This is a genomic window from Pseudomonas sp. TWR3-1-1 (genome assembly GCF_049896545.1).
GTDB lineage: Bacteria > Pseudomonadota > Gammaproteobacteria > Pseudomonadales > Pseudomonadaceae > Aquipseudomonas > Aquipseudomonas weihenstephanensis.
Map to the genome: position 1 here is coordinate 115,343 of NZ_JAFCUO010000011.1, position 55,055 is coordinate 170,397.

The window sequence follows — 55,055 nt, forward strand, 5'->3', positions numbered from 1 at the left end:
GCCTGCGATTCAAGCCCTGCGGGTGTGCGAACCAGCCAAGCGTCCAGATTGCAACTGTGTTGCGTGTCAAGCCGCCGTCAGAGCGACTCAACACACAGTTGCCATCCATCACAGGGGCCGCAAATCAAAGCGCCTGCAGAACTGCACTCAGATCGCGCACATTAAACGGTGCTATTGCGGCCAATGGAAGAGTAAGCAATGCCCGCTTTGGACATGGCTTCGGGTTCAAACAAATTACGGCCGTCAATCACAATGCGCTCTGCCAGGTTAGACGCCAGCCAGGCAGGGTCTACGGCTCTGAATGCTTTCCATTCAGTGCAAATAACCAAGGCATCACTGGAGGCCAATGCTTCATCACTGGTCGCACACAGCGTCAGGCCTGCTTGATCCTTGTAGATACGGTGGCATTCTTCCATGGCTTTAGGGTCATACGCCTTAACCTTACCGCCAGCCGCCCAGATGGCTTCCATCAGCGTACGGCTTGGCGCGTCGCGCATGTCGTCAGTATTAGGTTTAAAAGACAGGCCCCAAACCGCAATGGTTTTGCCTTCCAAACGACCGCCAAAAGCATCAGACAGTTTCTGGAACAGTACTTTTTTCTGACGGTTATTAACTTTCTCTACTGACTGAATCAACTCCGGCACATAACCCACTTCCAACGCCGTTCGCGCAAGGGCTTGTACATCTTTCGGGAAGCAAGAGCCGCCATAACCACAACCCGGGTAGATGAACTGATAACCAATGCGCGGGTCGGAGCCAATGCCTATACGAACGCTTTCGATGTCCGCACCCAGCTTTTCAGCCAGGTTAGCTACTTCGTTCATGAAGCTGATTTTAGTTGCCAGCATGGCGTTGGCTGCGTACTTGGTCAGCTCAGCAGAACGGATATCCATGAAAATCAGCTTGTCGTGGTTACGACTGTAGGGGGCGTAGCACTCGCGCATACGGGTTTTTACGTAGTCAGAATCCGTACCAATGACGATTCGCGCGCCCTTGGTAAAGTCTTCAATGGCTGCACCCTCTTTCAGAAACTCAGGGTTGGAACAGACATCGACCGTCAACGACAGGTCACGCGCAGCCAACTGATTCAGAATTTCAGCCTTGACCTTATCCGCGGTCCCCACCGGTACCGTGGACTTATCAACAACGATTTTGTGTTCGTTCATATGCTGACCAATGGATTTGGCCACCGCGAGAACGTATTTCAAATCTGCCGAACCGTCTTCGTCCGGAGGAGTGCCGACAGCAATAATTTGAATTTCGGCGAATTCAATCGCTTCGCGCGCATCGGTCGTGAAGTTGAGGCGACCCGCTGTGTAATTCTGAACAACCATCGCCTCCAAACCAGGCTCATAGATGGGGATAATACCCTTCTTCAGGTTATTGATTTTTACTTCATCAATATCGACGCATGTCACATGGTGCCCAATATCTGCCAGGCAGGTACCGGTGACCAAACCTACATACCCCGTGCCGAAAATAGTAACTTTCAAAGTATCACCTGCATTTTCAAATATTAAACATTGTAATAATTTTTGAACCACGAAACGAAGCGTTCGGAGCCCTCTTCAATTTTCACCGCGGGGCGACAACCGGTAGCCTCGTACAACGCTTGCGTATCAGCCCAGGTTTGGGATACATCGCCAGCTTGCATAGGCAGATAGTTGTAAATGGCTTTTTTATCAGCTGCTTTTTCCACGGCTCGCACAAAGTCCATCAATTTGACAGGGCTGCCATGGCCAATGTTGTAGACGTGGTAAAGCGGTTCATCAGCACGCGGCGAACGCTGAACCAGCGCAGAGACCGCCTCGACGATGTCATCGATGTACGTAAAGTCCCGTGAAAGCTCGCCATTATTGTAGATATCAATGGGTTTACCTTCGAAAATAGACTTGGTGAATTTGAACATCGCCATGTCCGGCCGACCCCAAGGACCGTAGACGGTAAAAAATCGCAGGCCGGTGGTCTTGAACTTATAAAGGTGTGCATACGTATGAGCCATAAGCTCATTCGACTTTTTGGTCGCGGCATACAAACTGATTGGGTTATCCACCGAATCGTCAACACTGAATGGCGTCTTTTTGTTAAGCCCGTAGACAGAGCTGGAAGACGCATACAGAAGATGCTTAACAGCAAAATGGCGACACGCTTCTAAGATATTAAAGAATCCCACGACGTTAGCCTGAATGTAGGCTGACGGATTCTCAATCGAATAGCGAACGCCCGCCTGGGCAGCGAGATTGACAACCACATCAAACTGATGCGATTGAAAAATCTCATTCAGCTGAGTCGCATCACTGATGTCGGCCTTCATAAACTGAAAGTTGGTGACCGCTTCCAACTCTTTCAGTCGACTGTGTTTAAGCTCAACATCATAATAGTCATTGAGATTATCAATGCCCACAATGGAGGTCGCGCAACTGGCCAGGCGTTTAACTAATGCATGACCAATAAAACCAGCGGCCCCGGTTACTAAAATCTTCATGGTGTCTGTCACTCAGCGCGCGAATTTATAAATCAATGTTCTTACAAATGAAGGCGACAGACGAGTGATCGACCGCGCACACACATTGAAGAGGTACTCACTCGGCGTTAAAAAGCCGATGCTTTTCTGGTATTTCAAAATGGCCAGCTCATATTTCAAATGATCGGCTTTACGGCGCTCCATCATACCGGCCCCTGCGCGCATATTGAGCAGGACTTCCGGCACGTTATGCAGCGTGTACCCGCGCTGTAACATAAGCGACCACAACGCATAATCTTGAGCTTTTCGGAACAATGGATAGCCGCCCACGGCCAAAACTGCCTCTTTCCTGAACACCACAGTCGGGTGGCTCAGCGGGCTACGGCGCTTGGCAAAAGCCATAATGTCTACGTGTTGCGAGGGCGTGTGACGTATGCCGCTAGCTACACTCATAGTGACGTCGTATTCCTCGACCAACGCCCCTACGACCGCAATTTCAGGGTGCGCCATTAAAAAACCAATCTGTTTTTCAAAGCGCTCAGGCAAGCACACATCATCCGTGTCCATCCGCGCGACGAACGCGTGGTCACAAGACTCAAGCCCCTTATTGAGAGCCGCAGCCAAGCCAATATTCTGTGCCAGTCTGACGCTCTTGATATTCAGTGAGTGCCTGAATTCTTCAATCGTGCTCTGGAGCACCGCATCAATCACACCGTCTTCAACCAACACAACATCCGTCGCTTTTAATGTCTGAGCCTCCAGACTTTCCAAGCATTGGCGTAGGTTCGAAGGCGTCTCATCTTTATAGATGGACATCAGAACAGAAAACGTAGTGTTCAAAATATGGACCTCAATGGAATTCGCGCATAACACTGTCTCGACGTGACCGGATCTATTGTTCTTGCAGCCATGCTTGAAACATCAAAATGGCCCACAATATTCCAGATCGGTCATAACGTCCACCTGCATGCTGCGCCCACAAGGCACGCACCGCCGGTACATTGAAATACCCTTCCTGAACAAGCCGTTGCTCATCGAGAAGTGTTTCAGCCCACTCACGCAAAGGCCCGCACAACCAATCCCTAAGCGGTACGCCGAATCCCATCTTTGGACGATCAATCAGCGCTTGTGGCACATATTTATATAAAATCTGCCGCAGTATCCACTTCGAGTCATTGCCTTGCATTTTCATAGACAAAGGCAATTGCCAGGCAAATTCAAAGACTCGGTGATCCAAAAAGGGCGCCCGACCTTCGAGTGACACAGCCATCGAGGCCCTGTCCAGCTTGGTCAGTACCCCTTCAGGCAAATACGACAGGGTATCCAGGGCCATCATCTGCTGAATATCATCGAGCGCAGTGAAATCAGGCGTGTTACCGATCAAACATGTGTCGGGCTCGACACCATTTATCACCAACGTTTGCGGGTTGGGGTGTTTTGAAACTAGCCCCACATAGATATCTTGTGCACTGCGAGAGGACATTACACGGGCGGCTTTGTGGACTTTATCTCCGACACTGCCATAGCCCGATAGCTTGGGTACCTTACTGGCTAACAGATCGAGCGTAGCTGGAGAGATCGAAGTCAACATGGCACTGGACAGCGACCGTATCGGCCGTGGCACTTTCTTGAGTGCCGACCAAAATTTGGCCGTCATCTTGTAGCGATTGTAACCACAAAATAATTCATCTCCGCCATCACCTGAAAGCGAGACAGTAACCTGCTCGCGTGCGAGTGCAGAAACAAGATAAGTCGGAATCTGTGATGAATCAGAGAAGGGTTCATCATAGATGCTCGGTAACTTGGGGATCACATCCAAAGCATCAGCTGAAGACACATACAACTCATGATGTTCGGTCTTCAGATGAGCTGCTACAGCCTTGGCGTAGCCAGCCTCATCATAAGACTTATCGTCAAAACCGATAGAAAATGTCTTCACGGGACGACTCGATTGTTTCTGCATCAGAGAAACAATCAAAGAAGAGTCAATACCACCCGATAAAAAAGAACCCAATGGAACGTCGGCAAGCATTTGCTGGGATATGGTGGTCTCTAACAAGGTTTCCAAATGCGCGGTTGCTTCAGGTGCATTACCCTTGAAAGGATCGTTCACGGAAGACTTTATAACGTCCGCCACATCCCAATACTTTGTTACTTGCACCTCAGGTTGACGGCTTGAGACACACGCATATTCGCCCGCCTCAAGTTTGAAAATGTTTTCATAAATTGAGTACGGCGCCGGAATATAGCCATAACGCAGTAGAAGCGATATACCGGGTCGGTAGATATCAGCGTTGAAGGCGGGGTGTGCCTTGAGTGCCTTAAGCTCAGAACCGAATAAAAATGTATCGTCTTGCCATCCGTAATAAAGAGGCTTTTCACCTAACCGGTCTCGAAACAAATAGAGCGCCTGCGCCTGCGTGTCCCACACCGCGGCTGCAAACATGCCCACCAAGGTATCAAGCCCACCCAAGAGACCGTAATGCTCAAAACTGGCAAGCATAGTTTCCGTGTCTGAGGTCCCCTTCCATGTCAGTGAAGGATTAGCCTCCTCCAATACCTTTCTTAGCTCCAGATGGTTATAAATCTCACCATTGAAAGCCATGACATAACGGCCACTGCTGGAAAACATTGGCTGATGACCAGACGCCGTCATATCCACAATGGCGAGCCTTCGATGGGACAACCCAATACCGTGCTCAGCGCAAAACCATTCGCCACTGGAGTCTGGCCCACGATTTACTATCGCCAGCCCCATGTTGCGCAGGGTGTTGGTCGGATCATTCAATAAAGCCGTTTTCTTTAAAAAGCCTGCGAATCCACACACTGCTTACCACCCTGATAATTCAATTTGATTTTACTGCAGGCTAAAATACACGGTCTTGATTGAGCGAAATCACTTCACCCCATCAACAATTATGAATTATTTTTCATCTATGAAACCTGACACTTTACGGTCAGTCGACAAGCCGTCCTTTTTTTCCAGACATCACATCTCTAAACGCTTTAACTATGTAAGCCCTTCGGGCTTTGCCACGCTCTGAAAAAAACATATAAACAGGTAACTTCAACATCAATATGACAGCACGTTCAAACTTCCATCGCAACGGAACATGACGTCTTGTCAACATATACAACCCGTTGCGGTACTGGTAGTAGTGCCGTATGGGGGCTGGCATGCCCACCGAAAAAAACAGGATTTTTCTATGGCCCTCACCCAGCATGTGCTGCATGGCCAACTCGGTGTCTACAAAAATACCCAGCCCTTTTACATTGCTTCTCCAACACCAATCCCAGTCAACGTAATCAATAAAAAGGTCACTGTCTTTGTCGCCAACCGCTTTAAATGCCTCAAGCGAAAAGAAAAAACCTGAGCTCAGGGTCTTTTCGACCTTCATCAATCCTTGCGGCTCTTTAACGCCATGGTAATAGGCGCCGTCCTTCGCACTCACGGCGACGGGACCCACCCCACCGACTGAATGACCTGCTTCAATCAGGTACTGATAAGACCGGATAATGCGCTCGACATAATCCCCAGGCAAACTGGAGTCTTGATCCATTTCAATGAAATAAGTAGCGCCTTGAGAGGCCGCAAGCCTTATACCTCTATTTTGTGCTTCGGCAATACCCAGGTTTTCATTGAAGCAGAGCAATGCTGCATTAGGAATCGTTTCTAATAAGCGTTTAATATCCTCTTTCGCACTTGAGGCGTCAGAGTTATCGCACACAATAACGCTTCCCACCTGAGCGGCATAACTCGCCAGGTTTTTGCTAAAGTCCAACATCTCAGGGTTGTAGGTTGTGACAACAATGGCTGTTTTTTGAGCGATGTTATTTTCAGAAAATTTTGGCGAGATCATTTTTCTACATCCGTTTTACGAGGAAGCAAACAACAGACAAGCTTAAGTAAAGAAAAAATAATCACTACGTCTAAGATATAAGCAAACCCTACAGACGGCTCAAGTAGCATCGGTAGGCCACGCAGCCAAAGTGTCGTCACAATCGCCGTAAAATATAGATTCCCCGTCCCCAGCCTGCTCAGCGATACAATGCACGCAAATACAAAGCCTGAAAAGAGCACCCACACCCAACCAAAATAAACACCAAAATATTTATAGGCGAACAAATCAAAATGACTGGTTGGCCCCCCTGATATCTCATGGCCCGGAAAATAATAAAGCAACGCCTGTCGCCCGACGTTGAAGTTATTCACCGTATACCCCAACCGCTTACTCAGCATCGTGGAACCTACCACTGGAGAAAGAAACCTCACCCACAGAGCATCAGTCTCAAGCTTATCGATCACATCATTGGGCAGGGTCAAAAAATATTTGTCGGCATTCCCTAATACACGCAGCATCAAACGCTCAACAAGTACACTTCCACCGTCCATATACGTCGGCTGTGAATCTTTATCGAAGCCCGCTTTCTCCAGATTTATTGACAGCACAAACAATGCAAACACAAGCGCAATAGCAAATACCCCACCCGCATATATCAACCGAAACTTAGCTTTGCGATGAAAAATTGCGATTGCCACAAAACTACTGTAAAGGGCTTCAAGCATGGCAAACTTCGCACCGTTCACAGCCGAGCTCAATACAGCAATTAAAAGGATAAAAAATATCAGCGCGTAATATTTAATGCCCAGACGCCTATACGTCAGCCATTGCTTGCACACCAGCAGTGTCAAGTACGCAATTACAAAAACTCTGACACCGTCCGCGACACGTACAAAAGCACCATAGCCACGATTCTGTTCAAATCTGTTAGTTTCGGCTGTAATACCCAAACCAATTTGCAGAACCAGAAAAACAAGTAATAAAATATAGACACATAGCAAAACATAAAACTCTACGATACCACTCCCCTTAGGAATCAGGAGCACATTGACTGCCTTAAACAATCGTATCGGAGAGCGCACAATAAACGCCCTAAAGCTCACAATAAATAACACTGCATAGCCAAAGACTGTATAAAAAAGAAAATCAGATATCAGGCCTAGTGCATAAAGCCCGATGATAATCCCATAGGAGGTGCCAAAGGTGAATGTAAAATAGAAATGCAGCGGATCCAGATACGCCGCTGGCGCCACCTTCCGTACGGACAAATAGAGTGCTAAACAGCAAGCAAACATCCATATCAGAAAAAGAGGAAGATTATTGAAAAAAACAACAAAAAACTCACCCGAGCTCATTTTCCCTCTCTCACGCTATAGTGTTTTGCTTTAGCACAGATCAGACTTGCCATCGCCATCAGGCCATACCCAAATGCTTTTGCACCTGAGCTGAACAATATAGATAGCGCCGTCCGCACGTCCAAACGCTTTAAAGCAACCAACGTATAAAACCCTACCGCAGTGCCCAATGCTCGGGGCTTAAGGTAGGCAGGTGTTAAAGCAATCAAACTCTGGCGAACAATTTTAAAATGCCGCAACATATTTTTATAGCTATTGGATCCATGTTGCCGATAATGAACCACATTTATTTCCGGCTTAAACAGGAAGTCCTTATCACACTCCGGATACAGAGTGAGCAGCTTTACAAACGTCGGAAAATCATCAAGCGTCAGCTTGTTATCCCACCCCCCTATCGCCTTGAGGGCAGCAACCCTGAAAACCGTAGACTGTAGGAGTATCGGCGATGGGTACCTGAGAAACATTTCAGCTTCCCGATCACAGCCTTTCATTTTAAAAAAACGGTTTTGAGCAGCTCCATAGATAGGGGTTTCGGATTGACCACCCTCTTCAAAAAAATTGACCCCGCCACCCACACAAAAATTTAAAGATGGATCTTGGTCTAACGCGTTAATACAACTCACCAGTCCCTCGGGACACGGTATATCATCTGATGCAACAAAATAAATGTATCCCTCAGCTGACATCGCAAGCCCTAGATTCAACGAGGACACTAAACCGGCATTCTTCTTAGTCACCAGTTCAATCGCAACAAAGGGGTGGGCTTCAACAAATTTAGAAACCCTCTCTGCTGTAGCGTCAACTGAACCATCATCGACCACGATAACTTTAAAATCAGGAAGCTCAATCTTAACGATGGACTCCAGGCATTCAATTATAAAGTCTTCGTGATTATACGCGGGAACAATGACTGTTAACATTTCTCTACCATACCCACTGATTTATTCTTGAGTGTATAGTTAACGCACACCACAACAACTGCCCAATAGCATGCATAATTTACTGTATAAGCCATCGCAGTACCTACCAGCCCGTACTTATCGCACAGCAGCCTTGTCAATACATAAAGCGTGATTGAAAAGACAATCTCCGTCACCATAAACAGCTTAAACATGGCTTTACCCAGCATCACATAGGCAAACAACCAACTGCATATCTTCATGATGTCGCCCACCACCTGCCAGCCGAAAAGCTCGCGCATGGGTGCAAACTCGCTGGAAAATAACACTTGGATAATGAAGTCTTTTAATAGGTAAATAATCAATGCTGCAACGACCGTGAACGGCACAATTATTTTATAACCGTTCAAGATCTCTTTCTTAATATCAGACAGCCCGACGAGCTCTGATAAACGCGGTAAATAATAAACACTCAGCGTGGTGGTCATCAGCATCAGGTAGGCGGCACTGAGTCGCCACATGGCCTCCCAGTAGCCAGCCGCCTCCCAGCTTATGCTCTCTCCCAAGTAATCACGAATGAGAATTTGGCAGACCGGCATGCAGGCCGCAGACGTGAGAGCCATGGCCGTAAACTTGCTTAAGTTCAGGGCCGTTTCTTTATCCACACGACCGAACAAGTATCTAACTTTGAACCACGGACGCGTGGTGCACAGATACAACGTAATGAAAAAGCTCAACGACTGGTACACCGCCAATGCAACTAGAGCACCGTACAAACCAAAGTAGATCGTAAGGCCACCGGTGACCAATAGCGCAAAGATACTCCCGGCAATATTGGCGGTCACATAAAGAACAATTTCTTTTTTGCCGTTCAGAATCGCCAACAACAATGTGTTCAACGTGAAGAAAGCCAAGGTCGCAGCAAACCAGATGAACACACCATTGAGCGCCCTGTCCTTAAGAAAGAACGCTGCCAGTTCGTGACTAAAATAAACAATCACCAACGCTGTCAACACGCTACCCACTAAGGCGATTGTGCCTGATGCCTGCCAGACTCTGCGTTGCTTTTCTTCGTCTGCATGGTACTGCGCTGTGTATTTCGTGACCCCCGTGTTAATCGCCCCACTGGAAAAGGTAGTAATCATTTGTACAGCATTTTGAAACTGCCCCAACGCTGCATAGCCTGATGGCCCTACATACAGCGCCAGGACTTTATTAATCCCCAGCAGGGTCAGCATTTTTATCAGTACTGCGATGCCATTCAACAAGCCGGTTCTAATAAGATTCATAGTACTAATCGCGTACCGCAAAGGTGTTGCACGCACTGATCACAGCCGTGACTTGTTCGTCGGTCAATGTCGGTCCCATTGGCAGGCTAACGACTTGATCGTGAATCAGCTCTGAGACAGGCAGCGATAATTCGCTCAGCTCTTTATAAGCTTGCTGTTTGTGCGGTGGGATCGGGTAATGAATCAGTGTCTGCACACCTTGCGTCTGCAAGTACTGCTGGAACTCAGAACGGTGCGCACTGCGGATGACAAAAAGGTGCCATGCATGCTGACCCTGCTCTGGTACCTGCGGCAGAACGAGCAGCGGATTTTTGATTTCAGCTACGTACCGTTCGGCAATCTCGCACCGGCGCTGAGTTTCTTTATCCAGGTAGTTTAATTTCACACTCAAGACAGCCGCCTGAATCTCATCCAGGCGACTGTTCACGCCCTGATAAAGATTGCGGTACTTTTCATGAGAGCCGTAGTTTCTGAGTGCCAGTACCGTTTCTGCCAAGATCGGATCATTCGTGGTAATCGCGCCAGCATCGCCCAATGCGCCCAAGTTTTTGCCCGGATAGAAACTAAAACCTGCAGCATCGCCCCAGTTGCCTGCTTTTGTGCCGTCTATGTGAGCGCCATGAGATTGGGCACAGTCTTCTAGCACCAATAGATCGTGACGCTTGGCAAGCGTCATGAGAGCAGGCATGTCCACCAAACGGCCATATAGATGCACAGGCAAGATAGCCCGCGTTCTTGGCGTGATGGCTTTTTCAATCAACGTGACATCCAGGTTATACGTTTCTAGATCCGGCTCAACGAGCACTGGAACCAGGCCATTTGCCGAGATCGCCAAGATACTAGCAATGTAGGTATTGGCCGGGACGATCACTTCATCCCCGTCCTGAATTTTGCCCAGTACTTTCCAGGCAGACAGCACTAATGTCAGCGCGTCCAGACCATTGGCGACCCCGAGGCTGTACTCGGTGCCACAGTATTGCGCGAAAGCCGACTCGAAGGCTTTTAACTCATTGCCCTGAATGTACCAACCCGAATCTATTACACGGGAACAGGCCGCTTTCAGTTCATCAGCGTACTGAGCATTAATACTTTTCAAATCCAGGAACGGGATCATTTTTCTACCACACTGATGAAGTGACTGTTTTTTTCGAGAAAAGGCTTATACACCGCAGGCGTCATTACAAAATAGTCATTGTCTGCATCCTCACGGACCTTCTGTGCCCCCAGACGCTCGTGAAACTTAATAACGCCTCCATTCTCCTTTCTCACTTCGAAATGGCAGGACTTGAATCCCAGCTCCTCGAAGCCTACGGCGTACACCAGCATTGCACTTTCAATTGCGGCCTTGGGTGTTTTGTCTTTATTGAGAATCCAGCTGCCCCAAGAAAAAGAAGCCCGCCCGGGCTGGAAATCGTACAAGCGCACAGTGCCGACCGGCACATTGTTATCGATGCGACGGATCACAAAATAAAATTCATGCCCTTGTGCTTCACGCAGCTTGTAATTTTTTAACCACTCCGCCTGGCTGGCAACACCACCCGTCACGTGTGACAAGTGCGTGTTATATGTCGGGTCCACGCGCAAGGAGTGTATAAACTGCGCATCGTCGGGAACGGCAAGATCCAAGCGTATCGTTTTGCCTGATTTACTCTGCATCTTTACTTACCCATGACATGAACGATTCATAGTTACGAATATAATCACTCTCATCGTATTCATCACTTGCAAGCACCATCATCACGCAATCCGCAGAAAACTCATGCATCTCATGCCAGATTTTGCTTTTGATCAACACGCCTTTGTCAGGTCGGTCTAACCAGATATCTTTTTTGCTCGTACCATCGTCCAGCATCATTCGGCATCGACCCGATATGCAGACAGCCATTTGATCCAATTGCTTGTGCGCGTGAAAGCCGCGGCTGATATTTTCTTGCGTGCCAAACAGGTAATAAACCCTTTTGATCGTAAAGGGCACGGCCAGGCCGCGGGTTAAGGCAACCAGGCTACCCCGCTCATCACCGATAACTTTCAGGGTTCGAACTTCATCCGTTGACTCGGCCAGCCACGAGGGAAGTTCTGCCTGCTCTAACCGTGGTGCAATCTGGTCTTTATCACTGACCAGATAGTCTTCTAACGCAGGCCACTTAATGGCCAGCGTCGCATCATTCCAAAGCACGCTGCGCTCTGCATTTTTGTTGTAGAAGTTCGTGGTCTTGTAATGGAAATGGGTATTGTCTTCTAGTGCTACAAAACCATGTGCAAACCCTTCAGGTATCCACAGCATTTTTTTGTTTGATGCACTCAGCTCCACACCGATCCATTGGCCGAAGGTGGGTGAACCCTCCCTAATATCCACGGCAACATCGAACGCAGCACCTTGCGTCACGCTCACCAGCTTGCCTTGTGCAAAAGGCTCAAGCTGGTAATGCAGGCCGCGCAGCGCGCCTTTCTTTGAGCACGACTGATTGTCTTGTACAAACGGCTTGGGAATGGGGAGGCCCAACTGAAAAAGACCGTCTGCGAAACGCCGCTCATTGAAGCTTTCCATAAACCAACCGCGGTCATCTTCGAACACTTTAGGTTCGATCAACACCACGCCTGGCAAGGCCGTCTGGACGAAATTCATCAGGCTGATTTCTCCGACAACAGTTTGTAGAGGTATTGGCCATAGCCTGTTTTCTTGAGTTTTTCTGCCTGAGCACGTAGCACGTCAGCTGTAATCCAGCCGTTATTGAATGCAATCTCTTCAAGGCACGCCACTTTCAAGCCCTGACGCTGCTCGATGGTATGCACGAAATGACTCGCTTCGAGCAGGGACTCGTGAGTGCCAGTGTCTAACCAGGCAAACCCGCGCCCCAACATTTCTACGGTCAAACCTTTCTGGTCCAGATAGGCGCGATTCACGTCTGTAATTTCAAGCTCACCGCGCGGGGACGGTTTTATATTTTTGGCAATTTCTACTACTTGGTTGTCGTAGAAATACAAACCCGTTACCGCATAGTTTGACTTCGGCTTTTCAGGTTTCTCTTCAATACTTAATGCACGGCCCGTAGCGTCAAACTCGACAACACCAAAGCGCTCGGGGTCAGAAACATGATAACCAAACACCGTTGCACCACTGGCCTGCGACATTGCACTGCGCAAGTTATCCGAGAAGTGCTGACCGTAAAAAATGTTGTCGCCAAGAATCAAACAAACCGGGTCATTACCAATGAATGCTTCGCCAATGATAAAGGCCTGCGCCAGGCCATCAGGGCTTGGCTGCTCTGCGTAGCTAAGTTCAATACCGTACTGGCTGCCATCCCCCAATAATTTCTTGAAGCACGGCAGATCTTCAGGCGTCGAGATGATCAGAATTTCACGCATGCCGGCCAGCATGAGCACGGACAGCGGGTAGAAGATCATAGGCTTGTCGTAGATCGGCAACATCTGCTTGGACACGCCCAAGGTCAGCGGGTGCAGGCGTGTACCTGAACCACCTGCGAGGATGATGCCTTTACGGTTGATGGTGTTCATCTCTTGAACAATTCCTTATCTATTCAGTTCAACACCTGTAACGCTGACAGGCGAATGGTTGAGTTCTATTCTTGATTAAACACGCTACCGCCCCAGGATTGATCGTCAATTTCCTGAGAACGGTTTTAAATTCATCATTGCCCAGGCACGAAGCCTGAGGACAGCTTAGCGGCCAGCAATACGGGTTATGGGCAAAGTAATCTGTTGCTGCTGGTTCATCAAATGAATCAGCAATACCACTCTTTCATTCCCATCCATCGCCACGAAAATAGACTCAACGCCTTCGAAACCCTCATCAAGGATCGTGACTTCATCTCCGGGGCGATAGGCAGGAATCACATGCGTCTGCGCACGCAATTGCAGATGGGTTATCAACGCATGACTTACTGCCAAGGGCCGCCCGCCGAAAGCAACCACTCGGCTCACGCCACGGGTTGAACGCAAAGGTGCCCAATTGGCGTCATGTGGCATGCGAATGAAAAGATAGCCCGGGAACAAGGACTCTTCGATGAGCCGCTGCTTGCCACGCAATTGTCGTTCACGTCGACACGTGGGGCGTGAGCACACGTAGCCCTGACGCACGAGATTGTCTTCTGCTCGTTCATCCTGTTTGGGCTTGCATTGCACCAAGTACCAGTCGCCTTGCGCGGCAAGACTGGGTACCCGCTGCACAGTGGCTAGACGCTTATCCATGGACCATTCATTTATGCGTACTTCCGTGATTTTTCATCGTGCTTGTCGTTGCTTCGACAGCAAGTCGCAGTGTTTTTATCGTGATTGTGTGCATGTTGGCTGGCTTTTATCAGCCCGAGGGAATCAACAGGTTAACTGGCAGACTTTGAGTGCGGTACAACGCTTGCAGTTCAATCGCTAATGCCTCTTTTGCAGGCATCTCACCATGCACCAGGCGTATCTCCTCAGGCCACTGCCCTATCCTTGAGACGAAATGCAGTAAATCCTGCTGATCCGCATGTGCTGAATACCCGCCTATGCTGGTGATTCCTGCGCGAATAATACAGCGCTGGCCTTCCAATTCAACATAACCCCCACGGGGGCCAAATTTTTGTATGGCCGCACCAGGCGTGCCTTTTGCCTGATAACCGATAAAGAGTACGTTATGCCTGGGGTTTTCGAGCATAGCCTTCAGATAATTAACGATGCGGCCATTGGAGCACATGCCATTTGCAGCAATCACAATCGCCGGACGACCGGTGCTCTTGAGGTAGTTGACGGTTTGAAGGTGTTTCTTATGACTGTCGATGGTGATCAGCTGTGTAAACCGAAGTGGCTTACGACCACCTTTTAGACGCTGTTGCGCTCCATCCGCCCAAAAGCGTTCCAGGCTTTGATATTCATCTGTTAGCCGACTGGCCAGTGGCGAATCGAGAATGATCGGTAACTCTGGCCAATTGACGGGTAGCGTGCGGTCTACATCATCTGCGCCAGGCAAGTTCGCAAGCAGCGATTTACGATGGAGAATATCTTCGATTTCGTAAAGCAACTCTTGAGTACGCCCCAGACTGAACGCAGGAATCAAGAGCGTGCCGTGATCTGCCAACGCTTTCTCAATGGCACTTTCAAGCCGTGCCTGGCGGGTAGAACGGTCTTCATGCAGGCGATCGCCATAAGTGCTTTCAAGTACCAGCACGTCGGCTTTTTCGGGCGACACGGTGGCTGCCAGTAAAGGCGCATTCGAAGCCCCCAAATCGCCGGAAAAAACGATCCGCCGGTTCACGTTTAATTGGGGGTAGGTAAGGTCACACTCCACATAGGCAGAACCCAATATGTGACCTGCCTTTTGCAAACGGATCCGCGCCAGTAGCCCACCACTTTGCTCGATGACGAACCATTGATTGAAGGGCAAAGCGACAATCTGCTGTTGTACGCGCTTCACGTAACGCTTGATCTCCCTTTCGTCACGACTGAAGTCAAGCTTGAACGCATCCTCCAGCACTAATGGCAATAACTGCGCTGAAGGTTCACTGCAGAAAATTGGACCTTTGAAGCCTGCGGCCAACAAGTAAGGAATGCGCCCAATGTGATCCGCGTGCACATGGGTGACCACCAAGGCTTTAACATCACCCAGTTCAAAAGTAATAGCTGGCGTTTGCTCTTCACCGCCTCTACCAAGCGACTTGTCGCCACCTTGAAACAACCCACAGTCTATTAGCAGGCTGCTGTAGGCATCCATCTTCAATTGGTGACATGAACCTGTGACGCCCGTGACAGCGCCATGGTGAATGATGTTCGGGTAAGGCATAAGCTTGCTCTCGATACAGCTCCATGAAGAGGCAATTAGCCCACAAGTGAGACTGGGATTCAGCCAGTCTCGGGGCCGATCAGGATCGATCGTTTTGCAAGACTTTTCCGCTACCCTTTTCACTTGACAGTTTTGCTGTCATTACCGGCGAGCCAACCCCTGACAACTGAGCGCGGCGCGTGCCAAGCAAATGACGTATCAACACGATCAGAACGCCCAATATGGCACCCAGCAGCACCCCCAAAGCAAGGATCAGTGCCTTTTGGGGCTTAACGGGACGCATAGGTTCCAGGGCTTTACGGTCCACAGACACAAGCTTCAGATTGGAAATATCGAGATTGCTCAAGTTGCCAAGCCGCACCACTTCCGCACGCAGTGGTTCAACACCACTCAGGAAGACGTCTTCGTTTTGACGCTGCTTGAGAACCTCGACTTCACGATTGCTTTGCAGCAATTGCAATTCACGAGCAATTTGAGCAATGCGCCCCTCAGTAAAGTCATCGGTTTTGCGCTGTTGCAGTGCCGAGCGCTCGGCCTCAAGCGCTTCGACGCCCATAAAGTACAACGGGATTTGCTGGTTGTTGATTTCAGTGCGCATAACACTGGAATCACCCATACGGGCTGAATCACCCAGCGCAGAAGGTGTCGTCGGTTTTTGAATACCCAATGACTTTGCGATCCCGATCGCTTCAGTCAGTTGTGCCATACGGTCTGTACGCACAACTTTGAGCTGTTGGCGCAGCGCTTTGAGTTCATCTTGCAATTGCGCCCGCTTCAGATTGTCCGCTTCTTGAAGTTTGGCGATACGCGCCTCTTTGCCCATCTCGTAACTTGAGCGTGCGGCATCGATCTTACCTTTCAATTCGGTCAACCGATTATTGACGATCACTTTCAGGTCAGAGGCGATCTGTTCACGTTCAGCCTTGACTGCATAGTCGACAAAACCATTAAGGATCTGTACGCCATCAACGCCCTTGGGATAGTTCAACTCCAAGGCAATAAACGCACTTAAAGAATCTGCTTTTTTCGGATCGGGCAGGACAAGCTTCAACGAGTCTCGATTGAACTCCTCGAAGCTCTGCTCGAGGGTTCGCCCCGGGCGTTTGAACTGGGTAAACAGCTCTTGATTGTCACGGAAAAAACCTAACCTTGAATCATAAGACTCAAGGCTTGCACCCACTTTCAGCAATGCCTCACTCGGGGGGAGCGTGTAAACGCCTGACCGATTGAGCGCATCAAGCTCATTGATGGCGGCAGGCCGCAGTACGCTGGTGACTTGGTATTCAGGGGTGACAGCATAGACATAGCCCAATGCAACTAGCCCGCTGATGACCGTGGCGGCGATGATAATTTTCTTTTGCTGCCAAATAGCCTGGAACAAAGCAAACAGATCAATCTCATCCGACGATGAGCCACCGGGTATACGAGAAATACTAGTCACAACAAGGGCCTGCCTTCAAAAAGAAACTGCGGGCTCGTCATGCAGAAATTTTCTAACGTGCTTGGATTTGGTTTTTATTTTCTATCGGGTATTGGCATCACTGCGCACCAGATGAAGCACAAAAAATAGCTGGCAATCGAGAACAGCACGCATTCTGCCAGTATTACCAAACAATACAAGACTTGACAGTATGTAGGCATTTTCCTCCGACAAGACGCACAGATTGATCCGCACATACCCTACGAAGCAACTCGACACATCAACGCTCGGAAAACACCGTACTCACACAGCCCAATCAGATCTGCAGGGTTAAACAGTCCGCAATTTGCGTTTCAGCAAGGCAGATTTGCGCCAGTAGGCCAAGTAACCCAAGAGCGGACCAATCAGCAACCCGACCAGCAGCGCTCCGACAAAGAACAAAGAGGCTGGCAACTGAGGGGTGTGCCAGCCAAAAAAAGTCAATGATGCGGGCTGCTGGTTTTCGAGTATGAAAATAATTACACCAAAGAAAACCAGCAGTGCGACTACCCCAACAGCCGTGCGTTTAAAGCCACGCATGAGCGCCTCCTTCTTCCTTAAGGATCAAAGATCATCTTCCTCATCTTCGTTTACCCGATCGCGCAATTCCTTGCCCGGCTTGAAGTGAGGCACGAACTTACCGTCAAGACTGACAGACTGGCCGGTCTTTGGATTACGCCCAACACGGGGAGCACGGTAGTGAAGTGAGAAACTGCCAAAGCCACGGATCTCGATACGATCCCCTGTCGCCAGGCATTGTGACATTTGTTCAAGCATAGTCTTGATGGCAAGCTCCACATCTTTAGAGGAGAGCAGCCCTTGATGGGTGACAATTCGTTCGATCAACTCCGACTTCGTCATATTTTTCCCTTCTTTTTCAAGCAGCTAGATCAGCGCTCCGAAGGTTTTAGCATGATCAAATGATTTTGAACAGCCCAGGGATTGACTTATCTTCAGGAATATTGAAGGAACTTTTCATGAACCACCTTTGGCCGACTGCATCACGAGGCTGGGTGCAGCTGATACTCAGCGAAGCGATTCCTGACAGAAGCAATATTTATTAGCAGCCCACGACCACCCACATCGCCTCCCACCCACATGCGTCTCGCCCCTCCACCTTTTGAAGCCCCAGCAACCAACATTGCTGGCTAACGCTGTCTCCAGCCTCCGACTACCAAAGCCATAGGTGCGTTTGCGCATCAAATCGCAGGCACAAAAAAGGGCGACCTAAGTCGCCCTTTTTCATGGCCAATCAGAACTTAGTTCTGTTTTTCCATTTGTGCACGCAGCAGGTCGCCCAGAGTGGTCGGACCAGCAGCGATCTCAGAGGTAGCTGGCTTGTCGCGCAGGCTCTGGATTGCTTCTTTCTCTTCAGCATCATCTTTCGACTTGATGGAGAGTTGGATTACGCGGCTTTTACGATCAACGCTGATGATCTTGGCTTCTACTTCTTCGCCTTCTTTCAGAACGTTGCGCGCGTCTTCAACGCGGTCACGGCTGATTTCGGAGGCTTTCAGAGTCGCTTCGATATCGTTGGCCAGAGTGATGATGGCGCCTTTAGCGTCAACTTCTTTCACGATGCCCTTAACGATTGCGCCTTTGTCGTTCTCTTGAACGTACTCGGAGAACGGATCGCTTTCCAGCTGCTTGATACCCAGGGAGATGCGCTCACGCTCTGGATCAACAGACAGGATAACGGTGTCCAGCTCGTCGCCCTTCTTGAAACGACGTACGGCTTCTTCGCCCACTTCGTTCCAGGAGATGTCGGACAGGTGAACCAGGCCGTCGATGCCGCCGTCCAGACCAATGAAGATACCGAAATCGGTGATCGACTTGATGGTGCCGGAGATTTTATCGCCCTTGTTGAACTGGCCAGAGAAATCTTCCCATGGGTTAGATTTGCACTGCTTGATGCCCAGGGAGATACGACGACGCTCTTCGTCGATGTCCAGAACCATAACTTCCACTTCGTCGCCGACTTGTACGACTTTCGAAGGGTGGATGTTTTTGTTGGTCCAGTCCATTTCGGAAACGTGTACCAGACCTTCAACGCCTTCTTCCAGCTCAGCGAAGCAGCCGTAGTCGGTCAGGTTGGTTACACGCGCGGTAACGCGAGTGCTTTCTGGGTAACGGGCTTTGATAGCAACCCATGGATCTTCGCCCAGCTGCTTGAGGCCCAGGGAAACACGATTGCGCTCGCGATCGTATTTCAGAACCTTGACATCGATCTCGTCGCCAACGTTGACGATTTCGGAAGGATGCTTGATACGCTTCCAAGCCATGTCGGTGATGTGCAGCAGGCCATCGACGCCACCCAGATCGACGAATGCGCCGTAATCCGTGAGGTTTTTAACGATACCTTTAACTTGCTGACCTTCTTGCAAGGATTCCAGCAGCGCTTCACGCTCTGCCGAGTTCTCTGCTTCAAGTACGCTGCGACGCGAAACAACAACGTTGTTGCGCTTCTGGTCAAGTTTGATGACCTTGAATTCCAGCTCTTTGCCTTCCAGGTGCGTGGTGTCGCGCACTGGACGAACGTCAACCAGAGAACCTGGCAGGAACGCACGGATGCCGTTAACGTCGACAGTGAAGCCGCCTTTAACCTTACCGTTGATAACGCCCTTAACCACTTCTTCTGCTGCGAAGGCTGCTTCCAGAACGATCCAGCATTCAGCGCGCTTGGCTTTTTCACGGGACAGTTTGGTTTCGCCAAAGCCGTCTTCGACCGCGTCCAGCGCAACGTGAACTTCATCACCGATGTTGATGTTCAGTTCGCCAGCGTCGTTGTGGAACTGCTCCAGCGGGATGAGGCCTTCAGACTTCAAACCAGCGTGAACGGTTACCCAACCAGCTTGGTAATCGATATCAACGATGATAGCGGTGATGATAGAGCCTGCCTGAAGATTCAGGGTTTTTAGGCTTTCTTCAAAGAGTTCTGCAAAGCTTTCGCTCATTTTAATTCCTGTTGATCTAGGGCGAAGGAATACGCCCATCTGCCACATTCCAGACAATGTGGGTTACGTTCATATAAAAGAAGGCATGCAGGACTATTTCTGGTCTCCTGCACGCTTTCTTGGTCATCTGGCGATATCGCGCTGGGCGATCTCGCTTCTGATGCGTTCAAGCACCTGCTCGACAGATAACTCCGTAGAGTCTAGCTGTATGGCATCAGCCGCCGGCTTGAGCGGGGCTATTGCACGCTGCGTGTCACGCTTATCGCGAGCACATATCTCGTCCAGCAGACGCGGGAGACTAACATCATCGCCCTTAGCCTTCAACTGCAAGTAACGGCGCCGAGCGCGCTCTTCGGCGCTGGCCGTCAGAAAAATTTTCAGTGGCGCCTCTGCAAAAACCACCGTCCCCATGTCACGACCATCAGCAACCAAGCCAGGAAACTCCTGAAAAGCACGCTGACGTTCCAGCAAAGCCGCGCGAACCGCGGGCAAAGCAGCAACTTCGGACGCCCCGGCGGCTACATCCTCATTGCGAATATCCTGGGTGACATCTGCGCCCTCAAGAACAATCTTGGCTGGCGTACCTTCTGTCGCCCCGACGAACTGCACGTCCAGATGCCTGGCCAACTGACTCAACAACGCTTCGTTTTCCACACCTACCTTCACACCGTGATTACGGGCAGCCAATGCCAGCAAACGGTACAAGGCACCTGAATCAAGCAAGTTCCAGCCCAATTCCTTGGCCAGGCGCGCCGCGACCGTCCCTTTCCCCGAACCGCTCGGGCCATCAATAGTGATCACCGGCGCCTGATTCATCACGATTGCGCCTCTTGCGCTACACGCATGCCAACTTGTTTGCACAAGGCCAGAAAGTTCGGGAACGAGGTGGCAACGTTGGCGCAGTCATGGATACGGATAGGTGCAGTTGCGCGCAGCGAGGCCACACTGAATGCCATCGAGATCCGGTGGTCACCGTGACCGTGAACCTCGCCCCCACCGATGGAGCCGCCATCAATGATGATGCCGTCCGGGGTTGGCTCGCACTTCACACCCAAAGCCAGCAAGCCATCTGCCATGACCTGAATGCGATCGGACTCCTTAACCCGCAACTCCTCTGCGCCCCGCAGGATCGTGCGCCCTTCAGCGACCGCAGCCGCTACGAACAATACCGGGAACTCATCAATGGCCAACGGCACCAAGGCTTCAGGAATTTCGATGCCTTTGAGCCTGGCTGCACGCACATGCAGATCCGCTACAGGCTCGCCGCCCACTTCCCGCTCGTTTTCAAGGGTGATATCAGCCCCCATCAAACGCAGGATGTCGATTACGCCGGTACGGGTCGGGTTGATGCCGACATGCTCAAGCACCAGATCAGAACCTTCAGCGATCGAGGCCGCCACCAGGAAGAAGGCCGACGAGGAAATATCGCCCGGCACTTCAATGTGTGTCGCTGTCAATGTGTGACCCGACTCAACAGAAGCCGTTGCCCCGTCAACAGTTACCGGGTAGCCGAAACCGCGCAGCATGCGCTCGGTGTGGTCACGGGTCGGCGCCGGCTCTGTGACGGAGGTTTTGCCCTCAGCGTACAAGCCGGCCAGCAGCAGGCAGGACTTCACCTGAGCACTGGCCATCGGCAAGGTGTAATCCATGCCCTTGAGCTTGTGACCGCCACGAATGGTCATCGGCGGACGACCCTCGGCAGCCGTCTCAATGACCGCGCCCATTTCACGCAACGGATTGGCCACCCGATTCATTGGACGCTTGGTGAGCGACGCATCGCCTGTCAGGGTGGTATCGAAGGGTTGAGCAGCCAACAAACCCGACAACAGGCGCATCGATGTCCCGGAGTTGCCCAGATAAATTGGACCAGGCGGCGCTTTCAAGCCATGCAGGCCAACCCCATGAATGGTCACGCGACCATGATGCGGACCTTCGATGACCACGCCCATGTCACGGAATGCCTGCAAGGTTGCCAGGGCGTCTTCACCCTCAAGGAAACCTTCCACTTCTGTGGTGCCTTGCGCCAAAGAACCCAGCATGATCGAACGGTGAGAAATGGATTTATCGCCTGGTACACGAATCCGGCCAGTTGCTTGGCCACCAGGGTTTGCCAGGAAAATCAGATCTTTAGAATTCATAGGGTCCACATATGCCCGGCGGGCCAGGATTTTACCGAAATGCTCGCGGGCAACCCGGGCGCGCGTGAACACGCCCAATAGCTGGTGCCCGTCCCCTGCATCGACCGCGTCGCGCAAGGCGTCGAGATCAGTGCGAAATGTATCCAATGTGCGCAGCACCGCCTCGCGGTTCGCAAGGAAGATGTCATGCCACATCACCGGGTCGCTACCTGCGATTCTTGTGAAATCGCGGAAGCCACCCGCTGCGTAACGAAAAATGTCGAGGTTCTCATTGCGCTTGGCAAGTGAGTCAACCAAACCGAAGGCCAGCAAGTGTGGCAAATGGCTAGTTGCCGCCAGGACTTCATCGTGACGTTCAACTTGCATATGCTCGACGTCAGCCCCAAGGGCGCGCCACATTGCGTCAACCACAGCCAACGCAGCAGCATCGGTCTCGGCCACCGGCGTCAAAATAACTTTGTGCCGCTCGAACAGGCTGGCATTGGACGCTTCCACGCCGCTCTGCTCTGACCCTGCAATCGGATGCCCCGGTACGAATCGCGCCGGCATGCCACCAAATGCCTGAGTTGCCGCACGCACGACATTGCCTTTGGCACTGCCCACGTCGGTCAGTATCGCCGGTCCCAGATCCATACCCGCCAACAGGGCGAGCATTTTTTCCATCGCCAGGATCGGCACGGCCAACTGAATCACATCAGCGCCCTTGCACGCCAGCGCCAAATCAGTTTCACAGCGATCGACCACGCCCAGCTCAACAGCCAGTGCGCGTGACGCCGCGTCGAGATCGACGCCCACCACCTCTGCACACAAACCACTTTCACGCATGCCCTTGGCGAAAGAGCCGCCAATCAGACCCAATCCAACCACCACCAAGCGCCCAAAAACAGGCCTGACACTCTGACTCGACATAACATCAACCACGAACAAGCACCTTGGCCAACGCCTCAAGCAAGCGAATGTTTTCCGCTGGCGTACCAATCGTGATGCGCAAGTGGTTCGGCATGCCGTAGTTGGCCACCGGACGCACAATCACACCTTCACGCAGCAGACCCTGATACACAGGCGCCGCTTCTTGCCCAAGGTCCAATGCAATAAAGTTGCCTTTGGAAGCAATCCAGCTCAAGCCCAATACCTGGAAGCCATCCTGCAATTGCTGCATCCCGGCGTCGTTCAGACGGCGGCTTTGTGCCAGGTAATCCGTGTCCTGCAGTGCTGCGCAAGCAGCGGCCAACGCCAGACTGTTCACGTTGAATGGCTGCCTGACGCGGTTCAACACATCAGCCACAACGGCTGTCGACAGGCTGTAGCCAACACGTAACGCCGCCAGGCCGTATGCCTTGGAGAACGTACGCGACACCAGCAGGTTTGGATAAGCGGACAAAAACTCGAGACCATCCGGCAAGTCACCGCCGTCTGCGTATTCGATATAGGCCTCATCCAGCACCACCAGCACTCCCGGTGGAACGTCCTGCAAAAACTCGTTCAAGGCATCTGTATCGAACCAGGTCCCTGTCGGATTATTCGGATTGGCGATGAACACCACGCGCGTGTTGCAGTCGATTGCAGCCAGCATGGCAGGCAAATCATGGCCCCATGCCTTGGCTGCAACAACACGGGCTTGCGCTCCCACCGCCTGGGTCACAATCGGATACACCGCAAAGGCATGCTCACTGAACACGGCATTCAAGCCCGGCGCCAGATAGGCGCGCGCCACCAGCTCCAAAATGTCATTGGACCCATTACCCAGCGTGACCTGATCCATCTGCACATCACAGCGCTCGGCCAGCAAGCTTTTGAGCGCAAAGCCATTGCCATCGGGATACCGCGTTAGCTCAGCCAGCGCATCATTTATAGCTGCCAGTGCCCTGGGGCTGGCGCCCATAGGGTTTTCGTTGCTCGCCAATTTGACGATGGTTTCAGGGCTAATGCCCAGCTCACGCGCCAACTCGTCCACAGGCTTGCCCGGGACGTAAGGCGAAAGTTGTTGCACGCCCGGCTGTGCCAGGGCGAGAAAATCACCGCTCATGTCAAACCGCCTTAAAGAACCGCTTTGGGGTAGGAGCCCAATATTTTGAGCGCTACCGCTTCCTGACTGATTTGCTCCAGCACACTTTTGACCAACGGGTCGCGGTGATGGCCTGCAAAGTCGATGAAGAAAACATAGGTCCATTTACCACTGCGCGAAGGGCGGGTCTCGATGCGCGTAAGGTCGATGCCGTTTTCATGGAATGGCACCAATAACTCATGCAGCGCACCAGGACGGTTGCTCATCGACACAATGATCGAGGTTTTGTCATCACCGGTTGGGGGTACTTCCTGGTTACCGATCATCAAAAACCGCGTGGAGTTGTCCGGACGGTCTTCGATTTTTTCAGCCAGCCGCGTCAAGCCATACAGGCCCGCAGCCATATCGCCAGCAATTGCCGCCGAGTTCCACTCACCCTTCACTCGCTTGGCGGCTTCGGCATTGCTCGATACAGCGATGCGCTCAACATTGGGGTAGTGCGCATCCAGCCACTTGCGGCACTGGGCCAGCGACTGGGCATGGGAGTAGATACGGCTAATGCTGTCGGTCTTGGTGTTTTCACCCACCAGCAAATGATGGTGAATACGCAGCTCCACCTCACCACAAATGACCATGTCGTGCTCAAGGAAGCTGTCCAGCGTGTGGTTCACAGCGCCCTCGGTAGAATTTTCTACCGGCACCACACCAAAATTGACCGCCCCCGCTGCCACTTCGCGAAACACCTCATCAATCGCAGCCATCGGCTTGCTGATGACTGCATGGCCGAAGTGCTTCATGGCGGCGGCTTGCGTGAACGTGCCTTCAGGCCCCAAATAAGCCACCTTGAGCGGTTGCTCCAGTGCCAGGCACGACGACATGATTTCGCGGAACAAGCGCGCCATCTCTTCGTTACCGAGCGGGCCCTTGTTGCGTTCCATCACACGCTTGAGCACCTGAGCCTCACGCTCAGGCCGATAAAACACTGGCACTTCGCCTTCAGCCAGAGACGCCATTTTGACCCGCGCCACTTCTTGCGCACAGCGCGCACGCTCACTGATCAACTCCAGAACTTTTTCGTCCAGGTTGTCGATGCGTACACGTAACGCCTTGAGTTCTTGCTCTGACATCAACCGTGTTCCTTCTCGAACTCTGCCATGTAGGCAACCAGCGCGTTGACCGCGTTGATATCCACTGCGTTATAGATAGAAGCGCGCATGCCGCCTACCGAACGGTGACCTTTGAGGTTCAACAAGCCACGCGCCTCGGCACCGGCCAGGAACGGCTTGTCGAGGCGGTCATCTGCCAGACGGAACGGCACGTTCATCCAGGAGCGGTCAGGCTTGTTGATCGGGTTGCTGTACAAGCCGCTGGCATCAATGAAGTCATACAGCGTGCGTTTTTTGACTTCGTTAAGCTTGCCGATAGCGTCTACGCCGCCCTGCTCCTTGAGCCACTCAAACACCAGACCCGACAAGTACCAGGCCAAGGTGGGTGGCGTGTTGTACATCGAGCCATTATCGGCCGCGACCTTGTAATCGAGCATGGTCGGGCAGATCGAGCGCGCACGGCCCAGCAAGTCTTCGCGAATGATGTTAACCACAATACCGCTGGGGCCAATGTTCTTCTGGGCACCTGCGTAAATCATGCCAAAACGCGAAACATCCACGGGACGCGACAGAATGTCCGAAGACATATCTGCAACCAGCGGTACATCGCCCGTCTCGGGAACCCAGTCAAATTCCAGGCCACCAATGGTTTCGTTTGGCGCGTAATGCACATAGGCCGCGTTCTTGGTCAGATTCCATTCGTTTTGACCCGGGATCGCGAAGTAGTCGTACGGCTTGGCCGTTGCCGCCACGTTGACCGAGCCAAAGCGCGAAGCTTCTTCGATGGCTTTTTGCGACCAGATACCGGTATCGATGTAGTCCGCTGTGCCGGTTTCAGGCAGTAAATTCAGCGGGATCTGAGCAAATTGCTGGCTCGCGCCGCCTTGCAGAAACAGAACCTTGTAGTTCGAGGGGATAGACAGCAGGTCACGCAGGTCCTGCTCAGCCTTGGTTGCAATGGACACGAACTCATCGCTGCGATGGCTCATTTCCATAACCGACAGGCCCTTGCCATGCCAGTCGAGCAACTCGGACTGGGCACGCAACAGGACAGCTTCAGGAAGCGCAGCTGGACCTGCGCAGAAGTTATAGGCTCGTTTGCTCACATCCACTCTCGCTCTGATTTGGTGGGTCACGCCATAAATCGATGGGCGTTACGCAGTGCTGCGAGACGGCAATCTTTTGTGTACACACCTGCATGGCAGATCAAAAGATTGCAGCCTCGCGCCGCTGCGCAACGCCTACACATACAACAAGGGGGCGAATCTTCATCCGCCCCCTGTGTGTCCGCTTATTCTTGCGGCTGCTCTTCGTCAGCGCCAGCCTCTAGTGGTTGCTCGCCGTCGGCGGCATCCAGGATGACCTCGCCGTCGATCTCAACACCCCCTTCAGACTCTTCACCCTCAAGCTCTTCGCCTTCTATTTCCGAAGGTTCCTGAACCCGCTCCAACCCGACCAGCGTTTCATCACTGGCCAGCTTGATCAGGGTGACGCCCTGAGTGTTACGCCCCAGACTCGACACTTCGTCAACACGGGTACGCACCAAGGTGCCCTGATCGGAAATCAGCATGATTTCTTCACCGTCCAGCACCTGAACCGCACCGACCAGACGGCCATTGCGCTCGTTGCTGACCATGGCAATCACGCCCTGACCGCCACGTTTGTACTCAGGAAACTCGCTGATCGCGGTGCGCTTGCCATAACCACGCGCCGAAGCGGTAAGGATCTGGCTGCCCTCTTCAGGAATCAGCATCGAAATCAGCTTCTGCCCTTCAGGCAGACGCATGCCACGCACGCCGCGAGCCGTACGGCCCATTGCACGCACATCGGACTCTTTGAAGCGCGTGACCTTGCCACCGTCAGAGAACAGCATGACTTCGCGCTCACCATCGGTGATGGCGGCACTGATCAGCACATCACCTTCGTCCAGCTCCAGAGCAATCAAACCCACACTGCGCTGACGGCTGAAGGATTCCAGCGGGGTCTTCTTCACGGTACCGTTCGCGGTAGCCATGAAGATGAAGTGACCTTCGGTGTATTCCTCAACCGGCAACATGGTGGTGATGTATTCACCCTCACCCAATGGCAGCAGGTTGACCAGCGGACGACCGCGTGCAGCACGGGAGGCTTCCGGGATTTCGTACGTCTTGAGCCAGTACACTTTGCCCTTGCTGGAGAACAGCAACAGCGTGGTGTGACTGTTGGCGACCAGCAGGTGAGCAATGTAGTCCTCATCCTTCACGCCAGTTGCCGATTTACCTTTACCGCCACGGCGCTGAGCCTGGTACGCAGCCAGCGGCTGGGTCTTGGCGTAGCCACCATGAGAAATGGTCACCACACGCTCTTCTTCCGGGATCATGTCACCCAGCGTCAGGTCAAGGCGGTGATCCAGGATCTCAGTGCGGCGCACGTCGCCGTATTCGGCACGGATGACTTCCAGCTCTTCGCGGATCACTTCCATCAGGCGCACGGCACTGTTGAGGATGCGGATCAGCTCACCGATCTGGTTGAGGATTTCCTGATACTCGGCCAGCAGCTTTTCATGCTCCAGTCCGGTCAGGCGGTGCAGGCGCAGCTCAAGGATCGCCTGGGCCTGTTCTGGCGACAGGAAATACTTGCCGTCGCGCAAACCGTATTGCGGGTCAAGGTTTTCAGGGCGGCACGAATCGGCACCGGCACGCTCAACCATCGCCACGACCGCCGTGGACTCCCAAGGTGTGCTGATCAGCGCTTCCTTGGCTTCCGACGGGGTTGGCGAAGCCTTGATCAGCGCAATCACCGGATCGATGTTGGACAAGGCAACCGCCTGACCTTCAAGGATGTGGCCCCGCTCACGGGCTTTGCGCAGTTCAAATACGGTACGACGGGTCACGACTTCGCGGCGGTGACGGACGAACGCTTCAAGCAGATCCTTGAGGTTCAGGATGCGCGGACGACCGTCGATCAGGGCAACGATGTTGATACCAAAGACGCTTTGCAGTTGGGTCTGGGCGTAAAGGTTATTGAGAATAACCTCCGGCACTTCACCGCGACGCAACTCGATCACTACACGCATGCCGTCTTTGTCAGACTCGTCGCGCAGCTCGGTGATGCCTTCGAGTTTCTTCTCTTTAACCAGCTCGGCGATCTTTTCGATCAATCGCGCCTTGTTCAACTGGTAGGGCAGCTCGGTGATCACGATCTGCTGGCGACCACCGACCTTGTCGATGTCTTCGATCATCGAGCGGGCGCGCATGTAAATACGGCCACGACCGGTGCGATAGGCTTCAATGATGCCCGCGCGACCGTTAATGATGGCAGCCGTCGGGAAGTCAGGCCCCGGAATGAACTGCATCAACTCATCGATGCTCAGCTCCGGGTTATCGATCAGCGCCAGGCAGCCGTCGATCACTTCACCCAGGTTATGCGGTGGAATATTGGTGGCCATGCCCACAGCGATACCGCTGGAACCGTTGACCAACAAGTTTGGAATGCGCGTTGGCATGACTGCCGGGATCATTTCCGTGCCGTCGTAGTTCGGCACCCAGTCCACGGTCTCTTTGTGCAAATCGGCCAGCAATTCGTGGGCCAATTTGGTCATGCGCACTTCGGTGTATCGCATGGCGGCAGCGTTGTCGCCGTCAACCGAACCGAAGTTACCCTGACCGTCTACCAGCAGGTAGCGCAGGGAGAATGGCTGAGCCATTCGAACGATGGTGTCGTAAACCGCAGTATCACCATGCGGGTGATACTTACCGATCACGTCACCGACCACACGGGCAGATTTCTTGTACGGCTTGTTCCAGTCGTTGTTCAGTTCGCTCATCGCGAACAGCACACGCCGGTGCACGGGCTTCAAGCCATCGCGTGCATCAGGCAGTGCCCGCCCGACAATTACGCTCATCGCGTAGTCGAGGTAGGACTGTTTCAGCTCGTCTTCGATATTGACCGGGAGGATTTCTTTGGCCAGTTCGCCCATGAGAAGCCTGATTCCTTTTTCGGGTGAAACTTCGCCACATCCATTCGGGACGAACGAAGCTCGCCGATGCTGGCCACGTGCCAAGCAACGACTTACGACAAATCAACGAGTTATGACACGGATTTGCGCATTAAGGGCAACCCTTGCGAGCCACCCTGGAAACCGCCGGATGTTATCACAAACGCCGCCACGCACCTATCCCTCAGATGCGCATGGCACACAGTAAGTGCACCCATTGTCGGCTTAAACGCGCTCAGAGGAGCTGAGAGCGCATTAATGCAGACGCTTACGGCACATTAACTGAGCCATTTTGGCCGCGTCCGGACGCTCGACGATACCCTTCTCGGTGACGATCACATCAATCAGATCGGCGGGCGTGACATCAAACACCGGGTTAAAGGCGGGTACATCCGCCCCGACCCGCTTGCCGCCCACACTCAGCAGCTCATCGCCCGCGCGCTCTTCAATCGGGATGTCTTCCCCGCTGGCCAAGGCCATATCAATCGTGGAGCTGGGCGCAACCACCATAAAACGTACGCCGTGGTGCATCGCATTGACGGCCAGTTGATAGGTGCCGATTTTGTTCGCCACATCGCCGTTAGCGGTAATCCGGTCAGCCCCGACGATCACCCAGGTCACGCCCTTGGTTTTCATAATGTGCGCAGCCGCCGAGTCAGCATTGAGCGTTACCGGAATACCTTCGTTTACCAACTCCCACGCTGTCAGGCGCGAGCCTTGCAGCCAGGGGCGGGTTTCATCGGCATACACCTGCTCAATCATGCCTTCGATAAACGCGCCACGGATAACCCCCAGCGCCGTACCAAAGCCGCCAGTGGCCAATGCCCCCGTATTGCAATGGGTCAGGACTGTTTGCGCATTGCCCTGATGCCGACGAATCACATCAACGCCCAATTGCGCCATCGTCAGGTTGGCCTCGCGATCGCTTTCATGGATGGCAATCGCTTCGGCTTCCAGCACCTGCAACACATCAGCACGGTGGTGCGCGCGCGTCAGGCGGTCACGCATGCGGTTAAGCGCCCAGAACAGATTGACTGCCGTTGGCCGTGAATCTGCCAGCAGCGCGAAGTCCTCCTCCAGCGCGCTCACCCAGTCACCTCCCTGCGCATGGCGGCTGCGTGCCGCAAGCACTACGCCATAGGCCGCCGCAATACCAATGGCGGGTGCGCCACGCACAACCATGTCGCGAATGCCCAGTGCGACGCCATCAGCGCTGGTGTAGGGCAACCAGTTTTCTTCGAAGGGCAAGATACGCTGATCCAGCAAATACAGGGCCTCACCTCGCCAATCGATGGCCTTTACCTTTTCTGCTGCCAACAGTCGATCGCGCATGCACTCCCCCATCACCCAGAACAAAGCCGCCGATTATAGCGAGCCGCCCGGCCGGGCGCTCGGGTATACTTGCCCTCCTTTTATAAAGCACTGGAATCCTTTTTCGATGCCGACTGCCCCTATGTCCCTCGACCTACTCCTGCTGCCAACCTGGCTGGTGCCTGTCGAACCTGCCGGCGTCGTACTCAAGGACCATGCCGTGGGCGTTCGCGATGGCCGCATCGTGTTCATCGGCCCGCGTCACGCCGCACTGAAGCACACGGCCAACGAAACCCGCGAACTGCCAGACATGTTGCTTTGCCCCGGACTGATCAACGCTCACGGGCACGCTGCAATGACCCTGTTCCGCGGCATGGCCGATGACCTGCCCCTGATGACCTGGCTGGAACAGCATATTTGGCCCGCAGAAGGTAAATGGGTAAACGAAGACTTCGTTCGCGACGGCACCGACCTTGCCATTGCCGAGCAGCTCAAGGGCGGCATCACCTGCTTCAGCGACATGTATTTCTTCCCCAAAGTGGCCTGCGACCGCGTGCACGAAAGCGGCATTCGCGCTCAGGTCGCCATACCGATTCTCGACTTCCCCATTCCGGGCGCCAGTTCGACTGATGAATCGCTGCGCCAGGCTGTCGAACTGTTCGGTGATCTGAAATACCACCCGCGAATCAAAATTGCCTTCGGCCCTCATGCACCGTACACAGTCAGCGATGACAATCTGGAAAAAATCCGCGTTGTGGCCGACGAGCTGGACGCCTCGATTCACATGCATGTGCACGAGACAGCCTTCGAGGTAAACCAGGCTGTCGAGCACAGCGGCGAACGTCCGCTGGCCCGCCTGGCGCGCCTGGGCCTGCTGGGGCCGCGCTTTCAGGCCGTTCACATGACCCAGATCAGCGATGACGACCTGACAATGCTGGTAGAAAGCAACACCAGCGTCATTCACTGCCCCGAATCCAACCTGAAACTGGCCAGTGGCTTTTGCCCGGTTGAACGCTTGTGGCAAGCCGGCGTGAACGTCGCGGTTGGCACCGATGGCGCAGCCAGCAACAATGACCTCGATTTGCTTGGTGAAACACGCACTGCCGCCCTGTTGGCCAAGGCCGTTGCAGGCTCGGCCACAGCCCTGGACGCCCATCGCGCCTTGCGCATGGCCACCCTCAACGGCGCGCGCGCACTGGGGCTGGAAAGCGACATCGGCTCGATCGAAATCGGCAAGCTGGCAGACTTGGTGGCCTTCGACCTCAGCGGCCTGGCTCAACAACCGGTCTACGACCCTGTGTCACAGCTGATTTACGCCACGGGCCGCGACTGCGTGCAACACCTGTGGGTCGGTGGCAAGCAACTGGTCGAAGACCGACGCCTGACCCGCCTGAACGAACCACACCTGGTCGCGACCGCCAAGGCCTGGGGCGACCGCATCAGCGGCCACACCCATTGATTCCAACGCTTGGGGCATGGACCCGGAGCATTACCCCGTTTTAGTTTTAGAGGATTGACCCATGAGCAACGTTGACCACGCCGAGATCGCTAAATTCGAAGCGCTTGCCCATCGCTGGTGGGACCGTGAAAGCGAGTTCAAACCCTTGCATGACATCAACCCGCTGCGCGTCAACTGGATTGACGAACGCGTACAACTGGCCGGTAAAAAGGTGCTCGACGTAGGGTGTGGCGGCGGCATCCTCAGCGAGTCCATGGCGCAACGCGGTGCAGACGTCATGGGCATCGATATGGGCGAAGCTCCGTTGGCCGTCGCGCGCCTGCATCAGCTCGAATCCGGGGTGAATGTGGAGTACCGCCAAATCACCGCTGAGGAACTGGCCGCTGAAATGCCAGCACAGTTCGACGTGGTCACTTGCCTTGAAATGCTGGAACACGTGCCCGACCCGGCCTCGGTGATCCGCGCCTGCTACCGTATGGTCAAGCCAGGCGGCCAGGTGTTCTTTTCGACCATCAACCGCAACCCGAAAGCCTATCTGTTCGCGATCATCGGCGCTGAATACATCATGAAGCTGATCCCGCGCGGCACGCATGACTTCAAGAAGTTCATTCGCCCCTCCGAGCTGGGCGCCTGGAGCCGCCAGGCGGGACTGAGCGTCAAAGACATCATCGGCCTGACTTACAACCCGCTGACCAAGCACTACAAGCTTGAGTCCGATGTTGACGTCAATTACATGATCCAGACCCTGCGCGAGGAGTAAGACATGCGTTTAAGAGCAGTTCTTTTTGACATGGACGGCACCCTGCTCGACACCGCGCCGGACTTCATTGCCATCTGCCAGGCCATGCGTGCCGAGCGCGACCTGCCCCCTATCGCAGACAAACTGATCCGCGACGAAATCTCGGGCGGTGCGCGCGCGATGGTCGCCGTGACCTTCAACATGGACCCTGAAGCGCCGGGCTTTGAAGCCTTGCGCCTTGAGTTTCTGGAGCGTTATCAGCGTGATTGCGCCATCCATACCAAATTGTTCGACGGCATGGCCGAGTTGCTGGCCGACATCGAGAAGGCGCATTTGGTGTGGGGCGTGGTTACAAACAAACCCGTGCGCTTTGCCCAGCCGATCATGGAACGGCTGGGGCTGGCGGAACGCTCAGCGGTACTGATCTGCCCTGACCACGTGACCCATAGCAAGCCCGATCCCGAGCCGCTGATCCTTGCCTGCAAACTGCTCAATCTTGACCCTTCCAGCGTGCTGTACGTCGGCGACGACCTGCGCGACATCGAGTCCGGGCGCGATGCTGGCACCAAGACTGCTGCCGTGCGCTTTGGCTATATCAACCCGGACGACAACCCCGATCACTGGGGTGCTGACGTGGTGGTCGATCAACCTTCAGACTTGCGCAAAGTATTGGATAACGCGATGTGCAGCTGCTGAGCAGCCTGCACCGCGTTCGTTCGTTGATTTTTGTAGAGGTGTTTTATGTTTGATTATTCTGCTCGCCCTGACCTGCTTCAGGGCCGCGTAATTCTGGTCACGGGCGCAGGTCGGGGTATCGGCGCAACCGCCGCCAAAACCTACGCTGCGCAGGGTGCAACCGTTCTGCTGCTGGGCAAAACCGAAGCCAACCTGAGCCAGGTATACGATGAGATTGAAGCCGCAGGCCACCCTCGGCCCGCAGTCATTCCCTTCAATCTGGAAACCGCACTGCCTCACCAGTACGACGAACTGGCGGCAATGATCGAAAGTGAATTCGGCCACCTTGACGGCCTGCTGCACAACGCCTCAATCATCGGCCCGCGCACGCCGATGGAGCAGTTGTCTGGCGAGAATTTCATGCGCGTGATGCAGGTGAACGTCAATGCCGTCTTCATGCTCACCAGCACCCTGCTGCCGCTGCTCAAACTGTCGCAAGACGCTTCGGTGATCTTCACCTCAAGCAGCGTAGGTCGCAAAGGTCGCGCTTACTGGGGTGCGTATGGTGTGTCGAAATTCGCCACAGAAGGCTTGATGCAAACCCTGGCGGACGAAGTCGAAGGCATCGCACCAGTGCGCTCAAACAGCATCAACCCCGGCGCTACCCGCACCAGCATGCGCGCGCAGGCTTATCCCGGCGAAAACCCGCAGAACAACCCGCTGCCGCAGGACATCATGCCGGTGTATCTGTACCTGATGGGCCCGGACAGTACCGGGATCAACGGGCAAGCATTCGACGCACAGTAATCGCGCACAAACAAAAAACCGCAGGCTGCCTGTCATGCAGCCTGCGGTTTTTTTCACACCCTCGGATCGTTAACCGGCCTCAACCAGCTCCCGACGTTCCTGCGCAACAAATGTCTTTTCGTACTGAAGGCAGGCTTGCAGAAACAAGTATTTATAGTCGTAACTTTTGCAGACTGCTTTGCGCAGTGCAGCAAGTTCTTCCTCCGCCGGGTTCAAACCCACCAGGGTACAGATGATTTCCAGTGCTTCCCATGGATGCTCATCATCGTACTGAGCATGCATTTTCAACCACTTCATGGCGCGCTTACGCCCCTCTTCCGGGAACGACTCTTCGTACACACTGGTTGAGCACACCACCGCGGACCACTCACCCACAGCCCCTTCAATGGCGTAGTTGGTGGCCGCCATCGACACTTCGAGCGAATCCGTTGCACAGGTATGCCAGCACCAGTCATTGAGCGCCTGGAACTCGGCCGGGATGTCTTGCTTGATCATGTCTTCAAGGCTGACACCATGCGCCTTGGCCCAATGCACCCAATAATCGGCATGGTTGAGCTCGACCCGAATATTACGAATCAGCCAGCGACGCGCCATATCCTCACCCAGGCGCCTTCCGTAACGGGTTTTGCCCAAGTTGTGACCCATGTACAACGAGAATTGCTCAACGACTGGCCAACCCCCGATCAAATACATGCGCATAGTCTTGGGGTGGATCGTGTTGTCACGCATGCGCTTGTAGATTTCATGCTCGACAACTCGACGCTTGCTCTCTGCACAGTCACGGATGAGCTGCTGAGCCCACTGCGGATAACTGGCGGCGTCCATGAGCGGACCCGTACGATTAAATGTATCGATCACAATCGAGTTCCTTCTGAGAGGTGATTAAGACATACCTGCTAGACATCAACGGAACGTGCCCGGCGCCTTCATTGCCAATGGCAATGCGCGCTTGGGGCGGCACAACAAGCTGTCACAGGTAAACAATTGCGGGCGTTCAATGATGTAACCCTGAGCATAATCGACACCAATTTCGATCAGCGCCTGCTCAATTTGCGGGGTTTCAACAAACTCGGCAATCGTGCGTTTACCCATAACATGCCCGATATGATTAATAACCTCAACCATAGCGCGGTTAATAGGATCGTCCAGCATATCCTTGACAAAACTGCCATCTATTTTAAGAAAGTCGACGGGCAGGTGTTTTAAATATGCAAACGACGACATACCCGCGCAAAAATCATCCAAAGAGAAGTGACACCCCAACCCCTTAAGGTCATTGATGAAGCGGATGGCACTGCCGAGATTGGAAATAGCGCTGGTTTCCGTTATTTCGAAACACACGCGCGACGGTGGTACGGCATAGCATTCGAACTGCTCATGCAAAAACGCCAAAAAGTCATCATCGCCAATAGTGGAACCTGACAAGTTGATCGCGCACATTGCCATCGGCTGGTCCGAGCCCAAGGCCGTGCACTGCGCAATCACTTTGAACACATTCTCAACGACCCAGCGATCGATTGAGGTCATCAGACCATAACGCTCTGCGGCCGGAATAAAGCTGTCCGGCAAGATGATATGCCCCGACTCATCGTGCAGACGCAGCAGTATCTCAATATGGCCGCCCTCAATATCCTGCCCCAAAGGGGTGATTTCCTGGGCGTAAAGGCAAAAGCGGTTTTCTTCAAGGGCGACATGCAGGCGTTGTACCCAGGCCATTTCACCAAAGCGCAACGACAGTTCAGAGTCATCGGCGTGGTAGACCTGAACACGGTTGCGGCCTTTCTCTTTGGCCATGTAGCAGGCCATGTCCGCTGCACGCAGCAACCCTTCCAACGTAACGGGCGCCTGATGGATGTGCACCAGCCCAATGCTGATGGTGTTGAGAAATGGCCGGCCTTTCCAGGCGAAGTGCAGACTTTGCACGGTTTGTCGCAGGCCCTCAGCGATTTTTTCTGCCACATCGGGAGGACAGTTTTCCAGCAGGATACCGAACTCGTCCCCACCCAGACGGGCCAATGTATCGCCCTCGCGCAACCCGGATTGCAGCAGCGCACAAATATGGCGCAGCAATTCGTCGCCTGCTGCATGGCCGCAGGTGTCGTTCACCAGCTTGAACTGATCCAGATCCAGAAACATCAACGCATGCCGACCGTGCTGACGCCCGAGGTTTTGCAACACCAGATCCAGGCGGTACTCAAACTCGCGGCGATTCGCCAAACCCGTGAGTGCATCGTGCGTGGCTTGCCATGACAAATTGGCAATGTATTGCCGCTCCTGCGTCATGTCATGCAGCACCAGTACAGAGCCGCTGACTTTGCCTGCACTGAAAATCGGTGCCCCCACTAACGTCACCGACACGGTGCTGCCATCCATGCGCTGAATCAGTTTGGAGTGCTCACTGCTATTACCCAGCTGGCCACTGAGGATATGGTCCATGAGCTTGAAACCATCATCTTGCGCGTTTTCATCCAGCAGTTTGAACAATGCCGCCAGCGGCACGCCTTGAGCTTGCTGCGCCTTCCAATGGGTGAGTAATTCGGCCGCCGGGTTCATGTAATCGATGGCACCGGTCACGTCGGTGGTAATCACCCCGTCACCAATCGATTCAAGGGTGACTTGCGCGCGTTCTTTCTCAACCTCCAGCGCTTGAGCAAATGCACGGCGTTGCGCCAGAATTTTATGGGTGCGCAACAGCGCCAGCAGAATCAGCATCAATGCCGTTGCCAGGTTAATAAAAATCAACAATTGCTGAATAAACCGTGAGCCCTCGCCCAAGGCGTCGCTGAACGCCTTGGCGGCGGGTGTCACTGCCTCATTGATGGCAAAAATATTGGCTTTCCAGCGTTTGACGTCCGCATCAGTCGCCTGGTTGGCACTGATTTTTTGGTGTATTTCCTGAGCCAGCGTGTCGAGCTGCACCAGGTAATCGTCGCCCACCGTCCACTTCTGTATCGCGGTATCCAGATAGCTGAAATCACGAAAATTGCGATAAAACCAAATGATGCTCGTCACATCATCCGGGCTGTTGCCGCCTTGCAAAATGCCTTCACGCGCGGCGCTCAAATCGGGAGGTGATTGATCCAGCGCAAGGCGCAGGTTATGCCCGCCTTGCGGCACGCGGATGGCTTGCTGATACTTTTCGAAGATGGCCTGATCGCGGCTGTCAGCGTACAGATTCAGGTAATAGATGGCGTCTTTCTGACCTTTGGACCACAAACTCTCTCCCGCGACATAGCCGCGTACCGCCGAGAGCATGTACAGGCTCACGCACCCTAATAACGCCTGAAACAGCACCACGGCAATAAAGGGCCAGACAATCCCCAAAAGCCGCGGTGTTGCAAGTGGACGTTTGCGTTTCATGAGTTCCCTTTCAATCAGACTGCCAGATGAAAACCAGAGAAAATGCCTCATTGCTGCTTACCCCTGGCCAAATTCTGACAACCGAAACAACCAGACGTGCTGACACGTTTCGATAAACCCGGCGCAGGGCAATCTGTAACATAAAAGAGAATCATGGAGGGGATTCAAGCACTCAACACAAAAAACGCAACGTCACCCCTGCGTCAACTTTGCTGCAAATGCCCGTACAACTTCGCGTACAAGCCACCTTCGGCCAAGAGCTGTTGATGCTCACCCTGCTCGGCAATACGGCCGCCATCGAACACTAACACCCGATCCGCCTGTTTTACCGCAGATAAGCGGTGAGCGATGATCAACGTAGTGCGCCCGCTCAAGAATTTTCCCAAAGCGTGATGCAGGTTGTATTCCGTGGCCGCATCCAGCGCGCTGGTGGCCTCATCAAGGATCACGACTTTGGGATCAGCCAGCACCATGCGCGCAATGGCCAGACGTTGGCGCTGCCCCCCCGACAACCGCACCCCCGAACGCCCGACAATACTGTCCAGCCCTTGGGGCAAGGTACGAATCGTCCCGTCGAGCTGAGCGATTTCCAGCGCGCGCCAGCAGGCTTCATCGGTGCGTTCACGCCCCATTGTCAAGTTGGCGCGCACCGTGTCGTTGAACAAAGCCGGGTGTTGCAAAACGACCGCGACGTGTTCGCGGATGGTTTCCAGGCCGATATCCGGCTGGCTTTCGCCCGCAAAAAAGATGCTGCCCGACTGCGGCGTATAAAGCCCCAGCAGCAGTTGCACCAACGTGCTTTTACCCCCGCCGCTGGCCCCGACAATGGCCACTTTTTCACCTGGCGCGATGGTGAGGTTCAGGTGATCGAGCACCCGCTCCTCGCCATAGCTAAAGCACAGCTCACGCACTTCAAGCCCCACGGTTTGCCGGCCCTTGAACGGATCGGCACCCCCCGGGTATTGCGGCTCGTCGGCACGCGCCAGCAGCTGGTTGATACGCGTCATTGCTCCACTAGCTGCGTAAAACGCATATTGCAGGTTCAACAACTGCTCTACCGGTCCGATCATGAACCACAGGTAACTGAATACTGCGAGCATCTGCCCGATCGACAGGTCCGAAAACAGCACTGTGAGCATCGCCGCGGCGCGAAAAATGTCGATACCGAACTGAAACAGCAAACCACTGGCACGATTGGAGGCGTCACTTTTCCATTGCGACGCGGTAGCAAAGTCACGCACCTCTTTGGCCCGATGCCCCAGCCGTCCGAGGAAATAACCCTGACGATTGCCAGCACGCACTTCCTGGATGGAATCCAGGGTTTCAGTCAGCGCCTGGGTGAAGCGCGAGGTGCTGTCGTTTTCGAGTTTTTTAAGATGTTTAACGCGCTTGCCCAACTGTACGGTGGCGTAAATCACCAAGGGGTTGAACAACAGAATCAGTAACGCCAGCTCCCAATGCATCCACAACAAAATGGCCGATGTGCCCACCAGCGTAAGCATGGCCACTAGAAAGCGGCTCAAGGTTTCACCCACAAACTTGTCGAGGGTCTCAAGGTCGGTGACTAGATGGGTCGTCACCGTGCCGCTGCCCAGGCTCTCGTATTCGGCCAGCGAAATACGCTTCAAGCGTTCGATCAAGCGTAAGCGGATGCGGAACACGATGTCCTTGGCCAGGCGTGAAAACAGCCGCGCTTGCAGCACGTTGAACAGCAGTGCGCCACAGCGCAGCATCAGCGTCACCAGCAGCATCAGGCCGATATAGCCCACAGAAGACTGCCAGGTGGTGGGCAGCAATTGATTCATCACCTTGAGCGCCGCATCACCGTTGCCCAGCAAGACTTCATCCACCAGCAGAGGCAGCAGCAACGGAATGGGTACGCTGCACAACGTGGCCAGCACCGCGACGCCATTGGCAATCCACAAGGCTTTTTTGTGACGCAGGGCTAATCGACGGATTTCAGCCCACGTCAGGCGGTCCGGTATCTGGGTGTTATGGGTATTCAGAAGGAGTTCCTTGGAGTTACGCACTCGCAGCGCGATCAAGCCAACGGCCGAGCAAGTCGGATAAAGGTTCGAGGGGTTGGTAACCGTTAGTCAGTAGCGCCAATTGCCCCTGACGCTCGGCCAACAAGGTCGGGAAGCCTGCGATACCCAAATCTTGTACCCAGGTAAAGTCCGCCGCTGTGGCCGCGTGTTGTTCTGCACTGTCAAAAGCCGCCGCAAACTCAATGCGCGGTAGCCCTGCCGTTTCGGCCAGTTCCACCAGCACGCTGGCCTGGGTCACATCACGCCCCAGGACGTAAAAGGCCTGCTGGATCAAGCCCAGCAACGTCCATGCGCAATCGGGCGCCAGACTGCGCGCCGCCACAATGGCCCGGCACGCAGGCTCGGTGTCGTACACAAAACCTTCGGGCAAAGCGCCCTCAAACGTGAACGCCTGACCGGTGGCTTGGTTCACCGCCTGCCAGTGCTCAAGGATGTAGCGTCGGGTCGCGGGTTCGAGCGCCGCACCGCTGCCGGTACGTAACCCCCCCACCACCAGATGCAACTCAACCCCGGCCGCCTGCGCCTGCTCAACCAAGGCTTGAGCGGTGGCTGCAAACCCCCAGCACCACGAGCACATGGGGTCCATCACATAGAGCAGGCGCGCTGACATGGCTCAGGCCTCGGCAGGTTTACGGTAGTTGTGGCCAATCGGGTGCGGCTGGTTGCGGGCCTTGGCCAACTCGATCTGCTTTTGGCGGTCAATGGCGCTGCGACGGGTTTTTTCGCTCAGTTTGTCCCAGCAATGCGGGCAACTGATACCCGGCTGATAGTGCTCGGATTCGCGATCGACGGCACTGATCGGTGTGCGGCAGGCGTGGCACTGGTCGTACTCGCCCTCCGTCAGGTCATGACGCACGGTCACACGGTTATCAAACACGAAGCAGTCACCCTGCCATTTGGTTTCTTCTTGCGGCACTTCTTCAAGGTACTTAAGGATGCCGCCCTTGAGGTGATACACCTCATCAAACCCTTGGCTGAGCATATAGCTCGACGCCTTTTCGCAGCGAATGCCCCCGGTGCAAAACATAGCGACCTTCTTGTGTTTGGCCGGGTCGAAGTTGGCTTTGATGTAGTCCGGAAACTCACGAAAACTGGTGGTCTTCGGATCAATGGCCCCCTCAAACGTACCAATCGATACTTCGTAGTCGTTGCGGGTATCGATCAGCAGCACTTCAGGGTCGCTGATCAGCGCGTTCCAGTTCTCAGGGTCGACATAGGTACCGACTTTCTTGTTCGGGTCTACGCCTTCAACGCCGAGAGTGACGATTTCTTTCTTCAGCTTGACCTTGGTCCGATAGAAAGGCTGGTCATCGCAGTAGGATTCTTTGTGGTCGATATCGACCATGCGCGGGTCGGCGCGCAGCCAGGTCATCAGCCCGTCAATGCCTTCACGGCTGCCGGATACCGTACCGTTGATGCCTTCTTCGGCGATCAGCAGCGTACCTTTGATGCCGTTATCAACCATCGCCTTGAGCAAGGGCTCGCGCAGTTCGACGTAATCTTCAAGCGTGACGAATTTATACAGTGCAGCAACAACGATAGGTGCAGTCATGGGTATGTCTCCAGGTGGCTACCCTCGTAAGGGGTGAACCGGATGCAAAAAAAAACGCGCCGGCTGAGCGGCGCGCTGCGGATTCTAGCAAAAAGTTGACGTGTTAAGCCAACGAGTGACCACCGCCAGCACAGGTCGGCGATGCCGGGGCTGTGCCGATTTTCGCCCACTCATCAGGCGTGTAGGTGTGCAAGGCCAACGCATGGAACTCACCCATCAAGTCACCCAACGTGGCGTAAACCTTTTGGTGACGCTTGACGCTGTTAAGCCCGGCAAACTGCTCGCTGACCACCACCGCCTTAAAGTGCGTCTGCAACCCGCGACTGTGCATGTGGCTCTCATCCAGCACGTTCAGGTGCACGGGCTGCAACGCGCTCAGCGTCGATTCGATACGTTGTTGCATGTCCATTCAGGCTCCGCTTACTTCTTTTTGGCCGGGGCCGCTTTAGGCTCCAGTTCTGCTGTCATGTCGGCCAACAGCTTGTTGACCACCGGCACCGCGCTTTCCAGCTTGGCCTGGGTCATTTGGGCCGATTGCTGAGTCAGTTGCGGCATTTTTTCCAGGACTTTCTTGCCCAACGGCGACTGGTAGAACGCCACCAGGTCCTTGAGTTCGGTTTCGCTGAAGTTGGTGGTGTACAGCTTGATCATGTCCGGCTTCAGTTTGTCCCAACCAATGGCCTGGTCCAGAGCGGTGTTAGCTTTGGCCTGGTAGGTTTCGAGCAGGGCTTTCTTGGCCGCCGGGGCTTTGGTTTGCTCAAAACGCTGGGCAAACATTTGCTGCACTTGCATGTATACCGGGGTACCCAGCTTGTCGGCATGGGCCAGCTTGAGGAAGGTTTCAGCACTGGCAGCGTGGCTAGCAGCATCGGCAAAAACCTGGCCGCTGGCGCATACCAGAGCAACTGCTGTACAGATGGCGCGAAGACGGGTCATCGAGTTTCCTTTATCTAGCAAGCGAGGTCGAACCCCAAGGGCGCCCATTCTGCGCCTAACAAAGTGTGTCACTCAACCCCGCATCTGATAGTCGTTCTCATCCCATCGACAAAAGTCGCTAAAACCAAAGATTGAACCCCTAGGCTCAATCAGCGCCTAAGCTGTGTGATCACATTCTGAGAGGAAGCCGCCTGATGAGCCGTATCGAAACCGACAGCCTGGGTGAAGTGAATGTGCCGGAGGACGCCTATTGGGGCGCGCAAACTCAACGTTCGCTGATCAACTTCGCCATCGGCAACGAGAAAATGCCACTGCCTGTGCTGCATGCTCTCGTGCTGATCAAAAAGGCCGCGGCCAGGGTTAATGATCGCAACGGCGATGTGCCTGCCGACATTGCACGCCTGATCGAACAAGCGGCAGATGAAGTGCTGCGCGGCGAACACGATGACCAGTTTCCACTGGCCGTGTGGCAAACCGGCAGTGGTACGCAAAGCAACATGAACGCCAACGAAGTGCTGGCCGGTCGTGCCAATGAGTTGGCGGGCAAGGGGCGCGGTGGCAAATCGCCGGTTCACCCTAACGACCATGTCAATCGCTCGCAAAGCTCCAACGACTGTTTTCCGACCGCTATGCACATTGCTGTCGCCAAAGCCGTCCACGAACAATTACTGCCTGCGATCAGTGAGCTGGCAGGGGGGCTGGCCGAGTTGTCGGCTCGCCACATGAAACAGGTCAAAACCGGCCGCACTCACATGATGGATGCCACACCCATCACCTTTGGCCAGGAAGTGTCTGCATTTATAGCGCAACTCGATTACGCGGAGCGCGGCATCAACGCCGCCCTGCCCGCCGTCTACGAGCTGGCGCAAGGCGGCACTGCGGTGGGCACCGGCCTGAATGCACCCCACGGTTTTGCCGAGGCGATTGCAGCTGAACTGGCGGCGTTGTCCGGCTTGCCGTTTGTCACGGCACCCAACAAGTTTGCCGCCCTGGCGGGTCACGAACCCCTGACCAACCTGTCGGGTGCCCTCAAAACCCTGGCCGTGACCCTGATGAAACTGGCCAATGACTTGCGCCTGCTGGGTTCAGGGCCGCGCGCAGGGCTGGCTGAAATCAAACTGCCAGCCAACGAGCCTGGCAGCTCGATCATGCCCGGCAAGGTCAACCCCACTCAGTGCGAAGCGCTGTCGATGCTGGCGTGCCAAGTGATGGGCAACGACGTGACCATCGGTTTTGCTGCCAGCCAGGGTCACTTGCAGTTGAACGTGTACAAACCGGTGATCATTCACAACCTGTTGCAGTCCATCCAACTGCTGGCGGACGGTTGCAGCAACTTCCAAAAGCACTGCATCGCAGGCCTGGAAGTGGATGCGGCCAAAATGGCTGAACACCTGGAGCGCGGCCTGATGCTGGTCACCGCCCTGAACCCCCATATCGGTTACGACAAGTCGGCTGAAATCGCCAAAAAGGCCTACGCCGAAGGGTTGACCTTGCGCGAGGCAGCGCTGCAATTGGGCTATTTGACGGATGCCGAGTTCGACCAATGGGTACGGCCGCAAAACATGTTGGGAGCGGGCAAGCATTAAACCTGCTCGCAACAAGTTGGCGTAGCCGCTGGCGAAGGCGATATCCGAGTGCGCAGCGATCACAAACCCTCGACTGCGGTGTTTATGAAGCACCGCGTTGAATGGTCTGCGACCGCTTCGCGCCCGAACGCAGCCTCGCGTTGCTCGTCAGCGGCTACAGGCCGATGATCCATGGTTGGCGTAGCCGCAGGCGCAGGCGATGTCCGGTTGCGCAGCGATCACAAACCCTCGACTGCGGTGTTTATGAAGCACCGCATTGAATGGTCTGCGACCGCTTCGCGCCCGAACGCAGCCTCGCGTTGCTCGTCAGCGGCTACAGGCCGATGATCCATGATCCATGGTTGGCGTAGCTGCTGGCGCAGGCGATGTCCGGTTGCGCAGCGATCATAAACCCATGACTGCGGTGTTTATGAAGCACCGCATTGGATGGTCTGCGACCGCTTCGCGCCCGAACGCAGCCTCGCGTTGCTCGTCAGCGGCTACAGGCTGATGATCCATGATTCATGGTTGGCGTAGCTGCTGGCGCAGGCGATGTCCGGTTGCGCAGCGATCATAAACCCATGACTGCGGTGTTTATGAAGCACCACATTGGATGGTCTGCGACCGCTTCGCGCCCGAACGCAGCCTCGCGTTGCTCGTCAGCGGCTACAGATCGATGATCCATGATTCATGATTCATGATTCATGGTTGGCGTAGCCGCTGGCGAAGGCGATGTCCGGTTGCGCAATGATCGTTAAACCCGATGGCTGCGGTGCATCGCAATCAGCGCGTTGAAAGCTTTACGAGCGCTACGCGCCCGGATGCAAAAAAGCGCCGTTATTTCTTGTGCTTCTTGTCGTGCTTGTCCCGCTTCTCGAACGCCGCTTGCAGCGCATCGTTGATGGTGCGCAAGACCTTGACCCGGGCCCAACGCTTGTCATTGGCCTCAACCAGCGTCCAGGGTGATATTTCAGTGCTGGTGCGGTCGACCATGTCGCACACCGCCGAGCGATACAGGTCCCACTTTTCGCGATTGCGCCAATCCTCTTCGGTGATTTTGAACCGTTTGAAAGGGATTGCTTCGCGCTCTTGAAAACGCTGCAACTGAACGTCTTTATCAATCGCCAGCCAGAACTTGACGACGATCACGCCCGCATTACTGAGCTGCTCTTCAAAATCATTGATTTCACCGTAGGCGCGCAGCCAGTCCGCTTGTGTGCAAAAACCTTCGATGCGCTCGACCAGCACGCGCCCGTACCACGAACGGTCAAATACCGTGAACTTGCCGCGGGCCGGAATTTTTCGCCAAAAACGCCAGAGGTACGGCTGCGCCCGCTCATCTTCAGTGGGCGCTGCGATAGGCACAATGCTGTATTGACGCGGGTCCAGCGCTGCGGCCACGCGCCTGATAGAGCCACCCTTGCCGGCCGCGTCATTGCCTTCAAACACCGCGACCAAGGCATGACGGCGCATACGCTTGTCACGCATCAACCCCGACAAACGCGCCTGCTCAGTGATCAGTTGTTCTTGATAGTCGTCTTTTTCCAGGCGCCGGGTCATGTCCAGACAGTCAAGCAAACTCAGGCCATCAATGACCTCGGTCAACGGCGCAGCACTGCTGGGACGCGCTTTAGGTTTGGGTGTGTTGAGCGCCGCTTGCAGCCCTTCGAGCAAGATTTTGCCGACTGTCAGGCTGCGGTAATAAGGGTCGACACCTTCCACAATGTTCCAGGGGGCGTAGTCGCGACTGGTGCGGCGAATTACACGCTCACCAAATCGTACAAAGCGGTCGTAAGTTTCTGACTGTTGCCAATCCAGCGGACTGATACGCCAGCTGTGCAGCGGGTCATCCTGAAGCGCCTTCAGGCGCGCCTTCATTTGCTTCTTGGACAGATGAAACCAAAACTTGAAAATTACCGCGCCTTCATTACAGAGCATTTTTTCCAGACGTTCAGCACCGTTGATTGCCTGGTCCAGCACGGCATCCTTGAATACACCGTGCACTCGGCCTTGCAGCATCTGGCTGTACCAGTTGCCAAAGAACACGCCCATACGGCCTTTGGCCGGCAATTGGCGCCAATAACGCCACGCGGGAGGGTGCGCCAGTTCCTCGTCGGTTTGCGTATCAAAGGTGCGCACTTCGATCAAGCGAGGGTCCATCCATTCGCTGAGCAACTTGACGGTTTCACCCTTGCCAGCCCCCTCAATACCGTTAATCAACACGATGACTGCCGAGCGCTTCTGTTGCTGCAAGTCGTATTGCGCTTCGAGCAGGGCTTCGCGCAACGCAGGCACTTCGTTGTCGTAGGTTTCTTTGTCAATGAAGTGACCGATTTCAGCGGATTCGAACATGGAAAACTCCCTGGCAAGAGCTCACAAGACTAGCGCAATGCTCTGTCATGCGTTGCAACAATGAACACAAAACTGTCATGGGTCATTCGCGCGCGTACCGATCAGCTAGAATGGCCGCCTTGCCGATGTCGAGCCGCACATGACTATTGAAATGCCCAATGCCCAGCTTGACTGGGATGACCAAGGTCGCCCCCATTCGCGGGTGTTCGATGATGTCTATTTTTCGGACACCGCGGGCCTTGAAGAAACGCGCTATGTCTTTATCGAACAGAACGCGCTCAAAGAGCGCTTTGCCGCCCTGCGGGCTAATGGCCAGATGGTCATTGGTGAAACAGGCTTCGGTACGGGTCTGAACTTCCTCTGCGCCTGGCAGCTGTTTGAACAAACGGCACAACCGGATGCGCGACTGCACTTCATCAGCGTTGAAAAGTACCCGCTCACTCGCGGCGACTTGCACCGCGCCCTGGCCCTGTGGCCGCAATTGAGCGATGTCAGTGAGCAATTACTGGCCGCTTATTTCGCGATCCATCCGGGGTTTCAGACGTTAACGCTGGGCAATGGCCGGGTGACGCTGACGCTGCTGATCGGCGATGTGCTGGAACAATTGAGCCAACTCGACGCACAGGTTGACGCGTGGTTCCTGGATGGCTTTGCACCGGCGAAAAACCCGGACATGTGGACACCCGAACTGTTCGCGCAACTGGCCCGGCTGGCGGCGCCTGACGCCACCATCAGCACCTTCACCAGTACGGGCTGGGTGCGCAGGGCGTTAAACGAGGCAGGTTTCAAAATGCGCCGAACGCCCGGCATAGGCCACAAGTGGGAAATACTGCGCGGCACTTTTCTGGGCGTACCTGAACAGGCGCTGGCCACGTCAGCTGTCAAGCCCTGGTATGCCCGCCCACCCCAACCGACAACTGAACGCAAAGCTCTGGTCATCGGCGGCGGATTATCGGGTTGTGCCAGCGCCAACAGCTTGGCCAGACGTGGCTGGCAGGTGGTTCTACTGGAGCGCCACGAACGGCTGGCCAAGGAAGCCTCTGGCAATCCGCAAGGGGTGCTGTATCTCAAGCTGTCGGCTCACGGCACCACTTTGTCGCAAATGATTGTCAGCGGTTTCGGTTATACCCGACGCTTGCTCGAACACCTGCAACGCGGCCGAGACTGGGATGACTGCGGCGTTCTGCAATTAGGCTTCAACGCTAAAGAAGCACAACGCCAGGCTCAACTGGCCGGTGCATTTGCACCCGCCTTGGTGCACATGCTCGACCAGCCTCAGGCCCAGGCACTGGCCGGGATAGAACTGGCGCAGGGTGGCTTGTTCTATCCCGAAGGCGGCTGGGTTCACCCGCCTGCGTTATGCCAATACCAGGCGATGCACCCCAATGTTCAAGTGTTGACCCACCATGACGTGGTGCAACTGAACAACGTCGACAACCAATGGCAAGCCTGTGATGGCGAACGGGTATTAGCCAGCGCGCCGGTAGTGATCCTGGCAGGTGCCGCCGAGGTCAAACGCTTCCCCGCCAGCAGTGGTTTGCCGCTCAAACGCATTCGCGGGCAAATCACTCAACTGGTGCAAACCGAACACAGTGCCGCGCTGAACACCGTCGTGTGTGCCGAAGGCTATGTCGCACCTGGCCGAATGGGTGAACACACCTTGGGCGCCAGCTTCGACTTTGATAACGATGATTTGACCACTACCCCGGCCGGGCATCAGGGCAATCTCGATTTAATGGATGAAATTTCGCCGCAATTAAGCAGCCTTTTCGGTGAACAACTTGATCCGGCACAGTTGCAAGGCTGGGCGGCGTTTCGCTGTACCAGTCCGGATTACCTGCCAATCGTCGGCCCACTGTCAGACCCGGAAGCGTTTGCCAGCACCTATGCCGTGTTACGCAAAGATGCACGGCAAGTACCTGATACCCCATGCCCTTGGTTGCACGGTTTGTATGTCAACAGTGGCCATGGTTCTCGCGGTTTGATTACCGCACCGCTGTCCGGTGAAATGCTTGCTGCCTGGATCAATAACGAGCCACTGCCAGTCCCGCGCACAATTGCTGAAGCCTGCCACCCCAATCGCTTCGCATTGCGTGCGCTGATCAAAGGGCTGTAGTGGGCGAACCTGATTCCTCAGTCTCCAACAACTCGTTCGTTTTTTGCAGGCTCCAGGCATCGACGGCGGAGTCCATTTGGTTGCGCACTTCGCTGACCCTGCGCAGATAACGCTGACTGTCCATCTCGGGAGATTTTTTTAACAGCTCGCTCAGTGCCTCAAAATAAGGCTCTGTCAATGTGCTGTACTCAGTCTTGGCCCCATTGATCAAATATTGCTTCCAAAATTCAAGCGTGCTGATGAAAGTGTTTTGTTCCGCGGTTTTCTCGGCACTTTCGACTGCTGATCGAGCTTGATTCAAATCTTCTTGGGTCACCCCTGCCAGGTTCTTGAACGTCATGCTTTGAGGCTGGCCTGGCAGTTTGAGGTCTTTGGCCAATCCAATGCGATAGGCCAAAAGAACTTCAAGCTCGTCCGGCGCTGCCCCTCCCTGTAGCACGGCCAGTTCGCAGTGGTGCTGAGCAATTTTTCCCAACTTTTCCAGCCGAAACAAACTTCTGCCCAACGAACTAAGCTCTGACAGTTGAGCCGCCTCCACCGTCGACACCCGCGCCAGCTCCATTTGAATCTCAAGGTTGCTGAAAGCCATCAACACGCTGTCCGTACAACTGCGAGGAGCAGCAGCAATATTGATCAGGTCCTGACGCAACAGCCTGTTGTCATTGGCAGCCTCGATCATTTCCCAAACCCGGCGGCTCAGATCATGGCGCACGGCCTGAGCGTCTGCGGTGGTGGTGAGCCGCGAGATCACATTGAACAGGTCTTCAGAAGCAGGCTCAGCTCTGAGGTTATTCCATAGTTGTTCACGCCGGGCCTGCTCAAGACTGGTAATACCGGTGGTCCAGAACTCAAACGCAGCGGCTTCACTGAGCAGTTCATCACTGTTGATCCCCATCGAGCTTCCACCCTGCATGACAAAGCGGGCCAAACGTAACTTGCTGACATTTGATAACGGGTTATTTGACAGTGTGATGTTGCGTGTGAGCTTGGGCGAAGCTAGATAAACAGTTTCCGGAATCTCTGCGATGCGGTTTTCTCGTAAATCAGCCGCCTCCAGCAGTGGCCGGGTAATCAGGCCCTCTGGCCATTGATCAATCCACGTACGGCGCAGATACACCCGGCGCAGGAGTCTCAATGGGCTGAGGTCCAGTTCGGCCCCTAGAAAGTTGTCGTTAAGATTGAGGATTTCCAGCTTGCCCAAGGCATTAAGGGTGGACTGATTTCCGGCGTTTAAAAACAAATTGTTTCGAGCCGCCGATAAGCGCCGCAGGTTGGGCATTCTTTCCAATTGAGAAGGCAGGTGGCTCATTTCGTTGTTGTCCATTTCAAGAGACTCCACCCCCTTGAAGTGCTCCAGGAAACTCGCAGCTGTGTCCTTGCAATTCATGTTGCTCAGGTTAAGTTCGCGAACATGGCTGAAATCAGCCATGACGGGCAATGCCGGAAAACTCAACAGACGCAGGCCGTCCAGGCTCAACTTTTGACCATCGGCAATGCCGGCCAAGCCAAAGTGCTGTGGATCGTGGCGCCATATTCGTTCAATCAACCCTGCGGCTTGGTACCTGTTTTCCGAGTAGTCAATGTTGGACGCAGCAACCGGTACATCCGTCAATGGTGCATCGATCCAGATCTGCAAGCATTCGCGTAACGCCGTCCTGATCCGCTTGCGTTCGCGCAAAAAATTCAACGGGTTTACGCCGGCCTCCTCCAGACTTTCCAGATAATGCTGCACCTGCTCCTGGTTGAATTCAGGAAACAAGTTACGCACTCGAAGCTGCATGGCTCTGGACTGGATGCCTGCATCAAGACCGCACAAAGGATAACCAATCTGGCCATCCGTCATGATCGTAGGCGGTTTAAAGCCGGGTTTAACCGGCTGCATGCCTAAAACGCGGGCAACTTCATCACGGTTTTGAGCCGCACGGGCCGCCAGCGCCTCATTGATATGGGCAGGCTGTGTTGAAAGACCAAGCCCCATGGCCTCACGCTCAAGCGCCGTCAATGATTGAACGACAGCCTCGGTCAAGGACGCTGATGTACCTGGCTCAAGCACCTGAACAGATCCACGCGACTTATAGCGTTGATAGCTTTCGCCTGTTTTAACCAGAACACGCGATGTTATGGCCTGAGAACTGCCGATTCGACGAATCACAGGCCCCTGCAAACTCCCCTCCCGGACCTCCAACACCATACCTATAGGCCAGTGGGGGGAATGTGTCAGTAATTGCAGCGCCAACTTTTCAGTGTCCGTGTTGCGACTGCCCCGCAAATAAAACCCCTCAATAGCTCGATTCAACCTGGCCTCGCGCAGATACACGCGCGCGGCCTCAGCCAAAGGAAGCGGGACTTTAGAGGTACGCAATACGGCTCTTTGATCGACGCTGGCCGATTCATACAACGCCTGGGCCACAGGACGTGGCAGCCCTGGAAAAAAGACTTCTATGACGTATGCCTCGGGTGCAGACGACACGTTGAATAAGGCATACAAGCGGTCAAACACCGCTTGTCGGTTCTCCCTGACAAAATTGCCCAAGGATTGAGCCAACGCTTGGCCGGGCTTCAGATCCTCACTCAAACCACGACTTAACAGTGCCTTGCCCTCAGCACTCGACAACGCAGCCAGCACAGCATCCAACAATTTCCCTTGCTCCAGGAGCGTGTCCGTCAGGTTGATATGCGCCGTCGTTGCCCACTGCGCATTGCCATATTGCGCAAGGCGCTTGCCTGTCCCATCAACCACCGTCAGGCCCCTGCCTGAAGGCCACCCGGGCATATGAGGCAACTGGCGCAATTGCCAATCGGCCCAGCGATGAGCATTAAAGTCATCCGTGTTCATCTGTTCGATAAACGCATCGAGGCGACGGTCGATCTCAAAGCGTTTAAGGGTCACCGCCAATAACGGGGGTACGGCAAGATTATCAAGGTGCACACGGCGCATAACGTCTTCGGGGGTATGGGTCAACAGCCTGATGTGCTCCAGCGCGCGCTCATCCAGGCTGGCCCTTGCATCGCTCAACCGGCCGACTAAAACCTCACTGCCTTGCCAATCTAACGGTTGCTCATGGGCATGCTGCCAGGCGCCCTCGCCGTTATGCAGCAATGCAGGTTTGAAAGCTTCAGGCCTGCGGCCATGGGTGATGCGCCACTGCCCAAGGGCATCATCAAATTCAACCGGGTAGTGCTTGCCATCCACACCAACATGTTGCTTGCCCGCGACCCGGAAAAAGCCTTGCCCGTCAGCCTTGTGATGGTGCAAAGCTGCCTGCTCATTCACGTAGTGCTCCATGTTTGTGTCCCAAAGGCGGACCGTTCCATCATCGCGCCTGATGGGCTGCAAGCCTTCGAAGTGCGCCTTGGTCGCAGCACTCAAGCGACTGGCAACACTCTTGAGCACGGTGGCCCCGCCTACGATGCCAGCATCGATTGCGACTTCCTTGGCAACATTGAGCAAGTGTTCGCGGGCGTGATCGACATCGCCCTGAGACCAGTCCTCAACGCCTTCATAAACCTCCTTGAGCATGTCGCCTATCGCCACGGCCAACATCAGGTCGCCCAACACGGGTACAAACAGGGCGGCCACATTGACCAACAACAAGCCCGCATTTTTGTAGAACTGCCAACGCGCCTCGCGCGCCTGCTCGTCCAGCACGCCCGTCGGCACTGCCAGCATCAGTGCATCGGCAAACATGTTTTTAAGCTGCACCTGGCACAAGTAGTGCGCCGCCCTCATGTTGAGGGGAGCTGTCGTGAGGCTTAGATGGTCGCGTTTTTCATGCACTTTTTGCATGAAATCAGCACGCGCGCTCAGGCTGACGAAACGCGAAAAGAAATGGGCATATGCCGGGTCTTGAAGTCGCACCCTTAAGGTATTGGTAAACGCCTCTAATGAACTGAACTCAAAAAACGGCGCCACCGGATCGTTCGGGATATAGACAATCAGCCGGTTATCGGGATGCAGCAGCGGCGTGTCGCAAGTGAACAACACTACCCCGTCAATCACGGTATCCAGAATGGACATTGAGCTGAGCAGGACAGGCTTTCCATCCAGCATCCCGGTTGTCACGGATGCTGTCCCTGTAGCGCCCGGCAACTCGGCCAACACGGCCTGATAAGCGGTGGGTCCTATATTTTTTTTAAGCAGTCCAATATGCGCATCAACCTGCATGTCATAGGCCTTGAGCCGTTGCAGGTGAGTGAGCGTCGTTTGCTGCGCGGCGCTGGGTTGGAGAGTGCCTGAAGCAGCAACCCCCAAAAACTGCTGAAGATAGGTCTGATATTTTTGCCCCAGGTCCAGCCTGCGGCACAGGGCGGCAAACTGCTGGGGTTTGACCGCACTGACCTGCTCTTCATGCCCGCCGTGACGAATATGACTTTGCGGATTGAAGCCACCCGGCAGTGCTTCAGCCTCAGAAAAATTTTGCAGTGCGGCCCACAACAACGTTTTTGGCTCATCGCGCACCGTGTAATGCCGCAACGAAAAAGCGAGCGTGTCGTCCGCAATCAGGTGGACATGGACAACTGCCAGATAGTCGCGGTGAACATCCAGCAAAGGCCCGAATTCACGCCACGCTTCAGCCGCCAGCAATGCCCCGCAATACACCTCGACACTCTGCAATTCGCCGAATTTTTTGCCGATCAAGCCATGGTAGGAACGGCTTTGCGCCATCGATTCATTCAAGGCCGTGAGAACCCCGGGATCGGCGTCCACCAGCCACTTGGGCAGGTGACTTTGCACCATTTCCAAGGATTCAAGGTCACTGAAAGTGGCTTCTCGGGCGTCTAGTGGCAATTTTTTGAGTGAGCGAGTCATAAGCGATCTTCTTCAAGTCAGAGCAAACAGGTCATCACGCTACCTGCGCCGTGCGGGGAAGATGCCGTACATAGTTATGAGCTGACTCAAGTGACCGCCTGCGAATTTTTTTGAACGTTCACGCAAACCAGGGACTCGTAAAAAACAGACGACTTACGGCGGCGCACTCTGACGATGTGTTAGCGCCGAAGGGATCGGAAGACAGGTCAGAGCTTTTTATCCGATCCAAAAACAGGGCCATAACGCAACAGGCCCGGCTTCAAAAGGGTTCAAGCAGTATGTGTGGATTAGCTGGCGTATTCCAAAGGCGCTAGACAAGGGGTTTCAGCGTGCTCTGAGGCCCCATAGAGTCCCTCAAGGGAACATTGATTGGTACAAAAACTGGTACGGGATTTCCCCCCTCCCCCGGCGTCCTGCCGAACGAACACAAAAACAATCCATCAGCATCACCGGGAATATTTCGCGCCGATTTTGTCGTGAGTAAGTCAGCCCGCAAGCTTGCACTGGTTAACAGACCCGCCACCTGAGTTCGCCATAATGGGTCTTACCGCCACGAATTCCAGATGGCAGGATTCGCTTCAACAAGTGCTTTTCATGTGCCGCGAGAAGGCATGCTAATTTTTCCGACTGCAAATGTAGGTGCTGACAGCATCGGCATCGACGATTAGAAAGATCGGGGCGGAGTGATTCGAACACTCGACCCCTAACACCCCATGCTCGAAGGAGCATGGCAACTCCTTTAAACATTGTTGCTTTCTCTGGCGCTCGCTGCAATCGAATAGCCATAGATGCAGATGGGTGCGTGAGAGAGTCACGCAAAAGTCACGCAAGCTATTTATCCTCTCCTGGCGTCCTGCCGAACGATTACCCTCCCCACCGTCTACTCGCACCGCTTCAGCTTAACGCTCCCGACTCACAGCATCAGCGCCTTGGTGCGGATCTGGGCGGCGTCTTCGACAGCCAGGTACAAGGTTTCAATGTCGGACGGTTTGAGCACCTTGAGCACTTCCAGCGCCTCGATCACGCATTTGGCGCGCTCGTTGGCCAGATGCACGCTCAGCGTGTCGCGCTGAGCTGGATAGCGGTCAGGCGGCGGCGCAGGGTGTGGATAACGGCGTCGGGCATGGTGATGTCCGCGAGGGAATCGGGAGAGACGGTCGTGGCGGTGGCTTCCTATTCTGAGTGAGTGGCCCGCACTGCGTAAAATCATTGCCTGAGAGGGGCGCGCCAGAGCCGAGGGTGTTAAAGGCCTCCACGCTCGGAGCGGGTGTGTGGGCCTTTTAAACATAAGAGGCGTTCTCGTACTGGCTTACCAATCCTGCATCACTGACGGAGCCACGCGGTTGTGCTTCCAGCCCATTATGTACAACGGCGATGCGCTGCCGTCTTCCAAACTGTCCGGGTTTACGATCAGCAACACCCATCCAGCCTCGATCATTTTGTTGACCATACGCAGATCACGGACGTGCTTGACTTCCTTAACTCCCTGAGTTGACATCAGTATGAATCCTTTTAAATGGTGGAGCAGTTTAATCTCTTGCCGACTGGAAATGGAGGGGCGGCCGTATATTGCCTATTGCTAGCCCATCCGCTACCTCGCCTGCCTAACGAACATAAACTTCATGCAGCACCAAAAATAATTTCTGGGATATTTCGCGCCGATTTTGTCGTGAGTAAGTAAACCCGCAGGTTTACGCTGGTTAACAGATCAGCCAAATCGCAATGAAGTCAGGTTGACCGGCGCCTGAGTTCACCATATTAGGATTTTCCGCCACGAATTCCAGATGACGTGATTCGCTTTAGAGCGTGCTTTTCATGTGCTGCTAGAAGGCATGCTAATTTTTCCGACTTCAAATGTAGGCGCTGACAGCATCGTCATCGACGATTAGAAAGATCGGGGCGGAGTGATTCGAACAATCGCCCCCTAGCACCCAATGCTCGACCTAACAAAACCTTATATCATTGTAATATATGAATAAATTTCTTAGTCAAGGATCAAAAAAATCAATGGTTTCTCGTGCATTAGCAAACGATAAGCTGTGGCATTCAGGGTAGGTTTTGG

42 protein-coding genes and 1 pseudogene are annotated in these 55,055 nt (G+C 54.1%); 6 read left to right on the plus strand and 37 right to left on the minus strand.

Annotation, left to right across the window (positions count from 1 at the left end; genetic code table 11):
- Nucleotides 1-161 precede the first annotated feature (161 nt).
- The 26 genes and pseudogenes from ACP7A4_RS20435 to mtnA form a co-directional block, all read right to left on the minus strand.
- Complete coding sequence (locus tag ACP7A4_RS20435; protein ID WP_048365601.1) at nt 162-1,493, minus strand: UDP-glucose dehydrogenase family protein; 1,332 nt, start codon at nt 1,491-1,493, stop codon at nt 162-164.
- 23 nt (nt 1,494-1,516) lie between these two features.
- On the minus strand, nt 1,517-2,485 hold the full coding sequence (locus tag ACP7A4_RS20440; protein ID WP_059764106.1) for an SDR family NAD(P)-dependent oxidoreductase: 969 nt from the start codon (nt 2,483-2,485) through the stop codon (nt 1,517-1,519).
- Nucleotides 2,486-2,497: 12 nt separating this feature from the next.
- A complete protein-coding gene (locus ACP7A4_RS20445) occupies nt 2,498-3,304 on the minus strand; it encodes a glycosyltransferase (RefSeq protein WP_203302741.1) in 807 nt (268 codons plus the stop codon).
- A 52-nt stretch (nt 3,305-3,356) separates the two neighbouring features.
- Entirely contained in the window at nt 3,357-5,291 is a 1,935-nt protein-coding gene (gene asnB / locus ACP7A4_RS20450) for an asparagine synthase (glutamine-hydrolyzing) (RefSeq protein WP_426248061.1), read from the minus strand.
- A 130-nt stretch (nt 5,292-5,421) separates the two neighbouring features.
- Nucleotides 5,422-6,324, minus strand: a complete 903-nt coding sequence (locus ACP7A4_RS20455; protein WP_426248062.1) for a glycosyltransferase family 2 protein — start codon at nt 6,322-6,324, stop codon at nt 5,422-5,424.
- Complete coding sequence (locus ACP7A4_RS20460; RefSeq protein ID WP_426248063.1) at nt 6,321-7,661, minus strand: hypothetical protein; 1,341 nt, start codon at nt 7,659-7,661, stop codon at nt 6,321-6,323. The genes ACP7A4_RS20455 and ACP7A4_RS20460 overlap by 4 nt, the downstream gene beginning before the upstream one ends.
- On the minus strand, nt 7,658-8,581 hold the full coding sequence (locus ACP7A4_RS20465; protein WP_426248064.1) for a glycosyltransferase family 2 protein: 924 nt from the start codon (nt 8,579-8,581) through the stop codon (nt 7,658-7,660). Before ACP7A4_RS20465 ends, ACP7A4_RS20460 begins: the two co-directional genes overlap by 4 nt.
- A complete protein-coding gene (locus tag ACP7A4_RS20470) occupies nt 8,575-9,849 on the minus strand; it encodes an O-antigen translocase (RefSeq protein ID WP_426248066.1) in 1,275 nt (424 codons plus the stop codon). Before ACP7A4_RS20470 ends, ACP7A4_RS20465 begins: the two co-directional genes overlap by 7 nt.
- Before the next feature lie 4 nt (nt 9,850-9,853).
- Nucleotides 9,854-10,963, minus strand: a complete 1,110-nt coding sequence (locus tag ACP7A4_RS20475) for a DegT/DnrJ/EryC1/StrS family aminotransferase (protein WP_426248067.1) — start codon at nt 10,961-10,963, stop codon at nt 9,854-9,856.
- Nucleotides 10,960-11,505: a GNAT family N-acetyltransferase gene (locus ACP7A4_RS20480; protein ID WP_426248068.1), complete on the minus strand. Its 546-nt coding sequence runs from the start codon at nt 11,503-11,505 to the stop codon at nt 10,960-10,962. The genes ACP7A4_RS20475 and ACP7A4_RS20480 overlap by 4 nt, the downstream gene beginning before the upstream one ends.
- Nucleotides 11,495-11,911: a sugar 3,4-ketoisomerase gene (locus ACP7A4_RS20485; protein WP_426248087.1), complete on the minus strand. Its 417-nt coding sequence runs from the start codon at nt 11,909-11,911 to the stop codon at nt 11,495-11,497. The genes ACP7A4_RS20480 and ACP7A4_RS20485 overlap by 11 nt, the downstream gene beginning before the upstream one ends.
- 9 nt (nt 11,912-11,920) lie before the next feature.
- Nucleotides 11,921-12,475: pseudogene (gene rfbC, locus ACP7A4_RS20490) on the minus strand (dTDP-4-dehydrorhamnose 3,5-epimerase); the annotation flags it as partial.
- Nucleotides 12,475-13,365 (minus strand): glucose-1-phosphate thymidylyltransferase RfbA, encoded by an 891-nt coding sequence (rfbA, locus tag ACP7A4_RS20495; RefSeq protein WP_059764122.1) that lies wholly within the window; start codon nt 13,363-13,365, stop codon nt 12,475-12,477. The pseudogene rfbC and the gene rfbA, both read right to left, overlap by 1 nt.
- Nucleotides 13,366-13,530: 165 nt before the next feature.
- Nucleotides 13,531-14,058 (minus strand): transcription/translation regulatory transformer protein RfaH, encoded by a 528-nt coding sequence (rfaH, locus tag ACP7A4_RS20500; protein WP_177332396.1) that lies wholly within the window; start codon nt 14,056-14,058, stop codon nt 13,531-13,533.
- Between the two features lie 109 nt (nt 14,059-14,167).
- Nucleotides 14,168-15,625, minus strand: a complete 1,458-nt coding sequence (locus tag ACP7A4_RS20505) for an MBL fold metallo-hydrolase RNA specificity domain-containing protein (protein ID WP_426248069.1) — start codon at nt 15,623-15,625, stop codon at nt 14,168-14,170.
- 79 nt (nt 15,626-15,704) lie between these two features.
- Nucleotides 15,705-17,066: a Wzz/FepE/Etk N-terminal domain-containing protein gene (locus ACP7A4_RS20510; RefSeq protein WP_426248071.1), complete on the minus strand. Its 1,362-nt coding sequence runs from the start codon at nt 17,064-17,066 to the stop codon at nt 15,705-15,707.
- A 309-nt stretch (nt 17,067-17,375) separates the two neighbouring features.
- On the minus strand, nt 17,376-17,624 hold the full coding sequence (locus ACP7A4_RS20515; RefSeq protein ID WP_426248072.1) for a lipopolysaccharide assembly protein LapA domain-containing protein: 249 nt from the start codon (nt 17,622-17,624) through the stop codon (nt 17,376-17,378).
- A gap of 24 nt (nt 17,625-17,648) precedes the next feature.
- The gene (ihfB, locus tag ACP7A4_RS20520) at nt 17,649-17,945 is read right to left on the minus strand and encodes an integration host factor subunit beta (protein ID WP_048365589.1); all 297 of its coding nucleotides are present in this window, start codon (nt 17,943-17,945) and stop codon (nt 17,649-17,651) included.
- A gap of 398 nt (nt 17,946-18,343) precedes the next feature.
- Nucleotides 18,344-20,038 (minus strand): 30S ribosomal protein S1, encoded by a 1,695-nt coding sequence (gene rpsA / locus ACP7A4_RS20525; RefSeq protein WP_059764129.1) that lies wholly within the window; start codon nt 20,036-20,038, stop codon nt 18,344-18,346.
- 123 nt (nt 20,039-20,161) lie between these two features.
- Nucleotides 20,162-20,854 carry a (d)CMP kinase gene (cmk, locus tag ACP7A4_RS20530; RefSeq protein ID WP_426248073.1) on the minus strand — a complete coding sequence of 231 codons (693 nt, stop codon included), beginning with the start codon at nt 20,852-20,854 and terminating at the stop codon, nt 20,162-20,164.
- Nucleotides 20,854-23,085 (minus strand): bifunctional prephenate dehydrogenase/3-phosphoshikimate 1-carboxyvinyltransferase, encoded by a 2,232-nt coding sequence (locus tag ACP7A4_RS20535; RefSeq protein WP_426248074.1) that lies wholly within the window; start codon nt 23,083-23,085, stop codon nt 20,854-20,856. The genes cmk and ACP7A4_RS20535 overlap by 1 nt, the downstream gene beginning before the upstream one ends.
- A gap of 4 nt (nt 23,086-23,089) precedes the next feature.
- Complete coding sequence (gene hisC, locus ACP7A4_RS20540; RefSeq protein ID WP_059764133.1) at nt 23,090-24,202, minus strand: histidinol-phosphate transaminase; 1,113 nt, start codon at nt 24,200-24,202, stop codon at nt 23,090-23,092.
- Nucleotides 24,203-24,213: 11 nt separating this feature from the next.
- Nucleotides 24,214-25,308 (minus strand): prephenate dehydratase, encoded by a 1,095-nt coding sequence (gene pheA / locus ACP7A4_RS20545; RefSeq protein WP_048365585.1) that lies wholly within the window; start codon nt 25,306-25,308, stop codon nt 24,214-24,216.
- The gene (gene serC, locus ACP7A4_RS20550; protein WP_048365712.1) at nt 25,308-26,393 is read right to left on the minus strand and encodes a 3-phosphoserine/phosphohydroxythreonine transaminase; all 1,086 of its coding nucleotides are present in this window, start codon (nt 26,391-26,393) and stop codon (nt 25,308-25,310) included. Before serC ends, pheA begins: the two co-directional genes overlap by 1 nt.
- A gap of 185 nt (nt 26,394-26,578) precedes the next feature.
- Nucleotides 26,579-29,245, minus strand: a complete 2,667-nt coding sequence (gyrA, locus tag ACP7A4_RS20555) for a DNA gyrase subunit A (protein WP_426248076.1) — start codon at nt 29,243-29,245, stop codon at nt 26,579-26,581.
- A 273-nt stretch (nt 29,246-29,518) separates the two neighbouring features.
- Complete coding sequence (gene mtnA, locus ACP7A4_RS20560) at nt 29,519-30,595, minus strand: S-methyl-5-thioribose-1-phosphate isomerase (protein WP_426248077.1); 1,077 nt, start codon at nt 30,593-30,595, stop codon at nt 29,519-29,521.
- A 106-nt stretch (nt 30,596-30,701) separates the two neighbouring features.
- Between mtnA and ACP7A4_RS20565 the strand changes: the two genes are divergently transcribed.
- From ACP7A4_RS20565 to ACP7A4_RS20580, 4 genes are all read left to right on the plus strand, one after another.
- A complete protein-coding gene (locus ACP7A4_RS20565) occupies nt 30,702-32,033 on the plus strand; it encodes a TRZ/ATZ family hydrolase (RefSeq protein ID WP_059764140.1) in 1,332 nt (443 codons plus the stop codon).
- A 61-nt stretch (nt 32,034-32,094) separates the two neighbouring features.
- The gene (gene ubiG, locus ACP7A4_RS20570) at nt 32,095-32,793 is read left to right on the plus strand and encodes a bifunctional 2-polyprenyl-6-hydroxyphenol methylase/3-demethylubiquinol 3-O-methyltransferase UbiG (RefSeq protein WP_048365581.1); all 699 of its coding nucleotides are present in this window, start codon (nt 32,095-32,097) and stop codon (nt 32,791-32,793) included.
- Nucleotides 32,794-32,796: 3 nt separating this feature from the next.
- Nucleotides 32,797-33,468: an N-acetylmuramic acid 6-phosphate phosphatase MupP gene (mupP, locus tag ACP7A4_RS20575; RefSeq protein ID WP_203302727.1), complete on the plus strand. Its 672-nt coding sequence runs from the start codon at nt 32,797-32,799 to the stop codon at nt 33,466-33,468.
- A 45-nt stretch (nt 33,469-33,513) separates the two neighbouring features.
- Complete coding sequence (locus ACP7A4_RS20580) at nt 33,514-34,254, plus strand: YciK family oxidoreductase (protein WP_059764144.1); 741 nt, start codon at nt 33,514-33,516, stop codon at nt 34,252-34,254.
- Nucleotides 34,255-34,323: 69 nt separating this feature from the next.
- On the opposite strand, the gene ACP7A4_RS20585 is transcribed toward ACP7A4_RS20580, so the two are convergent.
- From ACP7A4_RS20585 to ACP7A4_RS20615, 7 genes are all read right to left on the minus strand, one after another.
- Nucleotides 34,324-35,112: a TenA family transcriptional regulator gene (locus ACP7A4_RS20585; RefSeq protein WP_426248079.1), complete on the minus strand. Its 789-nt coding sequence runs from the start codon at nt 35,110-35,112 to the stop codon at nt 34,324-34,326.
- A gap of 45 nt (nt 35,113-35,157) precedes the next feature.
- Complete coding sequence (locus ACP7A4_RS20590) at nt 35,158-37,614, minus strand: EAL domain-containing protein (RefSeq protein ID WP_059764147.1); 2,457 nt, start codon at nt 37,612-37,614, stop codon at nt 35,158-35,160.
- A 203-nt stretch (nt 37,615-37,817) separates the two neighbouring features.
- The gene (locus ACP7A4_RS20595; protein WP_165599944.1) at nt 37,818-39,599 is read right to left on the minus strand and encodes an ABC transporter ATP-binding protein; all 1,782 of its coding nucleotides are present in this window, start codon (nt 39,597-39,599) and stop codon (nt 37,818-37,820) included.
- A 37-nt stretch (nt 39,600-39,636) separates the two neighbouring features.
- Entirely contained in the window at nt 39,637-40,272 is a 636-nt protein-coding gene (locus ACP7A4_RS20600; protein ID WP_059764149.1) for a DsbA family protein, read from the minus strand.
- Between the two features lie 3 nt (nt 40,273-40,275).
- Entirely contained in the window at nt 40,276-41,214 is a 939-nt protein-coding gene (locus ACP7A4_RS20605; protein WP_059764151.1) for a rhodanese-related sulfurtransferase, read from the minus strand.
- Between the two features lie 103 nt (nt 41,215-41,317).
- A complete protein-coding gene (locus ACP7A4_RS20610; RefSeq protein WP_059764153.1) occupies nt 41,318-41,623 on the minus strand; it encodes a BolA family protein in 306 nt (101 codons plus the stop codon).
- 11 nt (nt 41,624-41,634) lie between these two features.
- Nucleotides 41,635-42,150, minus strand: a complete 516-nt coding sequence (locus ACP7A4_RS20615) for a DUF2059 domain-containing protein (protein ID WP_048365573.1) — start codon at nt 42,148-42,150, stop codon at nt 41,635-41,637.
- A 194-nt stretch (nt 42,151-42,344) separates the two neighbouring features.
- On the opposite strand from ACP7A4_RS20615, the gene ACP7A4_RS20620 reads away from it, so the two are divergent.
- The gene (locus ACP7A4_RS20620) at nt 42,345-43,736 is read left to right on the plus strand and encodes a class II fumarate hydratase (RefSeq protein ID WP_059764155.1); all 1,392 of its coding nucleotides are present in this window, start codon (nt 42,345-42,347) and stop codon (nt 43,734-43,736) included.
- A gap of 816 nt (nt 43,737-44,552) precedes the next feature.
- Here the strand turns inward: ACP7A4_RS20620 and pap are convergent.
- Nucleotides 44,553-46,067, minus strand: a complete 1,515-nt coding sequence (gene pap, locus ACP7A4_RS20625; RefSeq protein ID WP_203302725.1) for a polyphosphate:AMP phosphotransferase — start codon at nt 46,065-46,067, stop codon at nt 44,553-44,555.
- Nucleotides 46,068-46,206: 139 nt separating this feature from the next.
- Here pap and mnmC point away from each other — a divergent pair, with 139 nt between their 5' ends.
- A complete protein-coding gene (gene mnmC / locus ACP7A4_RS20630) occupies nt 46,207-48,183 on the plus strand; it encodes a bifunctional tRNA (5-methylaminomethyl-2-thiouridine)(34)-methyltransferase MnmD/FAD-dependent 5-carboxymethylaminomethyl-2-thiouridine(34) oxidoreductase MnmC (RefSeq protein ID WP_426248080.1) in 1,977 nt (658 codons plus the stop codon).
- Here mnmC and ACP7A4_RS20635 read toward each other — a convergent pair.
- From ACP7A4_RS20635 to ACP7A4_RS20645, 3 genes are all read right to left on the minus strand, one after another.
- A complete protein-coding gene (locus tag ACP7A4_RS20635; protein WP_426248081.1) occupies nt 48,170-52,993 on the minus strand; it encodes an NEL-type E3 ubiquitin ligase domain-containing protein in 4,824 nt (1,607 codons plus the stop codon). The genes mnmC and ACP7A4_RS20635 overlap by 14 nt on opposite strands.
- Before the next feature lie 913 nt (nt 52,994-53,906).
- Nucleotides 53,907-54,047: a hypothetical protein gene (locus ACP7A4_RS20640; protein ID WP_426248082.1), complete on the minus strand. Its 141-nt coding sequence runs from the start codon at nt 54,045-54,047 to the stop codon at nt 53,907-53,909.
- 255 nt (nt 54,048-54,302) lie between these two features.
- Nucleotides 54,303-54,491, minus strand: a complete 189-nt coding sequence (locus ACP7A4_RS20645) for a hypothetical protein (RefSeq protein WP_426248083.1) — start codon at nt 54,489-54,491, stop codon at nt 54,303-54,305.
- Nucleotides 54,492-55,055: the final 564 nt, after the last annotated feature.

Excerpts from the sequence above, each read along its gene's own strand:
- ACP7A4_RS20440 (WP_059764106.1), bottom strand. The coding sequence starts at position 2,485 with ATGAAGATTTTAGTAACCGGGGCCGCTGGTTTTATTGGTCATGCATTA.
- ACP7A4_RS20455 (WP_426248062.1), bottom strand. The coding sequence starts at position 6,324 with ATGATCTCGCCAAAATTTTCTGAAAATAACATCGCTCAAAAAACAGCC.
- ACP7A4_RS20460 (WP_426248063.1), bottom strand. The coding sequence starts at position 7,661 with ATGAGCTCGGGTGAGTTTTTTGTTGTTTTTTTCAATAATCTTCCTCTT.
- ACP7A4_RS20465 (WP_426248064.1), bottom strand. The coding sequence starts at position 8,581 with ATGTTAACAGTCATTGTTCCCGCGTATAATCACGAAGACTTTATAATT.
- ACP7A4_RS20470 (WP_426248066.1), bottom strand. The coding sequence starts at position 9,849 with ATGAATCTTATTAGAACCGGCTTGTTGAATGGCATCGCAGTACTGATA.
- ACP7A4_RS20475 (WP_426248067.1), bottom strand. The coding sequence starts at position 10,963 with ATGATCCCGTTCCTGGATTTGAAAAGTATTAATGCTCAGTACGCTGAT.
- ACP7A4_RS20480 (WP_426248068.1), bottom strand. The coding sequence starts at position 11,505 with ATGCAGAGTAAATCAGGCAAAACGATACGCTTGGATCTTGCCGTTCCC.
- rfbA (WP_059764122.1), bottom strand. The coding sequence starts at position 13,365 with ATGAACACCATCAACCGTAAAGGCATCATCCTCGCAGGTGGTTCAGGT.
- rfaH (WP_177332396.1), bottom strand. The coding sequence starts at position 14,058 with ATGGATAAGCGTCTAGCCACTGTGCAGCGGGTACCCAGTCTTGCCGCG.
- ACP7A4_RS20505 (WP_426248069.1), bottom strand. The coding sequence starts at position 15,625 with ATGCCTTACCCGAACATCATTCACCATGGCGCTGTCACGGGCGTCACA.
- ACP7A4_RS20515 (WP_426248072.1), bottom strand. The coding sequence starts at position 17,624 with ATGCGTGGCTTTAAACGCACGGCTGTTGGGGTAGTCGCACTGCTGGTT.
- ihfB (WP_048365589.1), bottom strand. The coding sequence starts at position 17,945 with ATGACGAAGTCGGAGTTGATCGAACGAATTGTCACCCATCAAGGGCTG.
- rpsA (WP_059764129.1), bottom strand. The coding sequence starts at position 20,038 with ATGAGCGAAAGCTTTGCAGAACTCTTTGAAGAAAGCCTAAAAACCCTG.
- cmk (WP_426248073.1), bottom strand. The coding sequence starts at position 20,854 with ATGAATCAGGCGCCGGTGATCACTATTGATGGCCCGAGCGGTTCGGGG.
- ACP7A4_RS20535 (WP_426248074.1), bottom strand. The coding sequence starts at position 23,085 with ATGTCGAGTCAGAGTGTCAGGCCTGTTTTTGGGCGCTTGGTGGTGGTT.
- hisC (WP_059764133.1), bottom strand. The coding sequence starts at position 24,202 with ATGAGCGGTGATTTTCTCGCCCTGGCACAGCCGGGCGTGCAACAACTT.
- pheA (WP_048365585.1), bottom strand. The coding sequence starts at position 25,308 with ATGTCAGAGCAAGAACTCAAGGCGTTACGTGTACGCATCGACAACCTG.
- gyrA (WP_426248076.1), bottom strand. The coding sequence starts at position 29,245 with ATGGGCGAACTGGCCAAAGAAATCCTCCCGGTCAATATCGAAGACGAG.
- mtnA (WP_426248077.1), bottom strand. The coding sequence starts at position 30,595 with ATGCGCGATCGACTGTTGGCAGCAGAAAAGGTAAAGGCCATCGATTGG.
- ACP7A4_RS20565 (WP_059764140.1), top strand. The coding sequence starts at position 30,702 with ATGCCGACTGCCCCTATGTCCCTCGACCTACTCCTGCTGCCAACCTGG.
- ubiG (WP_048365581.1), top strand. The coding sequence starts at position 32,095 with ATGAGCAACGTTGACCACGCCGAGATCGCTAAATTCGAAGCGCTTGCC.
- mupP (WP_203302727.1), top strand. The coding sequence starts at position 32,797 with ATGCGTTTAAGAGCAGTTCTTTTTGACATGGACGGCACCCTGCTCGAC.
- ACP7A4_RS20580 (WP_059764144.1), top strand. The coding sequence starts at position 33,514 with ATGTTTGATTATTCTGCTCGCCCTGACCTGCTTCAGGGCCGCGTAATT.
- ACP7A4_RS20590 (WP_059764147.1), bottom strand. The coding sequence starts at position 37,614 with ATGAAACGCAAACGTCCACTTGCAACACCGCGGCTTTTGGGGATTGTC.
- ACP7A4_RS20600 (WP_059764149.1), bottom strand. The coding sequence starts at position 40,272 with ATGTCAGCGCGCCTGCTCTATGTGATGGACCCCATGTGCTCGTGGTGC.
- ACP7A4_RS20605 (WP_059764151.1), bottom strand. The coding sequence starts at position 41,214 with ATGACTGCACCTATCGTTGTTGCTGCACTGTATAAATTCGTCACGCTT.
- ACP7A4_RS20610 (WP_059764153.1), bottom strand. The coding sequence starts at position 41,623 with ATGGACATGCAACAACGTATCGAATCGACGCTGAGCGCGTTGCAGCCC.
- ACP7A4_RS20615 (WP_048365573.1), bottom strand. The coding sequence starts at position 42,150 with ATGACCCGTCTTCGCGCCATCTGTACAGCAGTTGCTCTGGTATGCGCC.
- ACP7A4_RS20620 (WP_059764155.1), top strand. The coding sequence starts at position 42,345 with ATGAGCCGTATCGAAACCGACAGCCTGGGTGAAGTGAATGTGCCGGAG.
- pap (WP_203302725.1), bottom strand. The coding sequence starts at position 46,067 with ATGTTCGAATCCGCTGAAATCGGTCACTTCATTGACAAAGAAACCTAC.
- mnmC (WP_426248080.1), top strand. The coding sequence starts at position 46,207 with ATGACTATTGAAATGCCCAATGCCCAGCTTGACTGGGATGACCAAGGT.
- ACP7A4_RS20635 (WP_426248081.1), bottom strand. The coding sequence starts at position 52,993 with ATGACTCGCTCACTCAAAAAATTGCCACTAGACGCCCGAGAAGCCACT.
- ACP7A4_RS20645 (WP_426248083.1), bottom strand. The coding sequence starts at position 54,491 with ATGTCAACTCAGGGAGTTAAGGAAGTCAAGCACGTCCGTGATCTGCGT.